Origin of the sequence: Synechocystis sp. PCC 7509, assembly GCF_000332075.2 — a bacterium.
GTDB lineage: Bacteria > Cyanobacteriota > Cyanobacteriia > Cyanobacteriales > Chroococcidiopsidaceae > Aliterella.
The window spans coordinates 1,321,209-1,378,879 of sequence record NZ_ALVU02000001.1; the positions used below are offsets into that span (position 1 = coordinate 1,321,209).

At 41.1% G+C, this 57,671-nt stretch carries 52 protein-coding genes and 1 tRNA gene (1 of these 53 only partly in view); 24 read left to right on the forward strand and 29 right to left on the reverse strand.

What is annotated here, in order from left to right; genetic code table 11:
• The 5 genes from thrC to SYN7509_RS0206755 all read left to right on the forward strand — a co-directional run.
• Positions 1 to 904, forward strand: the 3' portion of a protein-coding gene (gene thrC / locus SYN7509_RS0206735; RefSeq protein ID WP_009634442.1) for a threonine synthase. 398 nt of this gene lie to the left of the window's left edge; the window shows 904 of its 1,302 coding nt (coding positions 399-1,302); the start codon falls outside the window, past its left edge; it ends in the stop codon at positions 902 to 904.
• 45 nt (positions 905 to 949) lie between these two features.
• Positions 950 to 1,225 (forward strand): MoaD/ThiS family protein, encoded by a 276-nt coding sequence (locus SYN7509_RS0206740; protein WP_009634441.1) that lies wholly within the window; start codon positions 950 to 952, stop codon positions 1,223 to 1,225.
• A gap of 100 nt (positions 1,226 to 1,325) precedes the next feature.
• Positions 1,326 to 2,459 carry a quinone-dependent dihydroorotate dehydrogenase gene (locus SYN7509_RS0206745; RefSeq protein WP_009634440.1) on the forward strand — a complete coding sequence of 378 codons (1,134 nt, stop codon included), beginning with the start codon at positions 1,326 to 1,328 and terminating at the stop codon, positions 2,457 to 2,459.
• Positions 2,460 to 2,482: 23 nt separating this feature from the next.
• Positions 2,483 to 3,157 (forward strand): hypothetical protein, encoded by a 675-nt coding sequence (locus SYN7509_RS0206750; RefSeq protein WP_009634439.1) that lies wholly within the window; start codon positions 2,483 to 2,485, stop codon positions 3,155 to 3,157.
• 240 nt (positions 3,158 to 3,397) lie between these two features.
• Complete coding sequence (locus SYN7509_RS0206755; protein WP_009634437.1) at positions 3,398 to 3,919, forward strand: DUF421 domain-containing protein; 522 nt, start codon at positions 3,398 to 3,400, stop codon at positions 3,917 to 3,919.
• 18 nt (positions 3,920 to 3,937) lie between these two features.
• Here SYN7509_RS0206755 and SYN7509_RS0206760 read toward each other — a convergent pair whose 3' ends face one another.
• From SYN7509_RS0206760 to SYN7509_RS0206770, 3 genes are all read right to left on the reverse strand, one after another.
• Positions 3,938 to 4,489 (reverse strand): hypothetical protein, encoded by a 552-nt coding sequence (locus tag SYN7509_RS0206760; RefSeq protein ID WP_009634436.1) that lies wholly within the window; start codon positions 4,487 to 4,489, stop codon positions 3,938 to 3,940.
• 94 nt (positions 4,490 to 4,583) lie between these two features.
• On the reverse strand, positions 4,584 to 5,051 hold the full coding sequence (locus SYN7509_RS0206765; RefSeq protein ID WP_009634435.1) for a YidH family protein: 468 nt from the start codon (positions 5,049 to 5,051) through the stop codon (positions 4,584 to 4,586).
• Positions 5,051 to 6,094 carry a YheT family hydrolase gene (locus SYN7509_RS0206770; protein WP_009634434.1) on the reverse strand — a complete coding sequence of 348 codons (1,044 nt, stop codon included), beginning with the start codon at positions 6,092 to 6,094 and terminating at the stop codon, positions 5,051 to 5,053. The genes SYN7509_RS0206765 and SYN7509_RS0206770 overlap by 1 nt, the downstream gene beginning before the upstream one ends.
• 189 nt (positions 6,095 to 6,283) lie before the next feature.
• On the opposite strand from SYN7509_RS0206770, the gene SYN7509_RS0206775 reads away from it, so the two are divergent.
• Complete coding sequence (locus SYN7509_RS0206775) at positions 6,284 to 7,042, forward strand: response regulator transcription factor (RefSeq protein ID WP_009634433.1); 759 nt, start codon at positions 6,284 to 6,286, stop codon at positions 7,040 to 7,042.
• A gap of 77 nt (positions 7,043 to 7,119) precedes the next feature.
• On the opposite strand, the gene SYN7509_RS0206780 is transcribed toward SYN7509_RS0206775, so the two are convergent.
• Positions 7,120 to 10,245, reverse strand: coding sequence for an ABC transporter permease (locus SYN7509_RS0206780; protein ID WP_009634432.1), 3,126 nt, complete (start codon positions 10,243 to 10,245; stop codon positions 7,120 to 7,122).
• Between the two features lie 420 nt (positions 10,246 to 10,665).
• On the opposite strand from SYN7509_RS0206780, the gene SYN7509_RS0206785 reads away from it, so the two are divergent.
• A complete protein-coding gene (locus tag SYN7509_RS0206785; RefSeq protein ID WP_009634431.1) occupies positions 10,666 to 10,863 on the forward strand; it encodes a chlorophyll a/b-binding protein in 198 nt (65 codons plus the stop codon).
• 115 nt (positions 10,864 to 10,978) lie between these two features.
• Here the strand turns inward: SYN7509_RS0206785 and SYN7509_RS0206790 are convergent, their stop codons facing one another.
• The 8 genes from SYN7509_RS0206790 to glyS all read right to left on the reverse strand — a co-directional run bounded on the left by SYN7509_RS0206790 (position 10,979) and on the right by glyS (position 22,462).
• On the reverse strand, positions 10,979 to 12,085 hold the full coding sequence (locus SYN7509_RS0206790) for a sensor histidine kinase (protein WP_009634430.1): 1,107 nt from the start codon (positions 12,083 to 12,085) through the stop codon (positions 10,979 to 10,981).
• Positions 12,085 to 13,101 (reverse strand): adenylate/guanylate cyclase domain-containing protein, encoded by a 1,017-nt coding sequence (locus SYN7509_RS28325; protein ID WP_009634429.1) that lies wholly within the window; start codon positions 13,099 to 13,101, stop codon positions 12,085 to 12,087. The genes SYN7509_RS0206790 and SYN7509_RS28325 overlap by 1 nt, the downstream gene beginning before the upstream one ends.
• On the reverse strand, positions 13,101 to 13,598 hold the full coding sequence (locus SYN7509_RS0206800) for a Rab family GTPase (protein ID WP_009634428.1): 498 nt from the start codon (positions 13,596 to 13,598) through the stop codon (positions 13,101 to 13,103). The genes SYN7509_RS28325 and SYN7509_RS0206800 overlap by 1 nt, the downstream gene beginning before the upstream one ends.
• Positions 13,599 to 13,601: 3 nt before the next feature.
• Positions 13,602 to 15,614 (reverse strand): OmpA family protein, encoded by a 2,013-nt coding sequence (locus tag SYN7509_RS0206805; RefSeq protein ID WP_009634427.1) that lies wholly within the window; start codon positions 15,612 to 15,614, stop codon positions 13,602 to 13,604.
• A 96-nt stretch (positions 15,615 to 15,710) separates the two neighbouring features.
• Positions 15,711 to 16,400: a hypothetical protein gene (locus SYN7509_RS0206810; protein ID WP_009634426.1), complete on the reverse strand. Its 690-nt coding sequence runs from the start codon at positions 16,398 to 16,400 to the stop codon at positions 15,711 to 15,713.
• A gap of 402 nt (positions 16,401 to 16,802) precedes the next feature.
• Positions 16,803 to 18,329 (reverse strand): carotenoid oxygenase family protein, encoded by a 1,527-nt coding sequence (locus SYN7509_RS0206815; RefSeq protein ID WP_432205680.1) that lies wholly within the window; start codon positions 18,327 to 18,329, stop codon positions 16,803 to 16,805.
• Complete coding sequence (locus tag SYN7509_RS0206820; RefSeq protein WP_009634424.1) at positions 18,322 to 19,758, reverse strand: folate/biopterin family MFS transporter; 1,437 nt, start codon at positions 19,756 to 19,758, stop codon at positions 18,322 to 18,324. Before SYN7509_RS0206820 ends, SYN7509_RS0206815 begins: the two co-directional genes overlap by 8 nt.
• Positions 19,759 to 20,311: 553 nt before the next feature.
• Positions 20,312 to 22,462, reverse strand: coding sequence for a glycine--tRNA ligase subunit beta (gene glyS, locus SYN7509_RS0206825; protein WP_009634423.1), 2,151 nt, complete (start codon positions 22,460 to 22,462; stop codon positions 20,312 to 20,314).
• 267 nt (positions 22,463 to 22,729) lie between these two features.
• Between glyS and SYN7509_RS0206830 the strand changes: the two genes are divergently transcribed.
• From SYN7509_RS0206830 to SYN7509_RS0206840, 3 genes are read left to right on the forward strand one after another with little or no spacing between them, the layout of a single operon-like run.
• Positions 22,730 to 24,103 carry a 3' terminal RNA ribose 2'-O-methyltransferase Hen1 gene (locus SYN7509_RS0206830; RefSeq protein ID WP_009634422.1) on the forward strand — a complete coding sequence of 458 codons (1,374 nt, stop codon included), beginning with the start codon at positions 22,730 to 22,732 and terminating at the stop codon, positions 24,101 to 24,103.
• Between the two features lie 56 nt (positions 24,104 to 24,159).
• On the forward strand, positions 24,160 to 24,915 hold the full coding sequence (locus tag SYN7509_RS0206835; RefSeq protein ID WP_009634421.1) for a nucleotidyltransferase domain-containing protein: 756 nt from the start codon (positions 24,160 to 24,162) through the stop codon (positions 24,913 to 24,915).
• 6 nt (positions 24,916 to 24,921) lie between these two features.
• Positions 24,922 to 27,489: a polynucleotide kinase-phosphatase gene (locus SYN7509_RS0206840; protein ID WP_009634420.1), complete on the forward strand. Its 2,568-nt coding sequence runs from the start codon at positions 24,922 to 24,924 to the stop codon at positions 27,487 to 27,489.
• A gap of 20 nt (positions 27,490 to 27,509) precedes the next feature.
• Here SYN7509_RS0206840 and SYN7509_RS0206845 read toward each other — a convergent pair whose 3' ends face one another.
• On the reverse strand, positions 27,510 to 27,950 hold the full coding sequence (locus SYN7509_RS0206845) for an SRPBCC family protein (protein WP_009634419.1): 441 nt from the start codon (positions 27,948 to 27,950) through the stop codon (positions 27,510 to 27,512).
• A 260-nt stretch (positions 27,951 to 28,210) separates the two neighbouring features.
• On the opposite strand from SYN7509_RS0206845, the gene SYN7509_RS0206850 reads away from it, so the two are divergent.
• A complete protein-coding gene (locus tag SYN7509_RS0206850; RefSeq protein ID WP_009634418.1) occupies positions 28,211 to 29,959 on the forward strand; it encodes a mechanosensitive ion channel in 1,749 nt (582 codons plus the stop codon).
• Positions 29,960 to 29,993: 34 nt separating this feature from the next.
• On the opposite strand, the gene SYN7509_RS0206855 is transcribed toward SYN7509_RS0206850, so the two are convergent.
• Positions 29,994 to 31,463, reverse strand: a complete 1,470-nt coding sequence (locus tag SYN7509_RS0206855) for a GTP-binding protein (protein WP_009634417.1) — start codon at positions 31,461 to 31,463, stop codon at positions 29,994 to 29,996.
• Positions 31,464 to 31,695: 232 nt separating this feature from the next.
• Between SYN7509_RS0206855 and SYN7509_RS0206860 the strand changes: the two genes are divergently transcribed.
• Positions 31,696 to 31,944, forward strand: coding sequence for a DUF3146 family protein (locus tag SYN7509_RS0206860; protein WP_227501481.1), 249 nt, complete (start codon positions 31,696 to 31,698; stop codon positions 31,942 to 31,944).
• Here SYN7509_RS0206860 and SYN7509_RS0206865 read toward each other — a convergent pair.
• The 3 genes from SYN7509_RS0206865 to ntcA all read right to left on the reverse strand — a co-directional run bounded on the left by SYN7509_RS0206865 (position 31,922) and on the right by ntcA (position 34,694).
• Positions 31,922 to 32,332, reverse strand: coding sequence for a pre-16S rRNA-processing nuclease YqgF (locus SYN7509_RS0206865; RefSeq protein ID WP_009634415.1), 411 nt, complete (start codon positions 32,330 to 32,332; stop codon positions 31,922 to 31,924). The two genes, SYN7509_RS0206860 and SYN7509_RS0206865, sit on opposite strands and share 23 nt — an antisense overlap.
• 15 nt (positions 32,333 to 32,347) lie before the next feature.
• A complete protein-coding gene (locus tag SYN7509_RS0206870) occupies positions 32,348 to 33,925 on the reverse strand; it encodes a DUF3084 domain-containing protein (protein WP_009634414.1) in 1,578 nt (525 codons plus the stop codon).
• 97 nt (positions 33,926 to 34,022) lie between these two features.
• A complete protein-coding gene (gene ntcA / locus SYN7509_RS0206875; RefSeq protein ID WP_009634413.1) occupies positions 34,023 to 34,694 on the reverse strand; it encodes a global nitrogen regulator NtcA in 672 nt (223 codons plus the stop codon).
• A gap of 345 nt (positions 34,695 to 35,039) precedes the next feature.
• Between ntcA and fabI the strand changes: the two genes are divergently transcribed.
• The 3 genes from fabI to murD all read left to right on the forward strand — a co-directional run bounded on the left by fabI (position 35,040) and on the right by murD (position 38,387).
• Complete coding sequence (fabI, locus tag SYN7509_RS0206880) at positions 35,040 to 35,816, forward strand: enoyl-ACP reductase FabI (protein WP_009634412.1); 777 nt, start codon at positions 35,040 to 35,042, stop codon at positions 35,814 to 35,816.
• Between the two features lie 105 nt (positions 35,817 to 35,921).
• The gene (gene hisB / locus SYN7509_RS0206885) at positions 35,922 to 36,557 is read left to right on the forward strand and encodes an imidazoleglycerol-phosphate dehydratase HisB (RefSeq protein WP_009634411.1); all 636 of its coding nucleotides are present in this window, start codon (positions 35,922 to 35,924) and stop codon (positions 36,555 to 36,557) included.
• Positions 36,558 to 37,022: 465 nt separating this feature from the next.
• Positions 37,023 to 38,387: a UDP-N-acetylmuramoyl-L-alanine--D-glutamate ligase gene (murD, locus tag SYN7509_RS0206895; RefSeq protein WP_009634410.1), complete on the forward strand. Its 1,365-nt coding sequence runs from the start codon at positions 37,023 to 37,025 to the stop codon at positions 38,385 to 38,387.
• Positions 38,388 to 38,434: 47 nt separating this feature from the next.
• Here murD and SYN7509_RS0206900 read toward each other — a convergent pair whose 3' ends face one another.
• Positions 38,435 to 39,394 carry a M20/M25/M40 family metallo-hydrolase gene (locus SYN7509_RS0206900; protein WP_009634409.1) on the reverse strand — a complete coding sequence of 320 codons (960 nt, stop codon included), beginning with the start codon at positions 39,392 to 39,394 and terminating at the stop codon, positions 38,435 to 38,437.
• Between the two features lie 34 nt (positions 39,395 to 39,428).
• Positions 39,429 to 40,076, reverse strand: a complete 648-nt coding sequence (gene cobO, locus SYN7509_RS0206905; protein ID WP_028954156.1) for a cob(I)yrinic acid a,c-diamide adenosyltransferase — start codon at positions 40,074 to 40,076, stop codon at positions 39,429 to 39,431.
• Between the two features lie 119 nt (positions 40,077 to 40,195).
• On the opposite strand from cobO, the gene SYN7509_RS0206910 reads away from it, so the two are divergent.
• Both SYN7509_RS0206910 and SYN7509_RS0206915 read left to right on the forward strand, forming a co-directional pair.
• Positions 40,196 to 40,759: an O-acetyl-ADP-ribose deacetylase gene (locus SYN7509_RS0206910; RefSeq protein ID WP_009634407.1), complete on the forward strand. Its 564-nt coding sequence runs from the start codon at positions 40,196 to 40,198 to the stop codon at positions 40,757 to 40,759.
• Between the two features lie 36 nt (positions 40,760 to 40,795).
• Positions 40,796 to 41,980, forward strand: coding sequence for a homospermidine biosynthesis protein (locus tag SYN7509_RS0206915; RefSeq protein WP_009634406.1), 1,185 nt, complete (start codon positions 40,796 to 40,798; stop codon positions 41,978 to 41,980).
• A 41-nt stretch (positions 41,981 to 42,021) separates the two neighbouring features.
• On the opposite strand, the gene SYN7509_RS0206920 is transcribed toward SYN7509_RS0206915, so the two are convergent.
• Positions 42,022 to 42,648 (reverse strand): Uma2 family endonuclease, encoded by a 627-nt coding sequence (locus SYN7509_RS0206920; protein WP_009634405.1) that lies wholly within the window; start codon positions 42,646 to 42,648, stop codon positions 42,022 to 42,024.
• Positions 42,649 to 42,797: 149 nt separating this feature from the next.
• On the opposite strand from SYN7509_RS0206920, the gene SYN7509_RS29605 reads away from it, so the two are divergent.
• Both SYN7509_RS29605 and SYN7509_RS0206930 read left to right on the forward strand, forming a co-directional pair.
• Positions 42,798 to 42,983, forward strand: coding sequence for a hypothetical protein (locus tag SYN7509_RS29605; RefSeq protein ID WP_148297950.1), 186 nt, complete (start codon positions 42,798 to 42,800; stop codon positions 42,981 to 42,983).
• A gap of 12 nt (positions 42,984 to 42,995) precedes the next feature.
• Positions 42,996 to 44,225 carry an inorganic phosphate transporter gene (locus SYN7509_RS0206930; protein ID WP_009634403.1) on the forward strand — a complete coding sequence of 410 codons (1,230 nt, stop codon included), beginning with the start codon at positions 42,996 to 42,998 and terminating at the stop codon, positions 44,223 to 44,225.
• Between the two features lie 2 nt (positions 44,226 to 44,227).
• On the opposite strand, the gene SYN7509_RS0206935 is transcribed toward SYN7509_RS0206930, so the two are convergent.
• The 5 genes from SYN7509_RS0206935 to SYN7509_RS0206955 all read right to left on the reverse strand — a co-directional run bounded on the left by SYN7509_RS0206935 (position 44,228) and on the right by SYN7509_RS0206955 (position 48,188).
• Complete coding sequence (locus SYN7509_RS0206935) at positions 44,228 to 45,472, reverse strand: ATP phosphoribosyltransferase regulatory subunit (protein WP_009634402.1); 1,245 nt, start codon at positions 45,470 to 45,472, stop codon at positions 44,228 to 44,230.
• Positions 45,469 to 46,404, reverse strand: a complete 936-nt coding sequence (locus SYN7509_RS0206940) for a J domain-containing protein (RefSeq protein WP_009634401.1) — start codon at positions 46,402 to 46,404, stop codon at positions 45,469 to 45,471. The genes SYN7509_RS0206935 and SYN7509_RS0206940 overlap by 4 nt, the downstream gene beginning before the upstream one ends.
• Before the next feature lie 119 nt (positions 46,405 to 46,523).
• Complete coding sequence (locus SYN7509_RS0206945) at positions 46,524 to 47,333, reverse strand: inositol monophosphatase family protein (protein ID WP_028954158.1); 810 nt, start codon at positions 47,331 to 47,333, stop codon at positions 46,524 to 46,526.
• 2 nt (positions 47,334 to 47,335) lie between these two features.
• The gene (locus SYN7509_RS0206950) at positions 47,336 to 47,830 is read right to left on the reverse strand and encodes a thermonuclease family protein (RefSeq protein ID WP_009634399.1); all 495 of its coding nucleotides are present in this window, start codon (positions 47,828 to 47,830) and stop codon (positions 47,336 to 47,338) included.
• Positions 47,820 to 48,188: a 2Fe-2S iron-sulfur cluster-binding protein gene (locus SYN7509_RS0206955; protein WP_009634398.1), complete on the reverse strand. Its 369-nt coding sequence runs from the start codon at positions 48,186 to 48,188 to the stop codon at positions 47,820 to 47,822. Before SYN7509_RS0206955 ends, SYN7509_RS0206950 begins: the two co-directional genes overlap by 11 nt.
• 73 nt (positions 48,189 to 48,261) lie before the next feature.
• Between SYN7509_RS0206955 and SYN7509_RS0206960 the strand changes: the two genes are divergently transcribed.
• A tRNA-Ser gene (locus tag SYN7509_RS0206960) sits at positions 48,262 to 48,346 on the forward strand.
• A gap of 128 nt (positions 48,347 to 48,474) precedes the next feature.
• Here SYN7509_RS0206960 and SYN7509_RS0206965 read toward each other — a convergent pair.
• Positions 48,475 to 48,690 (reverse strand): hypothetical protein, encoded by a 216-nt coding sequence (locus SYN7509_RS0206965; RefSeq protein ID WP_009634397.1) that lies wholly within the window; start codon positions 48,688 to 48,690, stop codon positions 48,475 to 48,477.
• A complete protein-coding gene (locus tag SYN7509_RS0206970; protein WP_009634396.1) occupies positions 48,687 to 49,031 on the reverse strand; it encodes a hypothetical protein in 345 nt (114 codons plus the stop codon). Before SYN7509_RS0206970 ends, SYN7509_RS0206965 begins: the two co-directional genes overlap by 4 nt.
• 130 nt (positions 49,032 to 49,161) lie before the next feature.
• Between SYN7509_RS0206970 and mrdA the strand changes: the two genes are divergently transcribed.
• On the forward strand, positions 49,162 to 50,934 hold the full coding sequence (mrdA, locus tag SYN7509_RS0206975; protein WP_009634395.1) for a penicillin-binding protein 2: 1,773 nt from the start codon (positions 49,162 to 49,164) through the stop codon (positions 50,932 to 50,934).
• A gap of 185 nt (positions 50,935 to 51,119) precedes the next feature.
• On the opposite strand, the gene SYN7509_RS25325 is transcribed toward mrdA, so the two are convergent.
• Positions 51,120 to 52,355, reverse strand: coding sequence for a hypothetical protein (locus SYN7509_RS25325; RefSeq protein ID WP_009634394.1), 1,236 nt, complete (start codon positions 52,353 to 52,355; stop codon positions 51,120 to 51,122).
• Between the two features lie 335 nt (positions 52,356 to 52,690).
• On the opposite strand from SYN7509_RS25325, the gene SYN7509_RS0206985 reads away from it, so the two are divergent.
• Positions 52,691 to 53,737, forward strand: a complete 1,047-nt coding sequence (locus tag SYN7509_RS0206985) for a hypothetical protein (RefSeq protein WP_148297952.1) — start codon at positions 52,691 to 52,693, stop codon at positions 53,735 to 53,737.
• Positions 53,738 to 53,829: 92 nt separating this feature from the next.
• On the opposite strand, the gene SYN7509_RS0206990 is transcribed toward SYN7509_RS0206985, so the two are convergent.
• A complete protein-coding gene (locus tag SYN7509_RS0206990; protein WP_009634392.1) occupies positions 53,830 to 54,435 on the reverse strand; it encodes a hypothetical protein in 606 nt (201 codons plus the stop codon).
• A gap of 33 nt (positions 54,436 to 54,468) precedes the next feature.
• On the opposite strand from SYN7509_RS0206990, the gene SYN7509_RS0206995 reads away from it, so the two are divergent.
• Positions 54,469 to 55,254 carry a PD-(D/E)XK nuclease family protein gene (locus SYN7509_RS0206995; RefSeq protein WP_009634391.1) on the forward strand — a complete coding sequence of 262 codons (786 nt, stop codon included), beginning with the start codon at positions 54,469 to 54,471 and terminating at the stop codon, positions 55,252 to 55,254.
• Positions 55,255 to 55,275: 21 nt separating this feature from the next.
• Positions 55,276 to 57,633 (forward strand): single-stranded-DNA-specific exonuclease RecJ, encoded by a 2,358-nt coding sequence (recJ, locus tag SYN7509_RS0207000; RefSeq protein WP_009634390.1) that lies wholly within the window; start codon positions 55,276 to 55,278, stop codon positions 57,631 to 57,633.
• The last annotated feature ends 38 nt before the right edge of the window (positions 57,634 to 57,671 follow it).

A 57,671-nucleotide genomic window follows, 5' to 3' on the forward strand; every position in this document is an offset into this window, starting at 1 on the left:
AGAATTGGGCTTTACAATGGTTTCTTGCGCTAGTACGGGCAACTTAGCTAATTCTACCGCCGCGATCGCCGCTAGTGCTGGTTTAGATTGCTGCGTGTTTATTCCCGCAGACTTAGAAGCAGGGAAAATTTTAGGCACTCTAATTTACGGGCCGACAGTAATGGCAGTAGAAGGCAACTACGATCAAGTTAATCGCCTCTGCTGTGAAGTAGCTAACACCCACGATTGGGGATTTGTCAACATTAATTTACGTCCTTATTACTCCGAAGGTTCAAAAACCTTGGGTTACGAAGTAGCCGAACAATTAGGCTGGCAATTACCAGATCATATAGTTGCGCCTTTGGCCTCTGGTTCGTTATTTACCAAGATATACAAGGGTTTCCGAGAATTTGTAGATGTTGGCTTGGTAGAAGATAAAGACGTGCGTTTTAGTGGCGCACAAGCTGAAGGTTGTTCGCCAATTGCTCAAGCTTACAAAGATGGCAAAGACTTTATCAAACCCGTAAAGCCTAGCACGATCGCTAAATCCCTAGCAATTGGCAATCCCGCCGATGGCGTTTACGCGCTGGAAGTCGCTAGAAAAACTAACGGTAATATTGAATCGGTTAACGACGCAGAGATAATTGAAGCAATCAAACTTCTCGCCGAAACTGAAGGGATATTTACAGAAACCGCCGGGGGAACTACTATCGGCGTTCTCAAAAAGCTTGTAGAAGCAGGCAAAATTGACCCCGAAGAAACAACGGTAGTCTACATTACCGGGAACGGATTAAAAACCCAAGAAGCCGTACAAGGTTACATTGGCGAACCATTAACTATTGAAGCTAAGTTAGATAGCTTTGAACGGGCGCTAGAGCGATCGCGTACATTAGATCGTTTAGATTGGCAGCCCGTGCTAGTTTAAGAAAAAACTGTTATTGTAGTTATCCTCCTTTTCTATCCTGCTCCTATGTCCGTTAAAGTCTTAATTCCTACTCCCCTGCAAAAATTCACCAATGACCAAGCCACTTTAGAATGTGATGGCAAAACCATTTCTGAATTAATCGAAGCTTTAGAACAAACTTGTCCTGGTATCAAAGCGCGTCTTTGTGACGAAAACGGACAACCCCGACGCTTTTTGAACCTTTACGTCAACAGTGAAGATATCCGCTTTTTAGAAGGTACAGATACCCCGCTAAAAGAGGGTGATGAAGTCAGCATAGTTCCGGCGGTGGCTGGCGGCTGATGCACGCTAATTTTTATTTGTAAGTAGACTTGAGCGATTAGATGGCTTAAGTCTACTTTTTAGTTTTAGACTGAAATTGAGTTTATACTTACTTTTTCCGGTGGATATTTATCAATCCGTAGTTAGTCCAATACTATTTTCTGGCTTAAAAACCGATCCTGAATGGCTGCAAAAACAGACAATTAGCAACCTTTCTAAACTAGACAACAGTAAAAATATTGTCTCTCAAACAATAAAAGCTCAATTAGCAAAGTCTTTGAACTTTAGCCACGATTCCTTGCAACAAAAACTCTGGGGTTTAGAATTTCCCAATCCTGTAGGGTTAGCGGCGGGATTTGATAAAGATGGTTTAGCGGCGGGAATGTGGTCGAGTTTTGGTTTTGGGTTTGCAGAAATAGGCACTGTAACCTTACACGCGCAGCCTGGCAACCCCCAGCCTCGTTTATTTCGTTTACCTATAGATAAAGCTGCACTCAACCGCATGGGGTTTAATAATTGTGGTGCGGAAGTAATGGCAACACAATTAGCAGATAGATTTAAAACGGCTAAAAGTTTAATTCCGATTGGAATAAATCTCGGTAAATCTAAAGTTACAGCTTTAGAAGACGCACCCGCCGATTATCTAGGTAGCTTTCGCGCTTTGCAAGACTTGGGAGATTATTTTGTAGTTAATGTATCTTCCCCCAATACTCCAGGGTTGCGAACTCTGCAAGATGCGGGGAGTTTGAACGCTATTTTGGATGCTTTGCAACAAGAAAATCAAGGACGTAAGCCGATTTTAGTTAAAATTGCTCCAGATTTGGAATGGGATGCGATCGCAGATATTATAAAAGTTGCTAAAATTCAACAACTTGCCGGAATTATTGCCACCAATACAACTATTCGCCGCGACAATTTGCAAACTCAAGTTATTGCAACTACAGGTAAATCTATTCATGAAGAAGCTGGCGGTATTAGTGGCTTACCTATAAAAAATCGCTCTACTGAAGTTATCCGGTTTATTTATTCGGAAACTAAAGGACAACTCCCGATTATTGGCGTTGGTGGAATCTTTACAGCAACTGATGCTTGGGAAAAAATAACGGCGGGTGCAAGTTTGTTGCAAGTGTACACCGGATGGATTTATGAAGGGCCGTTAATGGTGCGCCGAATTTTAATCGGTTTGCAGGAAAAACTGTTAGAACATCAGTTAACGTCTGTTTCCCAAGCTATAGGTTTAACAGCTAATAATTAACTTATTTTTCAAGAGTGTAATTAATGCCAATTAAAACCAGTGTGAAGTTATTAATTTTGTTTAGTATGATTTTGGTAACTAGCATTGCCTATAAAAATGCTTTAGCCATAGCCGAAATAGCTATCAAACAACCATTTACAGTAAAGCTTAAACCTAGAATTAAGGTGGCTTCAGACTTTGCCAACAAATACAAAAATATTGATGAACTTCTAGCGGCTTCTGATGTGGTTGTCTTCGGAAAATTTACAGGAAATCCTCAGATAGTTTTACCGAGTGAAGGGCTATCTTTACCTCTAGGTTGGAAAGAAGATCGAAAAAGAAAACCTTTAGATCCTACTTTTATCAATCAAGTTTTAGCTTCAAGAGATCCCGGTCATCGTACTATGACCTTTGTACCGAGCCAAACGATTAAAGGAAGTACAAGCAAAGCTATAACTGTAGGACAACGTGGGACATTTGCTGAATCTGATACTTTACAAAACACAGGTGATAAGTTTTTTCAAGCAGGAGATTTTTATGTACTGTTTTTGACGTTAGAACCTTCCCGGAGTGATAACTTTTATTGGACTACTGGAGCGGTTCAAGGTGCTTTTCAAGTAAAGAGCGATCGCATAAACTGTCCGCAAATTAAAAGTGAATCTTTAGATGATTTTCTACGAACTATTCAAACCAAAGTGAAATCAATTAATAGTAACTAAATTGCAAATATTATAGTGTAAAAAATTCGTTTTTATTAACTATTATAATTGTGATGGTAGAAATCAAAGCACAGGTAAATTATTGTGGAAGCCCAAATAACTTAGAGGAAGGGCAACCATTGATAAGTAAAATTTATAAAAATAGTAGCAAGTGTTTTAGCTTACAATTGAATTTGGTTAACTACCTATATGAATATCAGTTTTATTTAACCCGATAACCTTTTACAAGAGTTCTAGTATATGGAATCATGGTTTAGTGTTAATTGGCAAGAACTTTTTGTTCCTAGTATGCCACTATTTGAACTTTTTGTACGCGGCTCTATAGTTTATCTACTGTTGTTTTTTGTATTACGTTTTATCCCTGCGCGTCAATTAGGAATGTTGGGAATTACCGACTTACTTGTAGTAGTTTTGTTTGCTGAAGCGGCTCAAAATGCGATGGCAACAAACTATACGTCAATAACCGAAGGAGTTGCGCTTGTAGGGACGGTAATTTTTTGGAGCTACTTAATTAATTGGCTAGGTTACAAATATCCCCACCTGCAAAAGTTTCTAAATCCGCCGCCTTTATTGATAGTCAAAAATGGTAAATTAATTGAACGCAATTTAGAAAAAGAATTAATTACTGAAGATGAATTAATGAGTCAGTTACGCCAACAAGGTGTAGAGTTGATTCAAGAAGTAAAAATAGCCTATATGGAATCAGATGGGGAAATTAGTGTAATTTCCCAAGAGAAAAAGACCTCTACTACTGAACTATAATTTAGTTGTTACTTAGGTTTAGTTAAGAATAACTTTACCACTTTGTTGAATCCTAATCGCGCTTTGTTGCTCGTTTAAAGTTTTTCCTTCACTCAAAGAAACTTCTAACAATCCTGAATTAACAACGGAAGTAGCTGCAATTTGAATAAATCCGTTATCGGGACGGACTAAAGTAATAGTTACAGGAGCGGGTAAGTCTTTAAGTACAACTTCTGTTTTGGCTGCTAAAGTCCGCCCTTCAGTGTATTTAATGGCTTCGTAAGTAATGGCTGTATTGGTAGTGTTTGTTAATTTGACACTTACTTTACCGTTGATGGGTGTAACCGTTGCGATCGCATTCCCACTTTCTTCCGGTAAAGGCGGTACTAAGGGGGCGCTGGGGTCTGTAATATTAACTGGGGTGCGATCGCGCCTATAAAGCTGTTCGTTAAATATACTTGGTTTAGGATTAAGCACTCCACTCGGCGTTGGCTTAGGAGTTTGAGCTATAGAGCTTAGAGGAATACCAATAAACAATAAGCTACCGCCGATTAAAACTGCTTTATTTTTAATTTGGTTAAGTTTATTCATAAAAATTCGTCTGCTTTTATTCTTTAACCTTTAATTTACGCACATTAACTCCTAACTAACATCTAGCATTGGGTGTAAAAGCATTCAAGTATAGTTAACGCCAGTTAGTTCGATGTAAAAAGGATTGATGACGAGATTTTAAGGGGAGCTTAGTATCATCAATTGGTGGAGAAATCGAGGAAGAATCCCGCCACAAAACTAAAGGAATACTCAAAGATCCTAAGACTGTTACAACTCCCGCCATCATCCAAACTAACCAGCGATTAGGGCGATAATTTCCCCGCTCGATTTGCCAAAATACTTGGTTGTAGCGCCAAGCAGCTAGACTAATAACAATAATTCCAAAAATTACTAAACTAACTCCTAAGTTTTCTGAATTAAAAATTGGGTAAGTAGCAACGGGCTTTTGAGTGACTGCTACATGAAGTTGACGCAAAAATAAGCCAAACCTGGCGATCGCAATGCCAAAACCAATTAAAGCAATAGAAGTGCGCAGCCAAGCCAAAAAAGTCCGCTCGTTTGCTTGATGTTCGCGTTGGCGATCGATTACAGGTTTTACCATTAGCTTTCGCACCAGTCCAAAATTCGATTCCACGCCCACCAAGGATCGGGATCTTTAGCTACTAATTGTCCTTCTTTGCTATTTATATAACCTACATGACCGCCGTAATCGGTTAATACTAAGTCAATATTTGGATTAGCTTTGCAAGCAGCTTGCAAATCGGGAATAATTGCCGGATCGAACATCGGATCGTCGGCGGCATATAAAATTAAAGTTGGCTTTTCTAGGTGTGGCAATATATGCAAGCCACTACTAGCCTCGTAATAAGCCTCTACCGTAGGAAAACCCAAGCGATCGATAACTAGCTCTTTGTCAAAACCCCAAATGCTAGTGGCTCTCTCAATAGCCCTTAGATCGATTTCTCCGGGGTGAGCGTGATAGATTTTTAGAGCTAGTTTTTTTAGTTCCTTGGCGATCGCTTGTTCCAAATACTTACCCCAAGGATCTTTAACTAAATAATTAAGACTGCGCGTTGAGTCTAAACTTGGACAAATCACCGCCGCGCCGCCAATTTCGGTATTATCTAGTTCTACGTCCCGATTTTTGGTTAATTCTTGTGCCGCTTTTACCGCCCACAATGCCAATTGTCCACCCAAAGAAAAGCCTGTAAACCAAAACTTGCCAGGACATCCCAGCGCTTTAGATTGCGACGCAATGCGTACAAAGTCTTCTCCTTCAAATAAACCATCTGAAGTTAATGTTGGAGACAATAGAGCGGTTTTGCCGTGCGCTCTCCAATCAAACAGCACCACCGCATAGCCTTGGGCGTAGGCTTTGCGCCCCAAAAGTCGTAAAAACCACTGATTATCTAACGATCCGGTAATACCATACGTCCCTACAATCGTACCGCGAGGGTTTTTAGGAATAGCAACAATGCCAAAAATCGGTACGCCTTTAGCCCCCATAAAAACTTTTTCTTGGTAAGGTGGCTCTGGGTGTGCGGTTGTCTTTTCCCAATCTTGACTAGCAAATAGGGCAGTATAAACGGTCATTGACACGCCATTTTTTAGCCACCAGGGGGGAATATAGCCAACATTGGACATAGAGAAAGTTCAAATACGAGACAGTTACTTTATTATTTCGGCTTGCTGCTCAATATTTCTATTCCTTTAGTCAATTTTCTGGTAAAGTCTTAAGATTATATTTAGAATGCTCTATATAATAATTTAGAGCGCTCTTTGTACCTGACAAAGATTTTTTTTATCCCTAATATCTGCAAAGATTTTTTAATAATGCCTCGGATACTTGTTATTGATGACGATCCAGCGATCTCGGAACTTGTCGCAGTCAATCTAGAAATGGCTGGATATGAAGTTACGCAGGCAGAAGATGGCATTAAAGGTCAAGCCCTAGCAATGCAAATATTGCCAGACTTAATCATGCTCGACTTGATGTTGCCTAGAGTTGATGGGTTTACGGTTTGCCAACGCTTGCGCCGCGATGAAAGGACGGCGGAAATCCCCGTACTAATGTTAACGGCTTTAAGTCAAACTCAAAACAAAGTTGAAGGATTTAATGCTGGGGCAGATGATTACTTAACTAAGCCCTTTGAAGTAGAGGAATTGTTAGCAAGAGTGCGCGCTTTACTGCGGCGTACCGATCGCATTCCCCAAGCTGCCAAGCATAGCGAAATTCTTAACTATGGTTCGTTAACTCTAGTACCAGAGCGTTTTGAAGCAATTTGGTTTACAAAAACTATCAAGTTAACTCATTTAGAATTTGAATTGCTTCATTGCTTGCTACAACGACACGGGCAAACGGTATCTCCTAGCGAGATTTTGAAAGAAGTTTGGGGTTACGATCCTAATGATGATATTGAAACTATCCGTGTCCACATCCGCCACTTAAGAACAAAACTAGAACCAGATCCGCGCCATCCTCGCTACATTACGACGGTTTATGGTGCAGGCTACTGTTTAGAATTACCTGGCGACTCCTCAATCGAGCTTAACAACTTACCTCTAAGCATTACTAAAGAAAATAATTCTTAAACTTAACTGTGGTAGGTTTATTGTCCCAAAAAAAGCCCCCCAAAATTTGGGAGGCGAAGTCAAAGTTAACAAATCCTTTAACCAGCTACAGCTAAAGCTCCGGCAATTGCCGAACAAATAGCTGAAACAATAGCAGTTCCAGCCAACCATTGAGCAGCCGTTGCCGCCGCTTTACGAGTTTCTTCCGCTTGCTTTTGTGCCTGACGCTTAACGTCTTCCAAACGGCGTTGAGCCTCTTGCTGAATGCGTTCGGCTCGTTGCAATACGCTGTTACGCGCTCCTTCAATTTGATCGATAATCCGGTTAGCATCAGCCTCGCTAATATCTTCACGAGAACTCATGACTGCAACTAGAGTATCGCGGTTGAAAGAACCTAGGCGATCGCGAATCGAATCAAAACCTGCTTGGGGATCGTCAAACAACTGACGCACATCGCGTTTGATGCCATCATAGTTGAGTTCAGGACGGTCAAGAGCATTGAGGTAGTTGCGAATTTGACCAAATACGCCATCAAGGGTATCTTGAATCCGTCGTTGTACTGCTCTTACTTGTTCGACAAATTGTTCGCGTACAGCGAGGACTTGATCGACAATCCGCGCCGCTTCTTCCTCTGACATATCGCCTCGCGCTTGCAGTAAAGTAACTACTGTATCGCGGTCAAAATGCGCCAATCGGTCGCTAAAACTTTCTACCCCAGCGCGTGGATCGTGAATTAATAGCTGCAAATCGCGCTTAATTGCTTCAGGATTAAGTTCATCTTTGCCAGTATTTCGCAAGTAATCTTCGACGTTAGATTGAAATGTTTGAACTCTTTGTTGAGTTCTAGCAGCTAAACGTCTGGGACTTTTGACGATATTACGAATCGAGCCTTGTACTCCGTCAATAACTTGGTTTACCTGCTCTTCGCTCAAATCTCGGCGTTGACTAAGCAATTGCACCAAAGTATCGCGATCAACTTGAGACAAGCGGCGGCGTAAAGCTAACGCTCCCTCTTGGGGATTTTCAAATAGTCTAGAGAAGTCGCGGGCAATTCCTTCAGGGTTCAATTCATCTTTACCAGTATTTCGCAAGTAATCCGATAAAGTAGTTGTCACCGAGTCGTACTGATCTTTAGCTAAAGCAGCGACGTTTTGCGGTGCGTGGCGGAGGCTTCCCCAAGTTGATTCTACTTGGTCGATGGTTTGGTTAATTTGCTCCTCATTCAAGTCTTGACGCTGATTGAGCAACTGTACCAAGGTATCGCGGTCAAAACGAGATACACGCGATGCGATCGCACTCATCCCAGCAGAGGGATCGTTTAACAAAGTTTTGAGTTCCGACGCGATCGCATTGGGGTTAAGTTCGTCTTTGCCGGTATTTCGCAGATAAGACTCTAAATTTAACCATAGCGACTCGGCTTGCGCCTTAGCTTGGTCAGCGATATTTTGCGATTCAAATAGTACGCGATCGCGCTGGGATTCTAGCAAGCCCACAATTTCCTCTGCTTCCGCTTCAGAAACATCATTACGCTGAAGCAATACTTGGCGCATAGACTCTCGATCTAACCCTGCTAGGCGAATGCTTAAGGTTTCATGACTTGCCTCAGCATCTTGTAGCAAAGGCTTAAAAGTGCGCTCTACGCCTTCTGTTGTCAGTTCTGACTTACTTGTAACTAGCAAATAGCTTTCTACGGCTCGTTGCAAGTCTTGGGCGGCTTCTTTCTCCTCTTGCGCTCTTGCCATCATTAAAACTTCAGTACGGATGCTTTCTAAGCGATCGGCAATCGAGGCAATTTGCGTTTGGGTAAGAATTCCGCGCTGTTGCAATAGTTGCACAAAATCGTTGCGAGAAAGCTGTTCTAATTGACGGCGTACTGCTCCGGGATCTGCCGCCGGATCGTACAATACATCGTGAAATTCCTGAGCAATCTTGTCTTGACTCATTTGCCAAGAATAAGTGTTAAGCAGGTAATTTTCCACATCGGCGCGAATTGTACTGTAAGGCAAACTAGGAGTTTTAACACCGGTTTGCGTTGCAACTTTATCTACTTGCTCGGTTACTTTATCTTTGGCGCTAGTTAACGAGCCGATAATCTTCTCTACATCAAAGTCTGACAAGTCCGTGCGTCCCATGACTAACCCAATTAGGGTATTTATCCCGGTTTGCATAATACCTGGAGTATTTTCTTGGGCCGCTTTTTGGCTAGTGTCTTTTGTTTGACGCATTTCTGCCATTAATTTGTCAATTTTGGCATCTAATTCATCAGTTTTTGTTTGTCCCGGCGCAACGCTTTTGAGATACTCTACCATTTCTCCCATCCGGTCAGTTTGGGGTTCTTGGCGATCGACTACTTGCTTCCAAACGCTTTCTAATTGATCGACAATCCGGTTCATATCTTTTTTAGATAAGTCCGTGCGACTGCTGACCAATTCCACAAACTTTTGTCTATCTATATTCCGTAAATCGCTACTTCCCGCCACGGCTTTTAGTTGTGGATCGCTGAGTAACTTTTCAAATTCGCCCTTAATTTTGCTTAAATCCAATTCGGGGGGACGCAGCATTTGCAAATAGTCTTCAACATTTTCCCGAATACTCATCGGATCTACGGCCGATCCTAGTTCGCGGCGGATTGCTCCGGCGGCGGCTTCGGCGGTAGCTACTACTTGATTATTTACAGCTTTTGCTCCCAAAGCGGCGGCGGCTGTTCCCATCAACGCCTGCACCCCAGAGGTTGCAGTATTGATAAGTGAACCAATTAGCGAGCCTACACTACTTGAACCTATCCACACTAAGAGCAAGAAGTAAGCTGCCCAAATTACTAAACCAACGATCGCGCCAAGTCCTGAACTTGCAATCAAACTTAGTTTTACTGCCAAAAAACAAGCGATCGCTAAAGAAATACTGACACTAATTAAAGTTCCTAGTCCTAAAGCCGTGCCAATTTTGCGAATAGTACCACCAAAACTTGTTGCTTCTTCATCCGTGCGATCGCTTTCCCCTTCGTCGGAACTACGTCCCAAAAGAAAGGCTACACCAACATTAGTTAGTAGTAGCTGTACGGCAAAAGCCAGCACTACCCCGGCAATTAATGCTACAAAGAATTTTGGTCCTGAAAACAAAAGTGCCGCATCTTCTGGAGTTTGCACCCCTTCTGTAACTGGAACTTGCGCTAACCAAAATAGCGTTTTTTCAAGCCCCAGTGTTATCCCAATATGTTCAAACATGGTATACCCTTCGTCAAACTTTAACTCGGCGTTGATTTATAGATTGTGTGAGGTAAAAACAGTGTATCTCTTACAATACTCAACTATGAAGTCAGAATCGCTGCCTGTGGCAGTTTGTAACATCCTCCCTTGGTCTGAAAAATATATCTTTAGCCAGATGAGCCAAGGCAATCAAGGCATTAAAAAAGCTGCGTAAGTTGAGCTAGTGGGTATAATTTTAGCTACTTCTACCATCAATTTGAGTAACATACATTTCAAAATGTAAATTTTACTATGACTATTGATAGAACTCTTTACAAAAAACTTGGTGCTAAATCACCCTTTAGAGTTGGTTAAGGTTCACTCCTAGAGACAGAAAGCAGGAAATAGATAGCTCGATAGAGTAGAGACATAAAATACAATTCTTCGCAAATCAAAAACATGGAAAGCAAAACGACAAATTTACCACCCGTAGCCACAGCCTACAACGGCAAAGACCGCAATACTTTCTTATTTGGTTGGAATCCTCAAGCTGAGTTATGGAACGGACGCTTGGCGATGATTGGTTTTTTAGCTTATTTACTTTGGGATTTGGCTGGTTACAGTGTAGTTAGAGATTTGTTACATCTAGTAGGCTAACTTTGACATAATAATTTCCAGGAGTAAGCGATCGCCTACTCCTGGAAAATAATTTAATTTAAAGTCAACAATTTTTAATTGAACTTAGGTAATTAGTCCAGACTAAATCAAAAAACTAAGACGGTTTTTTTAACAGCGTCCAAAATTGAGATCCACCACCAGAACGAGGAGAGTAACCAATCGCACCTCCCCAACGCTTAACAGTAATTCGGCAAAAGTAAAGACCTAGCCCAACTTTTCCAACTTTGTTTCTACCTTGAGAAAATTTCTTAAATAAGTTGTTAGCCATCTCTGGCGATACACCTACACCTTCATCCATTACAGAAATTAAAATATTTTGTTGCTGTTGTTGCAATTGGACAATTACAGTAGAGTGCGGTGGGCTATAGCGAAAAGCATTTTCAACTAAATTTGTTAATACTCGATCTAAACGTGATTTTTCACCTACAACTTTCCACTCTTGAGTTGCATCGTTATTTACTACCAAGTTCAAATTAATGTTATTGGCATTAAAGTTAGGTAGTAATGCTTCTATTACATCTTTCGCACAAACCAGAGCATCGGGTGCTTGTTCTGGATCGACGGTAAAAACTTCTAATGATTCTACTTCCGCCGAAAAAGCATTTAATATATCTTTAATCAGGTTCTCTTGTTTGATCGCTTGTTTTTTACCTGTTTTTAAATATTCTATTCCTTTCAAAGTTAAATTTTGAAAGCTAAGGAGATCGAAGCAGCATTTAATTGCTGTTAATTGTCCCGCTAAATCGTGGATAATACAGTGAATTAAAATTTCTTTTTTCTGTATTTCTTTTACTAATTTTTGATAATCTAGATTACTTTCTCGACATTTTTGGATCAAAAATTGCTTTTCTTGATAAGCTTCCTCCACTAAGGAAATCAACAATATTTTTGTATTTTTTAAGCATAAAACTGAAGCTTCAAAATGGTATTCGTTCCCCGCTTCGTCTACTTCAGTCCATAGCGGCGATTGAAGTTTTTGACTGCTGTTACTTGCCCAAAATTCTCCGGCATCAATCATGAAATTTTCCAGAAAAGGAAACTTTGTTTTTGGGTCTAGCTTTTGCTGTTCTGTTGCTTCTGGATAAAATTTAATAAACCAACTGGGAATTGTGCCAACCATTTTAAAATAACCGTCAGCTAATAATTCCAGAACAACTATGTCTAAGGCGGCAAAAAGGTCATATTCAATAGTTTTAATCATTACTTTGTCCTACAAGAATAAGTCTTTATTGATGCAGAAGCTGCTGATTTTATATTTGTTGATTCCAAAAAATATTTTTGCATATCATTAATTCTATTAAACGTATTTTCATCAATTAAAATTTCTCTAGGCTTGACCTTACTTTTTAAGTGTGTCGATAAATCGACGGGATGTCCAATAGCAAAAAAAGTTTTATTGGCTTTACTCCCAATTAATCCCAAGGCTACAAAGCCAGAAGTAATAGTAATTCCAACCTCAAGGTTTATATCTGGTTGTCGTCGGTGGTTTATTTCTTGAATAAATTTGAGTATTTGAAATGCGGTGGCGATCGCTTGCACTGGAGGATAGCCTGTAGAAGGCAAAATGCCAAACAAGCTAATTGTAGTATCTCCGATTATTTTATCAATCATTCCAGCTTCATCGAGAACTGATTGAACTATAGAAGATAAATAAAGATTCAAAGTTTTTAATGTTTGTTCTGGCGAATTATGTTCGCTATAAGCAGTAAAATCGCAAATTTTGGTAGACAATATAGTAATATCACGGCGATCGCCTTGCTCGTTTAGAGTTAGTAAGCCTTGAGCTAAATTTTCTTTTACTTCTTTACCAAAATAATGATTAATTATTTTAGCTTGTTGGCTTCTAAGTAAACTAAGATCGTTGCCTTTTTGTTGCATCAACTGATAGCGATCGCGCTCAATACGTACATCTAATAGCAATACCCAATCGCCTTGATTGCTGGGAAACATATGTATATCCGCACACATTCCCGGCTCTATATGAGTCGCAGGCAATACTACTGTTGTATTATTTAATGGTAGTAGTCCTTCTAATAAAATAAATTGTTTGCATCCCAGTTTTCCTATTTGCAGATTATCGATCCCATAAGCTGACAAATTGCCACCCCATTCTAATAAATAGCCATCTTTTGTTAATAAAAGATAGGCAAGAGAGCGGTTTTCTAAAATTAAGTTACTTAGGTAATTAAGAATTGCTGCCGGGATATCATTACTCATCACTTCTCCAACATTTTTTCGGTTAAACTTAAAAATGCTTGTTCTACACCCAACCCAGTTTTTGCACTACTTTTAATTATTATCCACCCCTTTTCTATAAGTTCATTTATCATCAAATCTTCAATTTCCCAATCTTCTGTTAAATCGTACTTGTTTAGTAATAAAATAAAGGGAACTTGACCGATAGCTGTCTCTACTCTTTTTTGTAAACACAAAGCTCTTTCTAACGTGTGTTTGCGCGTACCATCTACTACTAAAAAATAACCCGAAGCACCGCGCAAGTAAGACATTTGAATTTTTTGAAATTCATCTTCGCCGTGAATGTCCCATAAAATTAAAGTTACTTCTTGTTTATTTAATTGAACGGTTTTTTTGTCAATTTTTACTCCTACAGTAGAATGATAAATATCGGAATATATACTTTTGACAAAACGTGCCACTAGGCTAGTCTTTCCGGTAGCAAAAGCTCCTACCATACAAATTTTTTTCTGAATCATTGATTATTGAGTTTTGAATTTATCAGTTAAAAAAACTTTAAAGGTAACCCTGCGATTAATCTCTTGTTGAGACATAGTATCTTTCGCAAGTAAAGGTTGTTTTGTACCTACCCCGACAGCAGTAATATCTGTACTAATTAATCCTTGAGCTTTTAGGTAAGATAAGATCGTATAAGCGCGGTTTTGACTCAATAGTAAGTTTTTGTCTTCTGCACCACTATAACTTGTATGTCCGATAATTTGAATTTGGGCATTTTTGTTGTGCAAAGGTGCAGCGCTAGATATTTTATTGAGTTCCTGGACTAAAAGGCTTATTCGTGGTTCTTGTCCAGCTATAAGTTTACTATTTCCCAATTGAAAAATAAAAATTTGTTTTTCTATATTTTGTTTAAGTATTTGTAACTGTTGGTAATCTATTTGAATTAAATTGCGATCGTTATAATTAGTAATTCCCGGAATAGCTTTTACTAACTTTTGAGTATCAACAATCCATTTTTGATTGGCAGAACCTTGAGCAGATAGTACGCCATTATTGTCTATTTTTAATAATACTGTGGGCGGCGGCTTAAGGATTTGATAAACTCTAGCAATAAATATACTTGGTTCAAAAGATAAGTAAGGCTCCCAATGACTAACAACGGCTTGAGGATTGATTTTTGCCGATTGTAAAATCAAGAGCGGATCGGCGGCTAAAGGATCTCGTAATCCCGACAGTTGATATTTCCCATGACGTTTTTCAAAACCAGTAACTACCATCCCTGGCTGCTGATTTAATTTTTCAATGTAAGCTATCCAACGTTGGTTTTCTTGATAAGCAATAAACCCCCAAGCGGCTAGAGCCACAACTATAGAACCAGCTAATATTGGTAGAAGGGGAGAACCTTTTTCTTTTTTGATTGCATACTGAGCTTGCAAGCATTCTTCTAAATATTCTCTACTAGCTTCAAAGGGTTCATTATCACCATCAAAAGCTGCAAGTTGAGGATGAAAATCATTATGAATTTTTCCAATTACATCTTGAAAAACTAGCCTTAATTCTTGGGGGGCATTTCCTCGAATTACCCCTGCCAAAATTGCTTCAGAACCTTCTTCAATCCAAATAGTTAGTTCTCCAAACCGCAAAGTTTCTAAGCCTTCGCCTTGCTGGACATGAAAAGAATCTTGAACAAAATCTTGAATAGCTCTAAGCATGGCGGAAACTAAGTCAGCATCTTGAGCCGCTACCAATTCTACAACAATATGTTGCAATACTAAGCTAGTGTTTTTGTGAATCAGAAATACTTGCTCGACGCGATAAAGAAGCGTGCGCAGTAAAACTACTTCAGCAAAAGATTTACCTGTTTGTTTTGCTTCTAATCGCCATTTAAAACTTTGTGGAGATAAGCTATGTTCTAGAGTTTGATTTAAAGATTGAACTAAGGTACTAATTGCCACATGAATAGCTTTGCGGATGGCGGGCCCAATCACAGGAAAAATAGCATTGGCAACAATATTGATATCTTGTTTGACCGATAGTTGCAGAGCTTCTTCAATAGTTGGTAATAAAGCTTTTGTAAGTTTTTGCTGTCGTTGCAACGACAGCAAAATAAGTGCTTCGGGAAGTACACTGCTTAAATCTTCCGCATATAGCTGAGGATTGTCTAAACGCTCTTGCAATCTATCTAGTTGAATTTGCTCTGGATTAAATAGCAATTGACGCAGTTGAGCTAAGGCGGCTTCGTTGGGATCGTTGCTGGGTGGTAATTTGCCGTTGTTTTCCTGGGGAATTACTTCGCGCCGTTGAATAGCATCTTCTGCGGAGCTTGGGGTAGTTTGTGCTGGTTCGTTAATTAATAGCAAATTTCTTAACTGAGAAATCGTTTCTTCCTCTGGGTTAATTTCTGGCTGAGACTGGGGATTTAAGAGCAAATTCCGCAATAGCGCGATCGCTTCCTCATCGGTAGCTGGGGAATTAAAAGCATCATTAGAGGAATAGTTAGTCAATGCCCTAGCACCTAAAATTAAATTGGCGGACACAATTGGTTAAATTGAAAAACCCCTTTGTACTAGCCTAGCCAGATTGAGCGCTAGGCTTAGTAAAGCCTGACAAATTGTTATTGAGGCTTTTCAAATTTATTCATTTAATTGCATAGCTACTTGCGTCAATAATGCCGCCAAAGTCGAACGATCGGCTTTATCGCTGCGCAATTCCTGAAATTCTCTATTCACGGCACTTAGTATAGATTCATACTTTTGCCGCATATCATCATCTAGATTTTTTGACTGATCGAGAATCTGTTGGCGTAATTCTCGCTGTCTTTGGTTGCTTTGTTCGTCTAATTGTCCAATTTTTTTCTCTAAAGATTTGGTTGTATCTTTAACTTCTTGAGCAACTTCTTTAGTTGTTTCATCTCTTTGCAATTGCTCGGTTTTTAATCCTTCGTTTAGTGCCTCTACTTCTTGTTTAATATACATTTCCAGGGAGTCTAAACGCTTTTTAACGTCGTCCCGGATGCTACCAAGCTCGTTTACTAAACGATCTTCTAGACGATTAAATCTTTTTTCATAATCTCGCATTTGCCCGCCAAAGAGAATATCGCGGACTTTATCTAAGTTGCCTCCACCTGCTAAATCGGTAGCAGAAAGTTGAGATTTATTCACTCCTTGCATTTGTCCAGATTTTGATGGTTCTACTGCAATATAAGTAATGTGTTCGTCTTCGGAATTATTCATGATTTTTACTTTTTTTTGAGTTGGTTCGCGTTCAGGGCTTTGTTGTTCTACTACTACGTAAGTGATGTATTCATCTTCAGAATTATTCATGTATTTGGATCTCAGTTAAGGGTTTTTAATATAATTTTTAATTTTTATATGCTCCTGTGGGGGTGTATTATTTTAACCACTTTTCCTGAATATTTTTTGCTTGCACGGCAGCTTAAAAAGGTAATACTACGTTGTCAACTAGAATAGCCCATTCTAGAGAAATCGCTATACTTCCGCTAGGTAAAATACTTGTATATATGTGACAAAAATTAGTAACAACAAATTAACTCTTTACCTTAACTGAGGTTGGACAGGATTATCTCTAGGCAAGTAATACATCTGTCTACGTATATTATTTTTTACTTATTGTTTTAAGTTACCAAATAATGAATCCCATAAAAACAAGCATGGCAAAAGTAAGTTTTGCCATGCCTCAGTAATATTACTTGAATTTTGCTATTCTTAAGCTACATTTTCCAGCGTTGGAGCGAAGGATATAGGAGCAAAGCTACCGTGCAAACCGTAGGGGATATGATGCTTGAGGTGTAGTCGAGCGATCGCGCCTTTATGCAAATCCAGAGCATCGAGAATCACTACATCTGAGCGATGATGAGCAGAATCATAAACTATTGTCAGCAACCAGCCATCATCTTCACTTTTACCATCAGGACGGGCGACAAAAATTGGTTCGCTGACATAGCCACGAGGAGCTACACTCCACAATTGACGCTCTTTTGACTCCAAATCGATTTTTAAGATTGCTTGCAAAGGAGCATTACCTGCTTCGCCATCGGCTGCACCCATATACAAGTAGCGATAAGGACGACCGACGTTTTGAGGGTGAATACTTGGAAACTCACAGCAACGGCTTTCTATTTGCTCCCGCGATACGGTTTTGTCGCTCAAATTTAGATGAAACCGCCATAATTGACCAGGTGAGAGCGCATCAAAATCAACCTGACGAAAATCGCTTTGAGGTTCTACTTCAGGGAATGATTCGTAGCAAATAGAATCAATATAAATATCTTTATTTTGCTCAAAAGCATTGGCGTGGTGGAATACGAAACCAGAATGAGTTTCCAGCACCTGGACGGATTTTTTGCTGTCGCGGGGAATCACAATTATCCGCGTTGGTTGATGGGGTTGAAACTTGATACATTCTGCTGCGCCACGCATTCCCAAAACAAAAGGAATGGGGTTAAAAGCAACGGGATTTTGGAAAAATAGGCAGTAGTTGGGGGTAATGGCAAAATCGTGGATAAAGGCAAAGCCAGGGACGCTATGAGCGTGTTGTCTAATAACTTCTCCCTTGGGGTTGAGTTCAAAAATAGTAATAGTTGTTGATAATCCTGGCTTGATCGAAAAGTTGACTAAGCTTGGTTCGTTATTGTCAAACTGGGAATGAGGATCGAAGCGGGGATGAGCCGCAAAAGCTTCACCATCAGCCAATACACCGTTAAAGGACTCTTTACCCAAAGTTTCTAGAGTATAAGGATCGAGGCGATGAGGATCGGCGGCTTCCCACAATGCTAGAAGTTTATCACCCCAGTAAATAACGTTAGTATTGGCAATATTTTTGAGGCGCAAATCAAAAGCATTTGCTAACCACCCGCCGGGTTTTTGAGTACCAAATACGCCGCGATAGAGGATTTTTTGGGCTTTTTGTTCTTCAACGTAGGCAGTAGTACGAATAAAACAGTTGCGGAAATAGGCGCGACCATTGGAAAATGCGATCGCAGCTATCATCCCGTCGCCATCAAAAGGGTGGTGGATGTGATGACCGTTAACGTCTAGTAAGCCTGGCCCGTTACGAAATAAAGTACCGTTAAGTTCGGGGGGAATTTTCCCTTCAATATCTTCTACCCAGTAATCTAGTTCTTGTGTAACTGATTCGTAACCTTTTTGCCAATCTTGGCGATCGTAGGAGTTGAGGGGGACGGTAGAGGCTCTTTCGTGGAGTTGCATAGGTAAAGGTAGATTGCTAATCAATAGATTCGTTTACTGGCTCTTTCATTAAGTCTTTGGGGACAAATTCAGGCATCCACTCAGGGATAATACCCTTTTGGTGAGTGGAGATTGCTTCACTGGGTAAGGCTGGGGAGGCTTCTTTGTCCGGTAGCCAGTTAAGGAAAGGTAGTGGTAACAAGGTTGAAAGATTGGCGATAATTACCAAAATCCATAAGTTGTCAAAGTTGTTTTGAGCTATACCTAGTAGGTGCATTAAGCCTGCTCCTAGTTGGTAGGAAACCATCGAGGCGAGGTTAGAGACGGACATTAGCAAAGCAAATAAAGTTGCTTCGACTCCGGGGGGACACAAACGCGCAGCTAATACTAAGACAGGCATATAGGCAATTTGTCCCATTACTGTAAGCACTAAGCTATCACCCAAACTAAACCAGCGATCGCCTATACCCAAATTGCGGTTAGCATGAGTTACAAGCAGCAGCATAGTCATACCCAAAACTGCCGACAACAAGGTACTCCAGCCGAAAATAACTCGAAAAGGTACAGTTTTGAGGAAACGCTGAAATATCCAAATCCCGACTATAGAGGCAATACTTGTAACTAGGCGCACTCTACCTAAAAATTCTGGTGGAAACCCTAATTCGTTGGTGGTGAAGAAGAAAAACGCCGCGTCCGCCGTAGGGGTAGCTTGCCAAATAAATACAAAGGCGGTAGGTAGGCAAATTGATTTTTGGGAAATGGCTTGGCGCAGTTGTTTAATTTGATCTTTAACGGTTAACCAGTTGTGGTTGACTGATTCGGTTACTTTTTGTACTGGTACTTCGGAGATAAACCAGGCGGCGGCGGAAACAATTAGGGGAAATAAGGCGGTAATCCCAAATACTGTGCGGGTTGTGAAATGCTCCAGAAGTAAGCCGCTAAAGTAAGCCGTAATTAAGCTACCTACCGCCGTAGTACCCCAACAAAGCGCTTGCAAAGATCCAGCTTCTGCTTGGGATTCTACTCTAGCTCTTTCTACTACCAGTGAATCTACAATTACATCGCTAATGGCAACCGATAGAGAACCAAGAGCGATCGCACAAGTTGCCGCAATGGGAGAGTGTACAACGGTGGCTAAAGCAATCCAGGACACTGTACCAATGATTCCTGATAATACTAAATAAGGTCGCCGCCGATAACCAAATATTGGCAATCCATCCGACAAGAAGCCAAATAGGGGCTTGATAATCCAAGGTAAGGCGACAATCCCAAATAAGGCAGATACGTTAGCAGGACTTAAGCCTAGTTCGTCTTTGAGAAAGAAGCTAACGGCTAACCGCGCTAATCCTAAAATACCTTGAACAAAATATACAGTAAGAATGGCGATTAACTCGGTGCTTGGTTGTTGACCGAAGAAAATTTTTTCTTTTACTGAGTCTTTGACCTTGGACAAGCCAGAGGAGGAAATCAGCATTGATTAATATTTTTTAAGAATTATCGACTTTTATATCATATCTAACCTAATCGAAAACCACTGCTAAAAGAACTATATCTATCTGCTACGCCATTTTGAGCCAATCAAATAGGAGCGCGAGTAGTATAAAGCTCTAAACCCACGATACCTAATCTTCAAAGAAGCGAAACACTTTTCCGGAAACTTACAAACTTTTTTACAAAAATTAAAGTCGACTCATGATTGAGTCGGAAGCAGTTAAAAACAAAAACTTCTCTCGCCAATTACCGCAGGGCTTGCGGGAGCTGGAAGTCTAAGTCTGTAGAGCGAACCTAACACCAGAAAGTGCTTTTTAAGCATAGAAACAGTTGCGAAATATCCACATTTGGAAAGAAGCAAAAACCTAAATTGTGTTGGCGCAGCGAGGCTTTAGCCTGGCTTAGGAATCCCTAACCTCAGCATCTTTGTGGGTTAGGGAGGATGTCAATCACACAGCAAAATGTATGTGGCTTTCGTTACTAGGGGTCTATAGAACAATGTGCTATTGATTACACTTTTAGCACTATAGATTTTTCTACCCTTTAACGATCGCTCCAAAATCTCCTAAAACGCGGGAGTGATTTCTTAGTAAACCCAATAAATTCAAGCGGTTTTGTTTAATATCTGGGTCATTATCCATCACAAGTACGCTATCTTCCCCGTCAAAAAACTTACTGACTGTTGGCGCAATCTCACCAATGGCTTCAACTAATTGTTGATAATTGCGATCGCGCTTTGCAGCTTGAGTTTGCGGTACTAATTGCACCAAACCCTCATAAAAAGCCGATTCTGAGGACTTTTGAAACAAATCTGGGTTTACAACTCCTGCGGGGTTTAATTGGTTTGTATCTAAGTTACCTTGTACAGCTAAACGAGTAGAACGGTTGACAGTTTCGTAGATTTTCTCTAAGGTGCGATTGTTGCGGATAGTTTGTAAAAATAGAGCGCGGTTTCGTACATCCAATAAATCTGTTAATGCACGCAAGTTATATTCTGCGTCATTTTCATTGCAAGCGGCGTTTACTAAATCGTAGTCAATGGCGCGCTCATCTTGTAATTGGTTGCGGATTCTTTGGATAAAAAACTCTTGTAACTGTACCTTAGTTTCATCGCTGGCAACTTGTTGTAGCAACGCATCTAAGTTAATTGGTAAGTTTGCCATCCAAATAATATTAACAATGGCATTAGCTGCACGGCGCAAAGCAAAAGGATCTGATGAACCCGTTGGTAACATCCCTAGTCCAAATATACTAACTAAAGTATCTAACCTGTCTGCAATCCCCACAACTTGACCAGGTAAGGATTGTGGCATTATATCCCCAGCGTTTCTAGGTAAATAATGCTCTTCAATAGCTGTAGCTACGGCGGCGGATTCTCCACTTGCTAAAGCATACTTTTGTCCCATTATTCCCTGCAATTCAGGGAATTCATACACCATTTGGGTAACTAAATCGGCTTTACACAACAAAGCTGCGCGTTCAATCTCTTGACTTTCTGGTGCGTTTAATTGCTTGTTAATTAACTGAGTAATCCTAACTATGCGATCTACTTTATCTCTAACCGAGCCTAAATCTTCTTGAAACGTCACCTTTTCCAGCTTTGGCAAATAACTGTCTAAAGGCTTGGCTAAATCGGCATTATAGAAAAACTGACCATCGGCTAACCTAGCGCGAATAACTCTTTCATTTCCCGCAGCAATAATATCGCTTTTAAGCGGATCGCCATTAGAAACGGTAATAAAATAAGGTAATAAAGTATCAACCGATTGGGTTTTATTGGCGCTGACTCCTGACAAATTCCCGCTAACGGCTTTAAAAACTGGAAAATAACGCTGATGAGTCACCATTACCGTTGTAATTACTTCCGGTGGTAAATGTAAAAATTCTTCGTCAAACTTCCCCACAACGGCGGAAGACCATTCGACTAAATTTGTAACTTCTGCTAATAATTCTGGATAATTAGCTAAATGACCGCCCAAATTTCGCGCCGCCGAATCAACTTGTTCTTGAATTTTAGTAGTACGTTCTTTTTCGTCTACATCGACAAATGCCGATCGCAAACTACTAACATAATCACTAGCATTGTTTAGAGTTACAGGTTTTGGATGTAAGACGCGATGACCGGAAGTTGTGCGATCGCTTTTTATTGTCTCTGAACCGTTAACTAACTCAATGGGCAATACTGTATCATCAAGCAAAGCAACTAATCTTTCAATCCGGCGGGGAAACTTCAAATCGCCATCTCCCCAACGCATAAACCTTTTACCTTCTAGCTGTAATATCCACCCAGTCGCAATTTCTGCTAATATTTCCGACGTTTCTCGTCCGGGGATAGTTTGACGAGTAAAGACAAAATCCCCCTTATCTGTAGCCCGAATTTCTAATGCTTCTACTTCTACACCCTGCTTTTTGGCAAAACCTAAAGCGGCGGGAGTTGGTTTACCATCAATAAAAGCCGCTCCCGATGGTGGCCCTTTAACCTCACTTTCTCGATTTGGTTGTTTAGTTGGCAAACCTGTAACTAATACCGCCAACCGTCGAGGAGTAGCGTAAACTTCCACTGATTGAGTAGCAAGACTATTTTGAGTCAAACTTTGGGGAATAAGTACGCGCCATTGCTGCAACGCATCCGCAACAAAGCTTGCGGGTAGTTCTTCTGTACCAACTTCTAATAAAAAATCAGACATATAAAGTTTAATAGCTAATTAAAATAGTTTACCTGTAATGGCAGACGCGCTTAGAGGACAAGTTAAAAGTCTTTGCTTATGTTGCAGTTTTACCGGAAAAATAGATGATTGCCTTCTAGATGGCACAAAGGCGAGATCCCACAATAGTTAAAGTACGATCTCAAATTCTCTCTTAGGTATGAAGACAGTAAAGCAATTTATATTTGTAGTGTTTTTGTAGTATTTAAGCTACATTAAATACTGAGGTTAAAGTATTATTTTTGCCAAATGCTCCTAACGATCGCAACTACCCATAAACCTGCAACCGATTTAGGCTATTTGTTGCACAAACACCCAGATAAATTACAGTCTTTTAGTTTGTCTTTCGGTCAAGCTCACGTATTTTACCCGGAAGCAAGTAGCGATAGTTGTATGGCGGCTTTGCTTTTAGATGTAGATCCGGTAGGATTGGTAAGAAAGAAGGGCAACGAAGGGTTAGAGCAATATGTAAACGATCGCCCTTATGTGGCATCATCATTTTTGAGTGTAGCGATTTCTCAAGTATTTGGGAGTGCTTTGGCTGGACGTTGCAAAGATAAACCCGAACTTACGCAAATACCAATACCTTTAATTGCAAAGCTTACTACTGTCCCTTCTCGTGGTGGTGAAGCTTTATTGCAGAGCTTGTTTGCACCTTTAGGTTATACGATAAAGTGCGATCGCACTATTTTAGATGCTAAGTTTCCCCAGTGGGGCGAAAGTTATTACTACAACATCGAACTGCATCATACTATCCCTTTACAAGAGCTTTTATCGCATCTCTACGTTTTGATTCCCGTTTTGGACGATGAGAAACACTACTGGGTAGGAGAAGATGAAGTTAATAAATTGCTGCGTCATGGCGAAGGTTGGTTAGCCAAGCATCCCGAACAAAATTTAATTGCTAAACGTTATTTAAAACGCCAAGGGCGCTTAGTTCGTTCGGCTTTGACACAATTAGTAGAAGATAATATTGATAATACCGAGCAACACGAACAAGAAGAAGCCGTAGTTGAGGAACGCATTAGCCTTAACAAACAACGTTTAGCAGCAGTTTTAGGGGTGTTAAAGCAGCATGGAGCGGCAAAAGTAATAGATTTGGGGTGCGGTGAGGGCAAGCTGTTAAAAGAGCTATTAATAGACAAAAGTTTTAAGGAAATTGTCGGGGTAGATGTATCTCATCGGGCTTTGGAAATTGCTACAGAAAGACTGCATTTAGAACGTATGCCGAGTATGCAGCGCGATCGCATTAAACTATTACAAGGATCGCTTACTTACCGCGATAAACGGTTGTGTGGGTACGATGCAGCAACGGTAGTAGAAGTAATCGAGCATTTAGATATAGCGCGTCTGGCGACTTTTGAGCGCGTACTTTTTGAATTTGCAAAACCCAATATGGTAGTTGTAACAACACCAAATGTAGAGTACAACGTCAAGTTTGACACTTTACCTGCGGGAAAACTGCGCCACAAAGATCATAGATTTGAATGGACGCGCTTAGAGTTTCAACAATGGGGAAATAAAGTAGCAGAAAAATATAATTATTCAGTGCAATTTTTGCCTATAGGTGATGAAGATGCAGAAGTAGGAGCGCCGACACAAATGGCGGTATTTAATAAATAATTTACCTAAAAAATCCTGATACTTGCAAGTTTATTCAAAAGTTAAATTATAAGCTTATGCCTTTTCAGCAATTGATTGAAATAGCTAAAAATCAGCCTTATCCGTTACTTTTTGCCACTGTTAGCGGGGCGCATTTGTATGGGTTTCCGTCTTCTGATTCCGATTACGATTTGCGCGGTGTTCATATTCTCCCCGTTAAAGAAGTTATCGGGCTTGATATTGGGAGAGAAACTATTGAAGTTGCTGAATTTCAAAGAGATTTAGAACTAGATTTAGTAACCCATGATGTTAAAAAATTCTTTGCTATGCTGTTGAAAAAAAACGGTTATGTTTTAGAACAATTGTATTCACCTTTAATAGTACATACTACGCCAGAGCATGAAGAATTAAAAATACTTGCTCGTCAATGTATCACCCGTTATCACGTTCACCATTACTTAGGTTTTGCTCAAAGTCAATGGCAGCTTTTTTCTAAACAAAATCTACCAAAAATTAAACCTTTACTGTACATTTATCGAGTATTGCTAACAGGCATTTATTTAATGAAGACAGGCACTTTAGAAACCAATTTATTAGAGTTAAATAAAATGTTTAACTTGACTTATCTCGCTGACTTAATTGCTTGTAAAATATCAGGAGCGGAAAAAGCAGTATTATCAAATATTGATTTAATATTTCATCAGCAAGAATACGAGCGTTTATGTAGTGAATTAAAAGAGGCTAGTCAAAATAGTAATTTGCCAGAAACTCCCAATTGCAAAGATGAGTTAAACGATTTGCTTATTCGGATCAGATTCCAGTTTTTACAGTAAGAAAATATGAAAATTACCATACCCGAACTATCTTTAGTTGTCCTCATCGGCGCTTCTGGCGCTGGAAAGTCTAGCTTTGCTAAAAAACACTTTAAACCTACAGAAGTTATATCATCCGATTTTTGCCGAGGATTGATTTGCGATGATGAGAATAATCAAGCAGTTAGTAAAGATGCTTTTGCTGTTGTCCACTATATCGCCGCCAAAAGATTAGCCGCCGGAAAGTTGACAGTTGTTGATGCTACTAATGTCCAAAAAGAAGACCGAAAACACTTATTAGAGTTAGCGAAAGAATATCATTGTTTGCCTGTAGCGATCGCCCTTAATTTACCAGAATACCTTTGTAGCGATCGCAATCAGCACCGCCCAGATCGAAATTTTGGCATTCATGTGATAAAAAGACAACGGGAAGCAATGCGCCAAAGTCTCAAACATCTCAAACGCGAAGGTTTCCGTTATAGCTACATTCTAAATTCTGTAGAAGATATAGAAGCCGTTAGCATTCACCTCCAACCATTGTGGAATAACCGCAAAACTGAGCATGGCCCCTTTGATATTATTGGCGATATACACGGCTGTTGTGATGAATTAGAAGCGCTATTACAAAAGCTAGGCTACGAAGTATCACCACAAAACCATTATTTCCATCCTCAAGGTAGAAAAGCGCTGTTTTTAGGCGATTTGGTAGATAGAGGAAACCGGATTTTAGATACTTTGGCGCTGGTGCAAAATATGGTGGTAGCAGGTACGGCTTTATGCGTTCCCGGCAATCATGACATGAAATTGATGCGGAAATTGCAAGGCAAAAATGTCAAAGTTACGCACGGATTAGATAAAACTCTCGCGGAAATTGATGCTTTACCCGATGATAAGCGCCAACTCTTTTCGCAAGAAACAGTCAAATTTCTCGATTCTCTCATTAGCCACTATGTTCTAGATGACGGTAACTTAGTTGTAGCTCATGCAGGGATGAAAGAAGCCTTGCAAGGACGGGGTTCGGGTAGAGTTAGGGATTTTGCTTTGTATGGCGAAACTACCGGGGAAACAGATGATTTTGGGCTGCCTGTGCGCTACGATTGGTCAGCAGAATATAGAGGAAAAGCGATCGTTGTTTATGGGCATACTCCAGTAGTAGAAGCGCAATGGCTCAATGGTACGATTGATATAGATACAGGCTGTGTCTATGGTGGTAAGTTAACGGCCTTACGTTACCCAGAAAAAGAGTTAATATCGGTTACTGCACAACAGGTTTATTGCGAGTCAACTAAGCCATTTTTGCCTACAGAAGACTTACTAACTACTCAACAACAGTTAGACAATGTTTTAGATATAGACGATGTGTTGGGTAAGCGGATTATTGAGACTCGTTTGCATGGCAGAATTAGTATTAGGGCAGAAAATGCGATCGCAGCCTTGGAAGTTATGAGTCGTTTTGCAGCTAATCCCAAATGGCTAATCTATCTTCCCCCCACTATGTCACCCTGCGAAACCTCCAAGCAGGAAGGTTTACTCGAACATCCATCCCAAGCTTTTAGTTACTACCAAAACCAAGGAGTTTCTCAAGTTATTTGCGAAGAAAAACACATGGGTTCTCGCGCGATAGTAATTGTTTGTCGCAATGAAGAAACCGCAAGAGAGCGTTTTGGGGTAACGGGTGAAGGTATCGGAATTTGCTACACCCGCACCGGAAGGAGGTTTTTTAGCGATGCTGAACTTGAAACTCAAATGCTGGCGAAGGTGCAAAATGCTTTAGAAATATCTGGTTTTTGGGAACAATTCAATACAAATTGGGTATGTCTAGACTGCGAATTAATGCCCTGGTCAGCCAAGGCTCAGGAGCTTTTACAGCGTCAATATGCGGCGGTGGGTAGTGCGGCTAATTCTTCTCTCAATCAGGCAGTGGCAGCCCTGGAAATGGCAGCTAAACGCATAAATGGAATGGAGACATTCTTAACTCATTATCAAAATCGTGCAGAGATGGCGGTGCAATATGTTGAAGCTTATCGGCGTTATTGCTGGCAAGTAGAATCGTTAGCAGACTTGAAACTTGCACCTTTTCATATTTTGGCAACCGAAGGAGAAGTTCACAACGATAAAACTCATGTTTGGCATATGGAAACCTTGGCGCAAATATGCAAAGCCGAACCCGAATTATTATTAGCAACAGCTTATAAGCTAGTAGATGTCAATGACACTGCTACTGGGGTTGCTTGGTGGGAAGAACTTACTAGCATTGGTGGAGAGGGAATTGTAGTTAAACCGTTAGATTTTACCCGTAAAGGCGATGGCGCAGAGCGCCCGCTTCGCGATCGCACTTTAGTCCAACCTGCCGTTAAATGTAGAGGGAAGGAATACTTGCGGATTATTTACGGCGCAGAATATACATTACCAGAGAATTTAGAAAGATTGCGATCGCGTGGTTTATCTAGAAAGCGCTCTTTAGCACTGCGAGAGTTTGCTTTGGGAATGGAATCGTTAGAGCGTTTTACTAAAAAAGAACCTTTGCGCCGCGTCCATGAATGTGTTTTTGGAGTTTTGGCATTAGAAAGCGAACCTGTAGATCCGCGTTTGTAAGGGCGCAATGCTTTGCGCCCTTACTGGGTTTCAGCGACACTTTTAAGCCGTTGCAATTGACTTCTCATATCCATTTTTGTTAAAGAAGCCGCAAATACATTAAAACCCCAGCGAATCATGGGGTTAGGAATTTCAAACTTAAAAGTATTGACTAACAGTGTCCCTTGTAATGTTGGTTTGTATTCCCAAAAGTCGCATCCTTGAAAAAACCCTGTAAATTCCCACACAATTAAGCCGGGTTTTTGTTCTTTAACTACCGCTTCAAGGGTTGGTTTAATTATCGGAATCTTAATTATAAACTTGCTGCGACTGCCTACTTCGGTACTCCATTCGTCCACAGGTTCGCATTTTAGTAACGGGTTAAGCCATTTGTGCATTAATAAGCGGCTTCTTATACAATGCTCTACTACCTGGGGACTAGCATTAATTTCAATTGATTGAACAAACTGCTGAGATGACATAGCCACTTAATAAAATTATTTAGATTTTTAGTAATAAATGTTAGAAAGGTTTTTCATTAAGTATTCCCAATTACCAAAAACTATTAAACAACTTAGTTTTTAACTGTAATTATCTACAAAGATAGATGTGCAACTATCTTTTTCATTATAACTCTGTATAGAGACATATTGTGCTGTATTACTGGTCAACGTAAGGAGTTATTTGTAAAAACAATGAAAGTATTTTTTCCAGTGGTGTGTAATCTTAATTTAAAAAACTCATGAATATAAATTTGCCGGAAATCATACCTAATATGAGTATGAATGTATCAATAAAGACCCAACAATTTGTAGCGCAAATTACGCCAGCGCCAGGAATAGATCCGATTCAACCAAGGGAAGCAGTAGCAAATAGTGTTAATTACGCCCAAAATATTGTTCAACAGCTAATAGCATTTATTCCAAACATACTTGCTGCCGTAGCAATTTTGTTTGTGGGCTTAGTTATTGCCTTTATTGCCAAGGCAATAATTAAAGGACTTCTGAATCGTACTACGATTGATAATCGCATTGCTGCTAGTGTAATGGGTCATGGCGATCGCGGTGACTTGCCCAAAGTTGAAGAATTAATCGGTAGTATTGTTTTTTGGATTGTTATCTTATTTACGGTTGTAGCGGTTTTACAAACACTACAGCTAGAAGTAGTCTCAAGACCACTTGGTACTTTCCTCAATCAAGTAACCGGATTTTTACCAAAATTATTGGGGGCATTAATATTTCTAGGTGTTGCTTGGTTAGTAGCAACGGTAGTTAAGCTGATAACTACACGGGGATTGCAAGCAGCAAGGTTAGATGAGCGCGTAAATCAACAGCCTGCGGGGACGACTCCAGCGCCAAATCAATTATCTCTTAGCGATACGATCGGCAATGCCCTATACTGGTTCATCTTCTTACTATTTTTGATTCCAATTTTAGATACTTTAGGTTTGCAGCAAGCGTTACAGCCTGTACAAAACCTAGTTAGTGAAATTCTCTCAATTTTGCCCAATATTTTAGCCGCCGTGCTAATTGCGGGTGTGGGTTGGTTATTGGCACAAGTAGTGCGCCGGATTGTTACCAACTTACTAGCAACTACCGGAATCGACGGCGCTGGGGAAAGGTTCGGCTTGCGTCGAACGGCGGGAGGACAAACCCTGTCGGGGATTATTGGCACAATTACTTACGTATTGATTTTGATTCCAGTAGCGATCGCAGCGCTCAATGCTTTACAAATTGAGGCGATTTCTGTGCCAGCGATCGCCATGTTGCAACAAATTCTCAATGCTTTACCAGGAATTTTTACCGCCGCATTGATTTTGATTGCTGCATACTTTATCGGGCGTTTTTTGGCAGACTTAGTTACAAGCATCCTCACAAGTTTGGGGTTTAACAACATTTTCTCAGTGCTAGGATTGCCAGCACCCACTAGACAAAGAGTTGTACCACCTCCGGCGGTAATCCCAGCACCAACCACCGGATCGCAAACCAGACTTCAGCCCGAAACAACCGCCGCCCAACAGTTGGTAACTAGAACTCCCTCAGAGCTTGTAGGCATTATTACCTTAGTAGGAATTATGCTATTTGCCACTCTAGCCGCCGTGAATATTTTAAATATTCCTGCCCTTACAACGCTAGTAGGCGGATTGGTGCTGATACTAGGAAAAATCCTATCAGGATTGGTAGTATTTGGCGTTGGTTTATTTTTGGCGAATTTAGTATTCAATATTATTACAAGTTCCGGCGATCGCCAAGCGCAAATATTGGCACAAGTTGCCCGAATTGCCATTATTGCTTTTGTATCAGCTTTAGCACTAAATCAAATCGGGATTGCCAGTGATATTGTCAATCTTGCCTTTGGCTTGCTACTTGGTGCTTTAGCGGTAGCTTTGGCACTGGCTTTCGGTTTAGGTGGACGCGAAATTGCTAAAGAACAAACTAGAGAATTACTAGAGTCTTTTAAACAGCAACGTAATCAGCCACCACGAGTTTAAGATCGAGGAGTAGAGACGTTGCATTGCAACGTCTCTACTTACTTACTGCGGCAATTCCCAACTTAGCCGCTATTTCGCCTTTGATGCGATTCATAATAGAAGCTTCATCTAAAGATTCTAAAATCCGGCTAACTACAACTTTTGGGCTTTCTGTCCCCCAAGATGCGCCCTTTGCTAAATAAACTTTAGCTACTTGTCCAATCCCATAAGTAGAAACCCCAGCTACCGCCGCTTGCGTTACCGCTACAGACATATAAGCGCCCAAGGTAATGCCCCCAGTAGCAGTTGTAGACAACCCCAGCAAACTTTTTAGAGAACTTAAACCTAAATTTGCTAATAGTTCACTGGCGCTAATTCCGCCCATACTCAAGGCGATTTTTTGGAGCAACGCGATCGCCCCGGTTTTTGTCATCTCAATGCCGTATAACTTAGATAAAGTCAAGATTAAAGTTACGTCAATAACTGCGCCACTAAAGAGATCAATCACTGTAACGGGGTTAAGAGAAACCGCTAATGATTTCGTCATAACTCCTCGCCAAATCAATTTATTAGCGCTAATTTCTCTAATTTCTAATTTTCGCACTACTAGGCGATCGCTAACATCATCAGCGTAAAGCATCGTATTGAGAGCAACTAAAGCTTTACCTTCTTTATGCAGGATTTCTAAAATCTTTAGCTTCATCTCCTCAATTTGCGGTACTCCCAAACTGCGCTGCACAAAACGGCTACCATCAGGACGCATAACGGCTTTAGCAACTAAAGGAGAACTCGCCGCCATGACAATTTCATCGGGCGAAAGTAATTCTTTTACTCGTTCATCGCGGATTTTATGATAGATTGCCAGGCGATCAGCTTGGGGATACTGGTCGATTTTGTTAAATACAAGCAAAATCGGCTTACCAGCATTTCGCAATTGCGATAAAGCTTCATGCTCTACTTTCGTCATATCTCCAGCAATCACAAACAAAATTAGATCGGTTTGTTGAGCGATATCTTTAGCCAGCAAAGCGCGGGTTTCGCCGTCTACTTCATCCAAACCTGGAGTGTCAATTAATTCAACTTGAGAATTACTAGCTCCAGGTAAAGTCACCTTTACGGTGCGAGAATCGCTATCGCCAATAAGTTGCTCGTCAATTTTCCAAGCGGCTTTGGCTGCGGTACGAGTCACACCATGCAAAGCCCCGGTTTCAAATACTTTTTGCCCCAATAAAGCATTGAGCAACGAAGACTTACCCCTCCCTACCATCCCAAACGCGGCAATTTGTACTACTTGGCGCTCTAAATTGTCGAGCATAGTTTCTAGTTGAGCGATTTCGGATTCTAAAGGGCGGCGCTCTTGAGGCGTTAAGTCCAGCTTATCAATCATGTCTCTTAGCGCTGTTTGGGCTAGTTTGTAATTCAACTGCGCCTGAATATCTCCAAAACTCCAAATTGCATTATCTAAATCAGCATCTATAGAAGCATCCGACACAGGAGGCTTAGATTCAGGCAAGTTGTCGCTCAAGGATCGCGCTCCTAAAAATAGGTTATCTTTTGCTTTTCGATCCTAGCGATTTAATTGGGCAAAATAGTAATAACAGCGCCAAAATTTTAGCTTCAATATCAACCGATAGTCTGAGACTTAAGGCAATGGTCGCTCATTACCCTATGTCTTTGTACTTTTGTCTAGAAAGGCGGCTTCTAGTAATAATTAATAAATTGAAAAGCAATCATTATTTATCGTGAGTAGGAAACCTTTGCCAGAAACAACTGCCTTTGTCAGGATTACCCGCCAATCTTGGCAAAAAGGCTTACTTGAAGGAGATGTTAAAGCGGGAGAATTTGAATGGCAATTTCAATGGTGTTTTCGGCGGGGAGAGTTGTCTGTAAAACCTTCCTCTGGTCGCGCTTTAATCAAAGAACCCTTGGGTCGTTTTTTAGAGCAACGGGATTATCAGCTAGAAGCTGGGGGAGACTATGACTTTACGATTCGCGCTGATTTGTAGCTTTTAAGTATCTTTCGATTAATAATATGGCAACTAAGTCATCTATCGGTCTTGGTGGCTCTCTTAGACCTTGGGGGACAAGTTTTGTTAAGCCTTGGGGCGGGTACATTTGCCAGTAGAAGTCGCGGGCTTCTAAGGTACTATTGTGTTCGTCCACCATCACAAGCGTCATAGTTGCGGGTAATACTTCTTTAAGTTGTTTTTGCCATTGTTTAGAGGTAGTGCGATCGCCCATGACGACAATAGATATAGGAAATTTTTGTAGGAGCGCCTTCATAGAGGCGATCGCCTCCAAGGCTAACACAACTTGATGGTAATGCAATTGCAAATCTTGTCCCATCACCGCCAAGCCGCACTTATCTCGACCGGGATCGAAGCCCAAAATCATAATTTTTATCCTGGTTTATAGTTTATTTTGTGCCTTCGTTGTTGCCCTACGTGCTTTTGTAAGCTTAGGAGTGAGCGCATCTCTTAATTGGTTGCCTACTAACCTTCTAGTGCCAAAAACCACTTGCCCGTCTTTAACTGCCACTAATTGCACTTGCGAAGGCCCTGCTGTATATATATCTTCGGCGGCAATAGCTTTAATTTCTACCGGCTGATTATACTGCCTGACTTGCTCAATAAAGCTAACTAGAGTTTCTAACCTACCATCGCCAATTTCAATCGCATCGCCTAATATACCTGCACGACGGGCGCGAAATTTTGTCGCACTCAGCAATAACCCTACTTTTTGGCGGATTTCTTGACCTGTAATCGAGGGATTGGTTGGAATTGCGGCCAATACGTCACCTTTAGAAAAAATTACTTCATTTACAGCGATATTGATCGCTGCTTGGACGTTTTTTTCTCCTAAAAGGTAATTTCCCGCCGAAATAACTCGCACGACATAATCTCTACCATCGTCAATTTGGGCAATTACCTTTTCAACTTGGGCTTTAGATATTTGTACAGCGAGTTCATTTTCGGGGTTTGTACCGGGCTGGGTTGATTCTATGGCGACGCGATTGGCTTCGCGCAATAGTTGCTCAATAGCTTGACGCGCGGCTTTTGGTTGCTGAATGCGAACTACACCCGTAGCCAAAACGCTACCGCTTTCTAGGGCTACATTTCCCTGGCGCAAAACTTGATAATCTTGATAATAACCTTCAAGCTTTGCGACTTCTTGTTCGAGAAATTCTCTTTGACTCTCTAATTGTTTGAGGCGAACTTCTCTACCGGCAATTACGCGATCGCGCTGTTGCAAATCGCGATCGCGATTGACTATTTCTTGATCTAGATTAGCAATCGCCTCATCGCGATCAGCAATTTGACTTCTGACTTCTGCTAACTGCTTACCGATTTGTTGGCGTTCGTTTTGAAGTTTTTGAATTTCTGCTTGTAAAGTCTTTGCTTGCTGAGAGACTGTTTGCAGTAAAGCCCTAGCATCCAGAAATCTACTGGTAATTTGACTTAGCTGGGTTTGGTTGCGGCTTAGTTGGGCTTGAGTTTGTGCCTGTTTAACTTGAGTACGGCTTAATTGGGCTTGAGTTTGAGTTTGTTTAGTAATTACCGCCTGTAACGATCTATTGGTTGCTTGCAAACGTTTTTGGGCTTGGGCTTGCCTTTTCTCTGCGGCTTTTTGTTCGGTTCTAGCTTGCTGCAAATCCTTTTCTACATTACTTTTTTGAATTTTTGTAGCTTCTAGTTCTTTAGTTGTAGATTCTACCTGCTTGCGCTTTGTTTTGAGGTCTTTTTGAATTCTCTCAAGTTGGAATACTCCCGTGCGCAAGCTTTTGTCGGCGGCAAATAGAATTCCGAGTGTTGAAGCAGCGATCGCGCTCCCAGTTACTATAGTTACTAAAACGGCAGTTTTGCGTGGACGCAGTTTAAACAAGCTTAGTCGAGCTTTGCCTACTCGCGTGCCAATGCGATCGCCTACCGTCGCGATTACACCTCCCAAAATCAAAATTGCTACAATTAGGATTATTCCGGTAGTCATTTTCCGCCGTCCACCTTTGCCCACTCAAATACAGCCTACTTCAACCGCTTAAATTTTGGTGGCTTCTTAGAATTTATGGGGAGCGGGAGAAGCTTTTTTAGGTAAATTGCTGACTCAAAGCTACTGGATTGTGGAGAGTAATCTTTTTTTTGTGAATAGAAATCATTTCGTCAGTCCGCAAATCTCCAAGGAGCCGAGTTACAGTCACGCGAGTAGAACCAATAGCTTCAGCGATCGCTTGATGAGATAACTTAAGGTCAATAGTAATTCCTTCAGAGGTGGGAATACCAAAATCTCGGCACAAAATTAGTAAAAAACTTACTAGCCTCGAACCCATATCGCGGTGCGCCAAAGTTTCAATCATCATTTCTGTTTGCAAAATCCGCGATGACAAGCCTTTAAGCATCAACATCGACAATTCTGGATTGCTTTTTAGCGATTGCTCTACTTGTTCAATGGGTGCGGAAAGTAGCTCTACAGGAGTAAAAGCCACCGCATGATAGAATCTATCCGAACGTTGTCCTGTCAGTAGCGAAAGTACGCCAAACACGCTATTTTCTCTAAGCAGTGCTACGGTAATTTCTTCTCCAGCTTCATAAACCCTAGAAAGTTTTACTGCGCCCTTGAGCAGAAAATAAACTCGTTCTGCTGGATCGCCTGGAAAAAATATCGTTTTACCCCGTTCAAACATTTCCACAACTGGGGGAAACGAGCCAGTTCCTATTTGACGAAATACCGCCGCTAACGGTCTATCTTGCATTACGATCATCTTTTTGCCTAACAAACATCCTTCGCGCGATCCAAAAAACTCCGCAGTTTTGTATCACTACACTACTTAATATGACTTTAAATGGTTTTTTTGTATTGTTGACTACATAATTTTTAAGAGAGAATTACTTTGAAAAAATAGGGGGTTGGCTAATGGGTAATTGGTAATTGGTAATTGGTAATTGGGAGGAAAGAGAGTGAGATAGGACAAGTTGCAAACGTTGGGAAGAATTATCACACTTTACAGTAACGCCAAAAATAGTTAAGAGCGATAGCGTTTTTTGTTTGATGACCAAATTCGGGTATGCTCCTAAATGGAATATTTTTAAATTAAAACTTATAGTTTATGCTCGATTTGACTGGAAAAAACGCCTTAGTAACTGGAATTGCTAACAATCGCTCGATTGCTTGGGGAATTGCCCAACAACTCCATAAAGCCGGAGCAAATATTGGGATTAGCTATTTGCCCGACGAACGCGGCAAAATGGAAAATAAAGTAGCAGAACTTGTAAAACCCCTTAATCCCAGCTTGTTTGTACCGTGTAACGTCCAAAGTGACGAGCAGATCAAAGAAATGTTTGAAGAAGTCGCTTCTAAATGGGGCAAATTAGATATCCTCATTCATTGTCTAGCTTTTGCCAACAAAGAAGACCTAACGGGCGGCTTTAGTAATACTTCAAGAGCGGGTTTTAATCAAGCCTTAGAAATTAGTACCTATTCTTTGACACAGTTAAGCGGTGCGGCGAAACCTTTAATGACTGAAGGCGGTAGTATTGTCACGCTGACCTATTTGGGAGGAGTTAGAGCAATTCCCAACTACAACGTCATGGGGGTAGCAAAAGCTGGGTTAGAAATGAGCGTGCGTTACTTAGCCGCCGAATTAGGAGAGCAAAACATTCGCGTTAATGGAATTTCCGCCGGGCCGATTAGAACTTTAGCTTCTTCCGCCGTTGGGGGAATTTTGGATATGATTCATCACGTAGAAAAAATTGCCCCCTTGCGGCGCACGGTAACGCAGCTAGAAGTCGGAAACGCGGCGGCGTTTTTGTGTAGCGATTTAGCGAGTGGCATTACCGGGCAAATTTTGTATGTAGATGCGGGCTACGAAATTATGGGAATGTAGGAATAATGTAGAGACGTTTTGATGAAACGTCTTCCTAGGAGATTGTGGCAAAACTAGCATCTTCAGTCAAGAATTGAATATATAGATAGTTTTTAAGTTAGTTTTATGCAGACAAGAAACCCCCAAATTTTATCTTCTCTAGCCAATATCCCTACCCGCACGGCTTCTATTCGTCGCACCACCAAAGAAACCGACATAGAAGTTAGTGTTAATTTAGACGGTACGGGAAAATGCAATACAGCGACCGGCGTACCTTTTTTAGACCATATGCTCAATCAAATCGCCTCGCACGGATTAATTGATTTAGACGTGCAAGCGACAGGGGATTTAGAAATAGACGATCACCATACCAATGAAGATGTTGGTATCACTTTAGGACAAGCATTAGGGAAAGCATTAGGCGATCGCCAAGGAATTGTGCGTTTTGGGAACTTTCTTGCGCCCTTGGACGAGGCTTTAATCCAAGTAGCGTTAGATTTTTCCGGAAGACCGCATTTAAGTTATGGCTTGCAGATTCCCACGCAAAGAGTAGGAACTTACGACACGCAATTAGTGAGAGAATTTTTTGTAGCGATCGTCAATCATAGTCAAATGACGTTGCATATTAGGCAACTCGACGGCATTAATTCTCACCATATTATCGAAGCAACATTTAAAGCATTTGCGCGTAGCTTGCGCCTAGCAATAGAAATAGATCCCCGACGTAACGGGGCAATTCCAAGCTCCAAAGGAGTGTTGTAACGTCTAGGCAAAGATTGATAAAGATGGTGTATCAGGTCTTGCTGGCGATCGCGCTTTCGATAATACTACTTCTAGCCGTAGGAGTAGAGGCAATAGTTCACCCCATGTTGGCGGAATTGCCAATCAAATAGAGGCGATGAAAAGAGCGATCGCAAAAAGTATGAGGTGAGTGAAATCTTTAATATCAGTCACAACACCATTAACCTATGACTCAAGCACAAAGCAAAAATAGGGGGTTTGGTCTGCTTAGGAGAAGATTAGACCTAACTTGCGGTATTAAGTTGTTAATAAACCTATTGGTTTAATCAATTTGATGGAACCATTTAACTGCACGCTCCTTCAACGGAGTTCACTTTTAGTTAGAGAAGTTTCGTCCTTTTATAAAAGCTAGACAATTATGTTTGTGCTATTTGATCCCGCGTACATTACTACAATTTATCATTACTTGTTTAGGACTACCGAAAGATGAATACGGCTCATATAATTGGACTGGGAAAGTCAGGGGTTGCCGCCGCCAGGTTGTTAAAGGGTGATGGTTGGAATGTAGTTATAAGCGATCGCGCTGTTAATGAAACTCTCCAAAAACAGCAAGCAGAATTAGCCACCGAAGGAATCACAGTTAAGCTGAATTACTCCCTAAGTTTAGAGGATGGCGACTTACCAAAAATCATTGTTGTGAGTCCTGGCGTGCCTTGGGATGCGCCTATTTTGATTGAAGCACGCGAAAGAGCCATTGAAACCATTGGCGAGATGGAACTTGCCTGGCGGGTTTTAAATGCCTCTGTTTGGGTGGGAATTACGGGTACAAATGGTAAAACCACAACTACCGCACTAATCGCCGCTATATTTCAAGCGGCGGGTTTTAATGCTCCTGCTTGCGGAAATATTGGTTATGCGGCTTGCGAATTGGCGCTAGAAGCAAGAAATAATGGTACTACTCCCGATTGGGTAATAGCAGAATTTAGTAGCTATCAAATCGAATCATCGGCAAGTATTGCGCCAAAAATCGGCGTTTGGACAACTTTTACACCCGATCATCTTAGCCGCCACAAAACGTTAGAAAACTATTTTGAGATAAAAGCTCATTTACTTAAGCAATCGGAAAACCAAATTTTTAATGGGGATGACGAGTATTTAAGCAATTTAGGGGCTAGTTTTGGGCATTCTTCAGCGTGTTGGACGAGCATTAGAGGTAAAAAGTATGTAATTGGAAATCAAGAGTTTGGCGCTTATATAGAGGCTGGCTGGGTAGTATCTGGCGGCGAACAAATTGTTGAAGTATCGGCTTTGCGGATGGGAGGAAAACATAACTGGCAAAACCTGTTGATGGCTGTAGCGGCGGCGAAATTGGCGGGAATTGATAATAATGCGATCGCATTAGCTATAGCTAATTTTCCTGGAGTTCCCCATCGCTTAGAACCTATCTGTACTTGGCAAGGTATAGACTTTATTAACGACAGCAAAGCCACTAATTACGATGCGGCAGAAGTTGGATTATCTGCTATTGATGGTAAAGCTATTTTAATTGCTGGTGGCGAAGCTAAAGCAGGTGATGACGATAAATGGATTGCAGCAATTAAAGCTAAGGCGGCGGCGGTGTTATTAATTGGGAATGCAGCAACACAATTCGCTGAACGTTTGCAGCAAGAGGGTTACACTCATTGTCAAATTGTCGAAACAATGGATAAAGCAGTAACTAAAGCAGCAGAGTTAGCACCACAACATAACGCTAACGTAGTTTTACTATCTCCTGCTTGTGCAAGTTTCGACCAATACCAAAACTTCGAGCAACGCGGCGATGATTTTCGTCAACTATGTTTGGCGCTTTAAGAGGATTTGTAAGGGGCGCAAAGCATTGCGTCCCTATGATTTCGGGATTAACTTACCAATAATCTATGAATCGCATTAACCACAACTTGCGCCGCACCTGTAAAAAAAGAGCGATCAATATTTGCTACGGTGTCGCTTAGTTGATGGTAATGAGGCGATCGCAAATTTGCCGTATCTGTAACCAAAACCGCGCCAATTCCTTGATACCAAAAGGGTGCGTGATCGCTGCGTAAAACATCTGGTGTAAATAAACCTTTAAGCGGAATCGGTAAAGTAATTACAGGTAGTTTGGTGCTGGTAAAAGCCTTTAATAGTTGCAAGTGTTCCGCATCGCCGACTACTGCTAAAAAATCACCGCGATCGCGTTGTACAATTGCTGGCAATCCTGGCGGGTACTTCTGACAATTGGGAGTATAGCAACCAAACCCAATCATATCCATAACTACAACACCGTTTAGGTTAGCTAAATTTGCAATATTTGCCGTAAATGCCAAACTTCCACGCAAACCGATTTCTTCGGAGTCAAAGAAAACTAACTTTAAAGTTTGGGGTGTAGAGAGATTATTAAAAATTCGGGCAATTTCGAGTAAAGTTGCAACCCCAGTTGCATTATCATCCGCACCAGGAGAACCGGGGACAGTATCGTAATGAGCAGCAACAATAATTGTGCCAGCATTAGGGATTTTTCCCGAACGTTCGGCAACAATATTTATTCCATCGACAAAACTTTGTAAGTTCGGCGACCAACCGAGGTTTTTTAGCGAGGTAGTAATATAGTTACGGGCAACTTGGCGGTTTTGATTAGTAGAGCGATCGCCCTGTAAATTTTCTAGGTGAGTAAATAAGCGAGTTTTAGATACTTGTGGGGTAGAAAGTACAGGGGGTGTAACTACTTCTTGCTTAATCTCAATCGGTGCAGTTATAGGTTTAGGAGCAACAAAGAACTTACTACTAACTAAACCCATACCTAGAAGTAGTAAGAGTAAAAAGAGGATTAGTTTACTCATGAATAGTGCGATCGCACTTTTTCTAGCATAACAACTAGAATTCAATCCCCGGTTGAGCTTTTACCCCTTGTTCCCGGAATGGATGCTTAATCAGCGTCATTTCTGTAACTAAGTCGGCGCGTTCAATTAGCGCCGCCGGAGCGCCTCTCCCAGTTAGGATTAAGTGACTATCTCCAGGCTTTTCCTCTAAACCCGCTAAAACTTCCTCCACTTGCAAATAGCCCAGTTTTAGCGCCACATTTACCTCATCTAGCAGCACCAATTTATAGTCAGGATTGCGGATAAAAGTTAAAGCCGTTTGCCAAGCTTCCCCAGCTTTTTCAATATCGCGGTTTCTGTCTTGAGTTTCCCAAGTAAAGCCTTCACCCATAGCGTGAAACTCTAATTGTTCAGTCCACATAGCAAATACAGCTTTTTCCGCCGGCTCCCAAGCGCCCTTAATAAACTGGACGATCGCTACTTTATAACCATGGCCCAAACTCCGCAACACCATTCCTAAAGCGGCGGTAGTTTTACCCTTACCATTGCCTGTATTGACAATAATTAAACCTTTTTCTTGGGAAGCTTTGGCTACGCGCTCTTGTTGTACTTCTTTGCGCCTCTGCATCTTGCTTTGATATTGTTCTTCAGTCAGCGTTAAGGAGTTCGATCCCGCTACATCTTCTAGAGAATTAGTTTGCATCAGTTTTTGGCAAGTATTACTACCAAAATTGTAATTTGAAACTGTAGGGGCGCAATGCATTGCGCTCCTACAACGTTATATATTATTGGTGAAGGCGATCGCGTGTGTGGGATGAAAAGATGATAACCGTTATTCAAAAGGACATCACAACCTTAAAAATAGATGCCATAGTCAACGCCGCCAACAACTTTTTACTAGGCGGTGGTGGTGTTGATGGTGCTATTCATCGCGCCGCCGGAGCAGAACTATTGCAAGAATGTCGTAAGTTAAAAGGCTGCGCTACGGGTGACGCTAAAATTACCAAAGGCTACAAACTTCCTGCTAAATGGGTAATTCATACCGTTGGGCCCGTTTGGACTGGTGGCAAAAAAGGCGAAGCGGAAAGTTTGGGGTGTGGCTCTGCCTCGCCCAAAGCTTTTCAAGAAGATGATTTATTAGCTAGTTGTTATCGCCGCAGTTTAGAACTAACCAAAGAGTATCAAATTAAGGAAGTCGCATTTCCGGCAATTAGCACGGGTGTATATAAGTTTCCAGTAAAAAGAGCCGCAAATATTGCTGTTACCGAAATTCAAACATTTTTAGCCGCTAATAACCATCTAGAACGAGTAATTTTAGTGTGCTTTAGCAAAGATTCTTACGATTGTTACCTAGAAGCCGTGAAAAACCTTGCCGAAAATGGCTAAATTTAGATCGACGCATCTAAATAGAGAACTAAAATAATGTCAAAACTGGCTAGTAACAAAATCTCTCCTACTCCCATGCAGCCAGAAATTGGCGTAGTAGATTTGATTGATAATTATTTCACCGCTTACAATTCCGCACGTCTACGGGAAATTTGCCACCTGTTAAGTAAACAAGTCTTACAACCAGGCGTTACTGTAGGAGTTAGCTTATCAGGGGCTATGACTCCGGCGGGTTATGGGGTTTCGGTGCTTGCGCCGCTTATCCGCAATGGCTTTATTGACTGGATGATTAGCACGGGTGCAAATTTGTACCACGATATGCACTACGGCTTAGGTTTTGACCTTTTTAGCGGCAATCCCTTTGTTGATGATGTCAAGTTGCGCCAAGAAGGTACAATTCGGATTTATGACATCATGTTTGGCTACGATGTATTGCTAGAAACCGATGCTTTTATTCGGAAAATTCTGCAAGCAGAGCCATTTCAAAAACGTATGGGAAGCGCAGAGTTTCACCATTTATTAGGTAAATATGTGCGGGAAGTAGAAAAGCAAATTGGTGTAAAACATTCTTGCTTGCTTGCTACAGCTTACGAATGCGGCGTACCGATTTACACTTCCTCCCCCGGCGATAGTTCTATTGGAATGAACGTTGCAGCTTTAGCATTAGAAGGCTCAAAATTAATAATTGACCCCTCAATGGATGTAAACGAAACTGCCGCGATCGCCTATGATGCCCGTAATTCTGGTATACCGGATGTAGAAGGGAAAAGCGCCGCTATAATTATCGGTGGTGGTAGCCCAAAAAACTTTTTATTGCAGACTCAGCCGCAGTTGCACGAAGTTCTAGGCTTAGAAGAACGAGGACACGACTATTTCATTCAATTTACCGATGCACGTCCCGACACGGGCGGCTTATCGGGGGCTACACCATCGGAGGCGGTAAGCTGGGGCAAAATTGATCCCGAAGAATTGCCCAATACCATTGTTTGTTATACCGATAGCACGATCGCATTGCCTTTACTAACTGCCTACGTTTTGCAAAAGTGTCAGCCACGTCCATTAAAGAAATTGTACGACCGACGAGACGCGATGTTAGAAAAGTTGCGTACAGATTACTTAGCAGCCAAAACTCAGCCTATAGAGGAGATTCCGGCGGCAGTATCTTCCGAGCAATCTGCAACTACTTATCCTTGTGGTAGGCTAATTCCTCATAGTTCCTAGCAATTATCTATAATCCTCTTGCTGTTATAACTCCAAGGGGATTAAAGCTGTGTTTTAATTTGACTAGCGGCGACAATCTGCTCTGTTGTGAGTGCTAGTTGAGGAAAAGTTGGGGAAATTAGGCGATCGCTACCTTTAAACAATCGTTTTTGATACTCATCTTCGTTTAACGTGCAGATAGTAATAGTTGGCTGTTTGGGTTTGCCAATGTATTCTCTACCACCAATGCCTAAACAATCTACAATCCAGTATTCCGGAACACCTAATAGGGCATAGTCTTCAACTTTACGGGCGTAATCATTTTGCCAATTGATGCTGACAACCTCAACAATAAGTTGAATAGAAGCCCCAAGGGTGATTACTGGTTCTTTTTGCCACAACGATTCGTTTACAAGTTGAGTTTGATTTAATACAATTAGGTCGGGGCGAAATGCTGTCACGGTTCCTAGTAGTTTGATTAGGCAACGATAGGGAATAAAGTAGGGAGCATCAAGCTTATCAATTTCTACATTTAGTTTCCGCCCAACAAAGGCTGCAAACTGTTCGTGAGTTCCCGTCGGTTCCATATCAATTAATTCTCCATCGACTAACTCATAACGGTTGTCGTCGCCATATTCTGCAACGAAATTGTCAACAGTGATTAGTTTTTGTGGCGATTGGGCTATCATGGCTACTCTGAAATATAGTGGTAAGTTTCTATAGCAATCCTATTTGATTCGTAAAAATTACCCGTAGGGGCGCAATGCTTTGCGCCCCTACAACCTTCATAATTGATTTATGATTGCTATATTTTATTTTTGGCGATCGCGTCTAAAATTTGAATTTCTCTAACTGTTTTATTGTAGTTTCTACAGGTGAATTGGGCATGATTGGCAACGCCCAAGGGACTACTATGTCTATAAAAGCACTATTTCTGATTAACGAAACAATAATAGCGATCGCGGTAGGGGCGCAATACATTGCGCCCCTACAACCTTCACAATTGATTAGCGAAGCAACCTAAGACAATGCCAATATGATTTTTCTCGTAGCTTTTTTAGCTTTCTATGTAGCCTGGAATCTTGGCGCGAACGATGTTGCAAACTCTATGGGGACATCGGTAGGTTCTAAAGCTGTTACTTTGCGCCAAGCTTTGGTAATTGCTGGAGTTTTAGAGTTTACCGGAGCGGTATTATTTGGACAAGAAGTATCGCAAACTTTAGCTACCGAAATTGTTAACCCGGCTTTATTTACTGATGCACCGCAAGTATTATTAATTGGGATGGCTTCAGTTTTAATTGCTTGTGGAGTATGGCTACAAATTGCTACCAGTCGCGGCTTACCTGTAGCATCATCTCATGCGGTGGTAGGTGCGATCGCGGGTTTTAGTGCTTGTGCGGTAGGAATAAATGCGATCGCTTGGTCATCTATTGGTTTAATTACTATAGGTTGGATAGTTACACCAATACTTAGCGGGTTAATTGCAGTTTTACTTTACAGCACGATTAAACATTGGATTTTAGATAAAACCAACAAAGTACAGCAATTAGATGAGTGGATTCCTTGGCTAAGTGTTGCTTTAGTTGGCGTATTTGGGATAATTGTTTTACCACCGATTACCAACACGCCATTAATTGCTAATTTACCCATTCCTCGCCAGGATGTTGCTCTAGCAATTGGGGGATTGGCGGCTATAAGTATTACTTTTAATGCTTGGCGACAGTTAGCCGCCGATAAAAATGTAGATGATAGCGTTGTTATTGAGCGCCAATTAGCCAAATTTCAACTCTTGAGTGCTTGCTTTGTCGCCTTTGCTCACGGTTCTAACGATGTGGGAAATGCGATCGCACCTCTAGCCGTAATTGCCTATATTAACAATACTGGTAGCGTTCCCCAAGGAGTCTTAAATATACCTTTGTGGATTTTAATTCTAGGCGGTGCGGGTATCGTAGCGGGTTTAGCAGTTTGGGGGAAAAAAGTCATTGCCACCATTGGCGAAAGTATTATTACCTTGCAACCTAGCGGTGGTTTTTGTGCAGAATTGGCGACAGCAACCACAATTTTGCTGGCTTCTCGCTTGGGTTTACCTGTTTCTACTTCCCATGCTTTAGTTGGCGGCGTTGTGGGAATTGGACTTGTGCAAAACTATAAGTCAATTCAATTTTCAACGTTGAAAAATATTGCTTTAGCTTGGGTTGTTACCATCCCCATTAGCGCCGCCTTAAGTGCAGGTTTGTTTAGCTTGGCAAGGTTATTGTTTTTTTAGTATCAACAGGAAATGTGCGATCGCGCATTTAATGATTCAATGGTTGGCATACCTCCAGCTTTAATCCAAGCAATTTGTCCAATGCGCCGATTACGGGCGTATTCGCGGATAATGTGGCTGTTTCTGCCTTCTAACTCCATTTCTACTTGCACTTGATGACTAGAACTTCTCAATTTCTGAGCGTAAGCAAAAGCGTCGGCGTAAGCATTGGGGTTTTCGGGAACTACTAACCAATTACTCGCCGGGGTAAACTTGGGTAATTGACTGCTACCGAGTAAAACTTGCTGCAATTCCTCAATATTGAGCGCAAAGCCAATTCCTGGGGATGACTCGCCTTGAGGATGATAAAGCCCTAAAAGCCGATCGTAGCGTCCCCCTTGCCCTAGTATATGAGTTTGGTTGCGATCGCTAACTACTTCAAAAACTATCCCTGTGTAATAGTCCAAAGTCTGCACCAAACTTAAGTCTAAAATCAAGGGAAATTGACTATTAACGCCCGGATAACATTCGTCTAGCAAAGCTATTAAAGATTTTAGATGATGTACTGCTTCTATTTGCGACTCATCCAAGTCTAAACTTGCAACTTGTTGTAAAACATCGGCGGGATTCCCGCGCAAGTCTAGTAATAATAGGCTTCGGGCTTTTAGTTCATCACTCAAAGGTAGGTTTTCTAAAGTTACTCTATCCAAAGATGCGATCGCTTTTCTAACAGTATCTTGCAATTGGGGAGGAAAAGGAGACAGTAAACTCCGAGCAATCCCCGCTTCTCCTAAAATCAATCGCCAATTTGTTAATCCTAGTTCCTGCAAGCACTCCGCCACAAGCAGCAGTATTTCCGCATCCGCAAATCCACCCCCACCGCCTAACAACTCTACTCCAGCTTGATAAAACTCTTGCTGACGATTGTAGGAACTGCCTTTAGTGCGACGAAATACGTTAGCCGTATAATACAACCTTTGCGGATAAGTTACGCCCGCCATGCGCGTTACGGCGGCTCTCGCAATGGAAGCTGTAAGTTCGGGACGCAAACCTAATTCTTCCTCCTCTGCGCCTTGCAACTGAATTACTGAGCGTCGCTCAATCGCTCCTCCCGCCATCAGTGTATCTAATCGCTCTAAAGTTGAAGTAATAATTTGGTGATAGCCATAGCGTTGAAATACTTGCTGCAATCGCTCTTCAATCCAGTGTTTTTGAGCAACATCTAGCGGTAATAAGTCCCTTGCGCCTGTGGGTGGTTGATAAATCATTTGTTTTTCTTCCCACCAAACAAACCGCCAAACAAACCACCTTTTGGTTTATCAGCGCCTGCTCCTGTCGTTTTCGCTGGATGGGTTTGTCCTTCTATTTTTGGTACAGCTTCTGCTAATACTTGCTTGCTTCTTAATGCCATTGGTTCATTTGGATTTAGTTGTAAAGCTTTATTAATGTGAACCCTAGCCATTGTTAATTGATTTTGCTTTAAATAAACTATTCCCATTAAACTATGAGCAATAGTATTATTAGGTTCTAATTTTAGAGCATCTTGCAACTCTACTCTGGCGTGAGCAAAGTTATTTTTTTCCATCAATTTTTGAGCGCGGCGTAGGTATTGTTCCACCAGAGTTTCAGGAGCTGGCGCGTCTGGTGGAGGCGGCGTTTGCTTGCTGTCCTCTAGGGCTTTTGACACATTACTTGGAAACGATTGCGATGTAGACGTAAATGCTCTATCTGCTTGACGCATTAAATAGACTAAATTTAGTTCGCTAATTTGAGCAATAATTTCTAAAACTCGATCTAAGTCTTCGTATTGATTGAGAGCAAGTTTGTGTAGTGCCGTTTTATAAGTATGTTCGATGTTATTTGTTTTAGCTAATTCCTGGGATGCTTCGTGCTGAAACTGCGGGTTTTGTTCTTGTCTTACTCGTTTACTAATATCTTTTAATAGCACAGTATACTCAGCCCGCGATCGCTCGGTAGTGAATTTTTCGTAAGCTGGATTAACAATCTTAGAAAATAAGTCATTAGCTTTTTGTCTTGCCACTTCTCCCTTAGCCGCCGTGCTATCAGGGTGCAGGCGGCGAGCAATTTTTAGGTATTGTTGGCGAATATCCTTAAAATCTGCATCAATAGGTATACCTAAGACTGCATGGCAATCTGTAAAATCAAATTTGAATAGTCCAATATCAATATATAAAGACATAAAACGCTGTTCGCTTGCCTGCCATAAAAGTTTAATTTACGGGTGCTATAATCCCCTTCTAGCTAAGTCAAAACGGTAACATCTATTCCTTGCTATTTAGCTAATTATATTGTTTATATCTAAGACAACGCCGCAACTTTTATTAGTTCCTGACTTAAGTTATGGTGAATCAAGCCATTGGTAGCCAAAATTCGCCCAGACTCAATACTTAATGGACTTTGATCGTAAGCTGTAACTTTTCCCCCAGCTTCTTGAAGTAAAATCACCCCCGCGCTGATATCCCAAGGGGCAATTCCCCGCTCCCAGTAACCATCTAAACGCCCGCAAGCAACATGAGCCAAATCTAAAGCTGCCGAACCACTGCGCCGTACTCCTTGAGTAAGATGGGTAAGATGACAAAATTCGGCATAGTTATTATCTGCCGTTTCGTGGCGATCGTAGGCAAAACCAGACACCAAGAGGCTTTCACTTAATTTATTTGTGGTAGAAACTTGAATAGGGCGACGATTTTTGGTAGCGCCTAGTCCCCTAGCAGCACGAAATAATTCTTGAGCAAAGGGATCGAAAATAACGCCAACTTCTGGAATCCCATCAACTAGCAATCCAATAGAAACGGCAAAAAAGGGGTATTGATGAGCGTAATTAGTTGTGCCATCAAGAGGATCTATAGCCCACAAATATTGACTTTCGGCTAATCCTAGTTTGCCCGATTCTTCCGCAAGGATTGAATGATTAGGAAAGTGTCGCTGCAAAATTTCCAATACTACAGCTTCGGAAGCTTTGTCAGCAACGGTTACTAAGTCTCCTGGGCGACCTTTTTGAGTTGCCGTACCAATATTACCTAAATAATCTAGCAAGACTTCACCCGCAGCGAGAGCCGCTTCGGTGGCAATTTCTAAAAAACCTGACAATTGTGATGATGAAGTCATAATTAGCGATACTGAGCGCGAAATTCGGCAGGAGTCAGAGTCATTGGTTGTTTGGCGTTCCAAATTCCCTGCTCTTGAAGTCTAGCCCATTCTTGAGCGCGAACTAACCGCGTGTCATATTTGTGATTGGGCGACTTCATGGCAACTAATACTACGCCTTGTTTTACCAAATATTCATTCACTAACAAGTCGCTCCACACGTAAGCTAAGTACCGTCCAAATTCATCTTGTTTTTGTTCGTCAAATTCTAGGATTACCTGTTTATTTGCGATCACCTGAGCTAAAGAATTTTTGGCGACTTGCCCGTGCGGCTGTTGTTGCATATTGGGCGCATCAATCCCAATTAGCCGCACAAGCATTGTTTTTCCTTTGCTAACTACTTCGATAGTTTGTCCGCTAGTTACTTGTTTTACTTGTACTGTCAAGCCTTGAGGCTTAGTTGCATTTTGACATCCAACTAGAAGTAATAGGATACAAACAAACTTTTTATTCCTCATCTAAGGGCAAACCGACTTTAACTTTACCTTTGCCGAAGTATTGCCCAAATTGAAGTTCGTATACCTCGTCTTCGTCTTGGGTTTCTACTTCCAAGTCAGAGCGGGCATAACTTACACACAATAGAGCATAGCCTTGTTTGCGTAATTCGTGCGATAGTCCCATTGCTTCCGGCTGATAGATTTCTCCCGATACTACCCGCACGGCGCAGGCGGTACAAGCGCCATTGCGACACAAGTAAGGTAATTTTACCCCTTGATTTTCAGCGTTTTGCAAAATGTAGCTTGTTTCTGGTACTTGCAGGGTGTGGACTTGGTTAGAAAGGCGATCGCGAATCTTAACGGTGAAGTAACGAGTCATAATTAAAAGAAATATTTTCAGCTTTATTTAATTTAGCGCCTGATTGCGTGTACAATTGGAGATCGCGACATCTGGAGAGGTGGCCGAGTGGTTGAAGGCGCAGCACTGGAAATGCTGTGTAGGGTAACTTATCGAGGGTTCGAATCCCTCCCTCTCCGTTTCTAAAGCCCTTGCTATGCAATAGTTTGACTCTATTATCTCCAAGAAATAATCTTGAAGGTAATTCAATAGTTTGCTACCTTATACACTAATAAAATTGTTAAAAAGCGCTTATTATGCAATCGAGCTAGATATCTACTTTGCTGTTTTCTGGTGCAACACCTAGCTTTGCTTTTCTCAAACGGTAAGCATTTAAAGGACTATTACGAATATCTGCTTCGGCTAGAGCGATCGCTTCATCTAAAATTAAATTGAGAGCATCAAACTGACGGCAGACTTCCTGCATCCTTTCAATAGAGCGTCTTCTTGTTTCTGGATCGGGAATTCTGGGTTGATCGTTCATGATAAGCTCCAATTTCTTTTTGTATCTTGGACGCTGGCTTGAGCCGCCGCATTGGTAGCTTCTGCTTGCTCAATTGACGTTTCTAACAATTTTAAGATAGCAGAAGTAGCTAATGGTTGGGACTCATATACTCTTAAAAGTAAAGTATAGAGTCGGGAGTAAGAAGATGTCGCCCTCTCTCTAACCTTTTGGAGTTGTTCGAGTTCCGGTGTTGTTTCTTCATTTTCACCGAACTGCTCAAAAATAACTGCTTCTGTTGCGGTGGCTTCATCAATTCGGTCTAATAATTGCCTTTGCAAATCAAAAATGATTTTTATTATAGACTCTGTTAACTTTGCCATGTAGTTTTGTTTGTAATAATGCGATCGCGCTAAACAGAATACTATGCTTGTAAGTAAAAAATTATTGATAAAGTTCAATAGCCGAAGTTTTATCTATACTTGAATTTTTATAGCTAATTAGGGCTAACTTATGTCCTCTTTACGTTCTGCTCCCAGCAAAAAGAATAATACGACTCGTAATGTAGGAAAAAATTATCAATCCTTATTTCTCATGCTGGGCATTACTTTACTAATGTTTGGTGGAATTGGTAGTCGTTTAGCTTACCTGCAAATTGTCCGAGGTAGCCAATATCGCCAACAAGCAGATAGCAACCGCATTCGCGTCATTCCCAAACAACCAGAACGCGGCACTATATTTGATCGCCATGGCAAAATTCTTGCCAGTAGTCGCCTTTCCCATGCGGTGTACGTATGGCCAATAGCTCCCAAAAATGCAGAATGGGCGACAACAAAGGCGCGACTCTCTCAAATTCTCCAGACTCCTGAAGCAGAAATTCAAAAACGTTTAGAAAAAGCTGGCTATGATTCCTCAACTTTGGTACGAATAGCAAGGGATCTAACTCCTGCTCAAATCACCGCCTTAGCTGAATATCACAACCAATTAAAAGATGTAGAGGTGTATATAGAAGCCGTGCGAGAATATCCCAATGGTGAATTAGCCTCTCACGTCCTCGGTTATACCGGAGAAATGAGCGATCGCGAGTTAGTTAAAAAACGCTCTCAAGGCTACCGCCTGGGGGATGTAGTCGGTCAAATGGGCGTAGAAGCAGCTTTTGAACAACAGCTAAGAGGAGAATGGGGAGGTCAACAAGTAGAAGTAGATGGAAAAGGCAGAATAATCAAAATATTAGGTGCAAAACCCGCTAAAACCGGGCAAAATGTTTATTTAACTATAGATATAAACTTACAAAAAGCCGCCGAAAAAGCATTAGGACTTCGCCAAGGAGCAATTGTCGCCCTAGATCCCCGTAATGGCGCAGTTTTAGCCATGGTTAGTCGCCCAGCTTTCGATCCAAATATATTTACTAAACGCATCGCTCCGCAAGCGTGGAAAAACTTACAAAGTAAAGATCATCCCTTCGTCAACCGCGCTTTGCGAGGCTTTCCCCCGGCGAGTACCTTCAAAATTATTACTACCACCGCCGGAATTGAATCCGGCAAATTTGCGCCTAGTACCGTACTGCCAACTTATGCTTGTATGAACATCGGCGGTACAACATTTTGCGACTGGAATCGCGCCGGATTTGGGCCGTTGGGATTTGCTGGCGCTCTAGCTTGGAGTAGCGATACATTCTTCTATCAAATTGGTAGAGGCGTTGGTGGGCCAACTTTAATTGATTGGACGCGCCGTTATGGTTTCGGTAAAAAAACAGGCATAGAATTAGCCTCTGAAGAAGCACGGGGATTAGTTGCTGATGATAAATGGAAGCAAGCAAATCTCGATTTACCTTGGAGTGTAGGCGATACCGTTAATATGTCCATTGGTCAAGGATTTTTGCAAGTGTCGCCCCTGCAAACAGCGATGATGTTTGCTGTACCAGCCAATGGCGGCTACCTAGTCAAACCCCACTTACTCAAAAACAATGAAACTGCCAAAACCTGGCGCAAGTCTCTAAACCTCAAACCTGACACCGTGCGCGTACTGCGTCAAGGATTGCGTCAAGTAGTCGATGGCGGAACGGGAAAAGCTTTAAATTCTCCAACTATTCCCCCGGCTTCGGGTAAAAGTGGAACTGCTGAAGCTTTTGGACATCAATCTCATACATGGTTTGGCGGCTATGCACCTAGCAGTAAACCGGAAATTGTCGTTGTTGCCTTTGCCGAACATTCTGGAGGTGGCGGTGGCAAAATTTGCGCTCCGATGGTGTTGCAAGTGATGGAAGCTTATTTTAAAAAGAAATAGTATTTGCATTTATTGTCTTAACTTGGCGATCGCTTGTTAATAAAACGGCTATTGACTGCAATAACTAACTATCTACCCATAAAATCAGTGTTTTTAAGCTTTCCGCCTTCAAACCCCTAATATCAATAGCTCGATTAAAAAAGTAGATAATCGAGTTTACTGGCTTTGGTGCGATCGCTTTTTATCTATTGCGTATTGCTGGCAATTTGATTCCAAGCTTTGATAACCTCTTGTAAAGGGCGAGGTAGACGATTTTGATTGATATCTATATAGCTAGTTGTCGCCGTTTGGCTAATCAAAGTTATATTGATGAAATCTGCCGCACCTTGGTTGACGGGATACTTTAAACCGTCAAATTGGTTAAATTGCTGTTGTTGTAGCAATTGTTGAAACTGTTGTACTTGTTGACGAGAAATTTGATAACTCTGAGGTTGGAAATTACCACGGTTATTGACTAATACCCTAACTACTCGCCCATCATTAAACAGCGTAGTCTCATAAGTGCGACCAGCAAATCCACCACTAGAAATTGCTCGAAAAACAACACCCTCCTCTAATCCAGATATTTGCTTTGTAGGCATTTGTACGGGTTTGATACTGCTATTGATAGTAGAACTGGCGGCGGCATCAAAGGCGATCGCTCCACCAATATCACCAGTACGATAAACTAAACGCTGTTGTTTCCCTTCGACTGTCACTAGCCAACCAGGGGTAACAACTGCTGCACAACTATCTTGAGGGCGACCCAACCCCAAACAACCATCAGACCAATTGCGACGTTCTGCTTTCACAATCTTTACTTGAGATGATGATACCTTCAATCTTTGTGCAGCCTCACGCAATACTAAATTAGCGACATTAGTAGGCAAATTATTAACATTATTCGCTGCAATTGGAGTTTCAAGGCGCAAAACTCGCCCATTGTAATTTGTGCGATACACCCAGTTTTGCTGACCGTTAGACACTACAACTCGCCAACCTTCAACTATAGCTTGAGTGCAATTTTCACCAGGTTTTGCAAGACCCAAGCAACCATCAGACCAAGTTTGCCGACTCGATTGAGTAATTTTTAATTGCTTGACTGAAATTCTTGTTTGCTTAGATAAATTTACTAATACCGCATTAGCAACACGAGGAGGTAATTGGCTGTTTGTCGTTTTGTTATCATTTCCTCGTCTGCGACCGCGATCGTCATTGTAGTTATCATCGCTACCGCGTCCACGACCGCGATCGCCCTTATAGTTATCATTACTACCGCGATCGCTGATTAATTCACCTTTAGTTGTTATGTTTAAAGTAGAATTTTTTTGCTGATAAGCAGTAGCATTTTGTCCTAAAGATAAAGTTGTGCTTAGAGACAAAACTCCTGTCAAAAACAATACTGAAAGTAGTTGCTGATTTTTTAGTGACGACTTCATCATAGTAAATAAAAATTTTTAGCCTTTGGTTAATAGAAGACTAGACGCTGGTACAATCTTAATTTGTTCCGTATTTTGGTGCGTTTGCCTAGGAACTATAGGCTTTTAAAATCGTCACTTTTTTAGCGATCGCCATACTACAATTTATCTCGCTGCATCCCAAGAGCGATCGCGCTTAGTTGTAGTAAAACATACTACCAACTGACTAAATTAATCTTTAAACTATCGTGCGGTAGTGTTTAATTAAAGCAAAAATACTACTTATCTCAGAAAGGTGCAGAAATGATTGATAACTGTAAAAGTGAGTTTTATTAATAAAAGTTATAATAAAACTAAAATTGTCAGCAATGTATTTTAAATTGAAAGTTGGTATTCCATCTTTAGTTATTTTAGGGCGCACTATCAATTTTGAGAACTTAGAAGGTACTCAAAACTCTATTGTTTTCAAAGACCATAGTGCAGAAGAACCAAATAGTGAGTCATTTTTAACAACTTGTGAAGCTACAATTGATTTAAAACCATCTAAAAATGCGCTGCCAACCTTTGAATCTCTCTGGCAAAAAAAGCTTCCTCCTGGCTTTGATGTAAAAGATTTACCTGATGGAGTACGTTCGGAATTTGAAAAGTCTGGACAGATAGAAAATTATGAGTTTCCTCTCTCTAAATTATCTAATGCTGTTCAAGACTTAGTTAATAAAGCTTATAAAGAAGTCATTGAAATTATAAATAAGGTAGTTGGAACTGCTTGCTGGCGACACGCACAGAAAGTGCCGATTTACTCTTATCAAGCAAGTCGCATAATGTGGTCTATGGATGGCACAGACTGGCGTATGGCTCCGGCGAATTTTAAGGTGTCAGATTATACACCTCTAAGACTGCACCAAGAGTTTGTAATTGATACCCTTAGCTTAATAAATAACAATCAAACAGAACCTTTGGGACATGAGCTTTTGCGTGAAGCGTGGGATCAAATAAATACAAGTCCGCGTAGTTCCTTAGTTATTGGTGTTACGGCGTTAGAGACAGGAGTTAAAAATTTAATAATTGAGCTTGTTCCAGAAACTGATTGGTTAATAAAGAATCTTTCATCCCCTCCTATATACAAAATCCTTGATGAATATTTGCTAAAGTTGCCAGTCAGGTTAAAGGTTGACAATAGAATCGTCAAACCTTCTAAAGACATAGTAAAAGAAATCAAAAACTGGAATACTCAAAGAAACAATTTAGTTCATGGAAAAAAAACAGAAATAGAAGTAGTTAAGCTTAAAAAATTCCTTTTATTAGTGTCTGATATATTGTATCTGTGTGATTTTTATCTTGGGTTTGAGTGGGCATACGAGCATATTCATCCTGATACTAGGGATCAATTCACGGATCTTACTTGAAATCCTAATCAAAAATTTGCATAGATAATATTGAAACTTTGCCTTAACTAAATAAATAAATAAAGCGATCGCGCCTAGTTCTAAAAATTACTTTACCAAATACTTTCCTTTACCCATAATGCCAGCCCACCACCACGACCACGAGCGGCGATCAAGTCTTCTGTTACTCTAAAAAAGGCGAAAAAAGGCGCTTTAGCAACGGATTTTTTGTAAAAATCTGCGTCTTTAAGCTTCCCACCTCGAAAACCCCCACTATAAATAGCTCGATTAAATAACAAAATTTCTACTTGTGTAAAATCAAACATTAGTAAATTTTTCTTACCCACATAACGAGCGGGTCCAGTTAACTTAAGCTGTAAAGAGGCAAATTGCAGAGAATTAGCAATTCCAGCTTCGCCCAAATTTTGAGATGGACTAAAAGCAATCTGTGCAGGAGCAATTTGGGGTACATAAAAGCCCTTACCTAAAGCTACGCCACTTTTGAGATGAGCATTTTTAGGCGCTGTAAAGCAAAGCCGCCACTGACCAAACAGCGCTTCGAGGGGATACACAAGTCTTTGCTGTTTCGCGGTCTTTTCTGCTTGCAATAAAGCATTGACTACTTCTTTGGCGGTTGGACGAAGTTCTTTAGTTCGTAAACTCGCTGCCGCGCGATCTAAAATATCGAGAAAATTAATAGTTGAATCCAAAGAAGTCATAATTATTTATAACGCTTACAAATCATTAGCTTTATGCGATTATCTCAAGGACAGCTAAACTTACTCGAACGTTGTCCGCGTCAATTTCAACATACTTATTTAGACGGTTTTGGCTCTCCTACTAGCTTAGAGCAACAAGAGCGTTTAAGTTCTGGTAGCCGCTTTCACCTGTTGATGCAGCAGCAAGAATTAGGTTTGCCTATTGATGCTTTAGTTAAAGAAGACGCACAACTGCAAGGCTGGATGAATGCTTTTGCAGGCGCAGCTACAGAAATATTGACCCCCGTTGATGGCGAGTTTCGGGAAAGCGAACATTGTCGCACTTTGCAAGTTGAAGAATATTTGCTAACGGTGATTTATGACTTATTCATCGCTAGAGGTGATAGTTGCCAAATTCTCGATTGGAAAACTTACCCCAAACCCCAAGATCGGCGCAAATTAGCCCAAAATTGGCAAACTCTGCTTTACCAATATGTATTAGCGGAAACTAGCGAATATTTGCCCGAACAAATTTCTATGATTTACTGGTTTGTGCAATCAGAGGATAAACCGCAAAGTTTAACCTTTACTTACAGCAACGCCCAGCACCAGCAAATAGAGAAAAAACTCAATTCTTTACTTCTGCAACTGAGTAATTGGCTTCAACGTTACGAAATCGGCGAACAATTCCCGCAAGTGGTAGAAGGTAGCAAAACTTGTAATTATTGCCAATTTGTTAGTAGATGCGATCGCAATTGGGAGCCAGATTTAGCTGAACAAGAATATAGTACAAATAAACTATTAAATCTTGCTACTATTCAAGAAGTAATAATTCAGTAGAGATGTCTGCAAGTTTGGTAGATGACAGAACAATTACAAAACTGGACTGTAATATCGGTAGAATCGCCGCCAGAGTGGTTTGTGCAAGCGGTGAAAAGCTATGTTTCCAATTCTTCGGGACATTACGCGGCTCAATTATTGTGGCAGCGTGGGGTTAAAGACGTGCAGCAGTTGGCAGAATTTATTAAACCCCAACTATATCAAGCTTCTACTCCATTTGTATTTGGGCAAGAAATGCAGCAAGCGGTAGCCAGATTGCAAGCAGCACGCGATCGCCATCAAAAGGTTACTATTTGGGGAGATTTTGACGCAGACGGCATTACCTCAACGGCGGTTTTATGGGATGGATTGGGGCAGTTTTTCCCGCAACATCAGCAGCTAAATTACTACATTCCCAATCGTCTTACTCAATCGCACGGTTTAAACTGTCAGGGAATTGATGAAGCTGCCCAAAACAATACTAAGTTGATTGTTACTTGCGATACTGGCAGCACAAATATTGAAGAAATAATTTATGCAAACTCTTTAGGAATTGACATTATAGTTACCGATCATCATACTTTACCGAGCGATCGCCCTCCGGTAACTGCAATTATCAATCCGCGTTATTTGCCAAGCAACCATCAACTCTTTCATCTTTCTGGAGTTGCTGTAGCTTACAAATTAGTAGAAGCACTTTATCAAACCTTGCCTGATGTCCCTAAGCAACCTCTAGAAGACTTATTAGATTTAGTAGCGATTGGACTTATAGCCGATTTAGTGCAGTTAAGTGGCGATTGTCGGTACTTGGCACAGGTGGGAATTGAAAAAATGCAATCTGATTCCAAAAAGTTAGAAGCAGAACGCCGCAGACCTGGAGTGGGGCGTTTATTGGATCTTTGTCGTCGAAGTGGCGATCGCCCGACAGATATTTCTTTTGGCTTGGGTCCAAGAATAAACGCCGTGAGTCGGATTCAAGGAGATGCGTCTTTTTGCGTAGAGTTGCTGACAAGCAAAGATGTAGAACGTTGCAACCAATTGGCGGAAGCAACCGAACTAGCAAATACTCGGCGAAAGTCTTTACAAAAAGATGTCCAGCAGCAAGTAAACGCCAAACTAGAACAGATGGATTTATCAACTACAAGCGTTATAGTTTTAGAAGATCCACAATGGGCTGTAGGGGTACTGGGATTAGTCGCCGGACAAGTCGCCCAGCAAACAGGTCGCCCAACGATTTTATTAAGTACCGATACCGAAGGACAAACAGGTTTAGCGCGTGGTTCAGCGCGATCGGTAAATCAAGTCGATTTGTACCAGTTAGTAAAAGATCAAGCGCATTTATTGCACCGATTCGGCGGACACCCTTTTGCGGCGGGGTTAAGTTTACCTGTAGAAAATATCCCCTTATTTACTGAAGCAATTAACCAAAGATTGCGGCAAATATTGGGAGATGCGACTTCACCGCCCACAATGCAAGCCGATTTAGTCGTCACCGTTGCCGATTTAGGTGAGAATCTTTTTAAAGAATTGAAACTACTCGAACCCTGTGGAATGGGAAACCCCGTCCCAAAACTATTGATTCAAAACTGTTGGTTTGAAGAAGTTAAGAATCAAAATATCTGTGATTTTAAGGGTAAAACAGTTAAATATATAAAAACCAAATTTCAATTGCGTGATGACTCCACAAACCTTAGATTTCCCGGTGTATGGTGGGGACACTATAGTGAAGAAATCCCTAAAGGGCGCTGCGATGCAATTTTAGAACTCGATCACAACAGTTATAAAAATCCCGAAAAATTCATAAAACCTCATTACGAAGTTAGGCTTTTAGCGATTCGTCAGTGCGCTAATGCAACACAACTTACTTCCCCAATATTGCCCAACAAAATTTTAGATTGGCGACAAGGTAATTTTGAGCAGTTAACAGCATCAGTATTATTAGTCAAAAATTGTCCTAGTAATTGGGACGATCTGCGGGCTTGGTACGATCGCTCACTTGACGAAAATAAACCACTGGCGATCGCTTATAACTCTCCTAACCCAGCTTCACCCCGGATTGTTTGGCTAAATTTGGTAGGGATTGCTAAATATCTCAGCCGCACCCAGCAAGGCGTTACGCGCACTCAACTGATGGAAAAATTGGGAATTAGCGACTTATTATTGCGACTAGGATTTACAGCTTTAAAATGTTTGGGTTTTAAAGTTAGCTTTCAAAACGGAGCTTTTAAAATGAGCTTGCTTGAAATAGAGCCAACTATTGCCGATACTGAGAACTTGCAGACTATTGAGCAATTTATCGCGGCGGTACGAGAGGAGCAATTTCAGCGCCAGTATTTTTATAAAGTGCCTATTTCTACCATCAGCGCGGTTTTTTCTCAGAAATTGCCTGTAGAGGTGTAGTTAAGTCGCTTGCCGCCTGTAGTTCTAATCTGCATCTA

Bases quoted from the DNA above. Each gene is read 5' to 3' on its own strand.
- SYN7509_RS0206740 (WP_009634441.1), top strand. From the start codon at position 950: ATGTCCGTTAAAGTCTTAATTCCTACTCCCCTGCAAAAATTCACCAAT.
- SYN7509_RS0206750 (WP_009634439.1), top strand. From the start codon at position 2,483: ATGCCAATTAAAACCAGTGTGAAGTTATTAATTTTGTTTAGTATGATT.
- SYN7509_RS0206755 (WP_009634437.1), top strand. From the start codon at position 3,398: ATGGAATCATGGTTTAGTGTTAATTGGCAAGAACTTTTTGTTCCTAGT.
- SYN7509_RS0206760 (WP_009634436.1), bottom strand. From the start codon at position 4,489: ATGAATAAACTTAACCAAATTAAAAATAAAGCAGTTTTAATCGGCGGT.
- SYN7509_RS0206765 (WP_009634435.1), bottom strand. From the start codon at position 5,051: ATGGTAAAACCTGTAATCGATCGCCAACGCGAACATCAAGCAAACGAG.
- SYN7509_RS0206770 (WP_009634434.1), bottom strand. From the start codon at position 6,094: ATGTCCAATGTTGGCTATATTCCCCCCTGGTGGCTAAAAAATGGCGTG.
- SYN7509_RS0206775 (WP_009634433.1), top strand. From the start codon at position 6,284: ATGCCTCGGATACTTGTTATTGATGACGATCCAGCGATCTCGGAACTT.
- SYN7509_RS0206780 (WP_009634432.1), bottom strand. From the start codon at position 10,245: ATGTTTGAACATATTGGGATAACACTGGGGCTTGAAAAAACGCTATTT.
- SYN7509_RS0206785 (WP_009634431.1), top strand. From the start codon at position 10,666: ATGGAAAGCAAAACGACAAATTTACCACCCGTAGCCACAGCCTACAAC.
- SYN7509_RS0206790 (WP_009634430.1), bottom strand. From the start codon at position 12,085: ATGATTAAAACTATTGAATATGACCTTTTTGCCGCCTTAGACATAGTT.
- SYN7509_RS28325 (WP_009634429.1), bottom strand. From the start codon at position 13,101: ATGAGTAATGATATCCCGGCAGCAATTCTTAATTACCTAAGTAACTTA.
- SYN7509_RS0206800 (WP_009634428.1), bottom strand. From the start codon at position 13,598: ATGATTCAGAAAAAAATTTGTATGGTAGGAGCTTTTGCTACCGGAAAG.
- SYN7509_RS0206810 (WP_009634426.1), bottom strand. From the start codon at position 16,400: ATGAATAATTCTGAAGATGAATACATCACTTACGTAGTAGTAGAACAA.
- SYN7509_RS0206820 (WP_009634424.1), bottom strand. From the start codon at position 19,758: ATGCTGATTTCCTCCTCTGGCTTGTCCAAGGTCAAAGACTCAGTAAAA.
- glyS (WP_009634423.1), bottom strand. From the start codon at position 22,462: ATGTCTGATTTTTTATTAGAAGTTGGTACAGAAGAACTACCCGCAAGC.
- SYN7509_RS0206830 (WP_009634422.1), top strand. From the start codon at position 22,730: ATGCTCCTAACGATCGCAACTACCCATAAACCTGCAACCGATTTAGGC.
- SYN7509_RS0206835 (WP_009634421.1), top strand. From the start codon at position 24,160: ATGCCTTTTCAGCAATTGATTGAAATAGCTAAAAATCAGCCTTATCCG.
- SYN7509_RS0206840 (WP_009634420.1), top strand. From the start codon at position 24,922: ATGAAAATTACCATACCCGAACTATCTTTAGTTGTCCTCATCGGCGCT.
- SYN7509_RS0206845 (WP_009634419.1), bottom strand. From the start codon at position 27,950: ATGTCATCTCAGCAGTTTGTTCAATCAATTGAAATTAATGCTAGTCCC.
- SYN7509_RS0206850 (WP_009634418.1), top strand. From the start codon at position 28,211: ATGAATATAAATTTGCCGGAAATCATACCTAATATGAGTATGAATGTA.
- SYN7509_RS0206865 (WP_009634415.1), bottom strand. From the start codon at position 32,332: ATGATTTTGGGCTTCGATCCCGGTCGAGATAAGTGCGGCTTGGCGGTG.
- SYN7509_RS0206870 (WP_009634414.1), bottom strand. From the start codon at position 33,925: ATGACTACCGGAATAATCCTAATTGTAGCAATTTTGATTTTGGGAGGT.
- ntcA (WP_009634413.1), bottom strand. From the start codon at position 34,694: ATGATCGTAATGCAAGATAGACCGTTAGCGGCGGTATTTCGTCAAATA.
- fabI (WP_009634412.1), top strand. From the start codon at position 35,040: ATGCTCGATTTGACTGGAAAAAACGCCTTAGTAACTGGAATTGCTAAC.
- hisB (WP_009634411.1), top strand. From the start codon at position 35,922: ATGCAGACAAGAAACCCCCAAATTTTATCTTCTCTAGCCAATATCCCT.
- murD (WP_009634410.1), top strand. From the start codon at position 37,023: ATGAATACGGCTCATATAATTGGACTGGGAAAGTCAGGGGTTGCCGCC.
- SYN7509_RS0206900 (WP_009634409.1), bottom strand. From the start codon at position 39,394: ATGAGTAAACTAATCCTCTTTTTACTCTTACTACTTCTAGGTATGGGT.
- cobO (WP_028954156.1), bottom strand. From the start codon at position 40,076: ATGCAAACTAATTCTCTAGAAGATGTAGCGGGATCGAACTCCTTAACG.
- SYN7509_RS0206910 (WP_009634407.1), top strand. From the start codon at position 40,196: ATGATAACCGTTATTCAAAAGGACATCACAACCTTAAAAATAGATGCC.
- SYN7509_RS0206915 (WP_009634406.1), top strand. From the start codon at position 40,796: ATGTCAAAACTGGCTAGTAACAAAATCTCTCCTACTCCCATGCAGCCA.
- SYN7509_RS0206920 (WP_009634405.1), bottom strand. From the start codon at position 42,648: ATGATAGCCCAATCGCCACAAAAACTAATCACTGTTGACAATTTCGTT.
- SYN7509_RS0206930 (WP_009634403.1), top strand. From the start codon at position 42,996: ATGATTTTTCTCGTAGCTTTTTTAGCTTTCTATGTAGCCTGGAATCTT.
- SYN7509_RS0206935 (WP_009634402.1), bottom strand. From the start codon at position 45,472: ATGATTTATCAACCACCCACAGGCGCAAGGGACTTATTACCGCTAGAT.
- SYN7509_RS0206940 (WP_009634401.1), bottom strand. From the start codon at position 46,404: ATGTCTTTATATATTGATATTGGACTATTCAAATTTGATTTTACAGAT.
- SYN7509_RS0206945 (WP_028954158.1), bottom strand. From the start codon at position 47,333: ATGACTTCATCATCACAATTGTCAGGTTTTTTAGAAATTGCCACCGAA.
- SYN7509_RS0206950 (WP_009634399.1), bottom strand. From the start codon at position 47,830: ATGAGGAATAAAAAGTTTGTTTGTATCCTATTACTTCTAGTTGGATGT.
- SYN7509_RS0206955 (WP_009634398.1), bottom strand. From the start codon at position 48,188: ATGACTCGTTACTTCACCGTTAAGATTCGCGATCGCCTTTCTAACCAA.
- SYN7509_RS0206965 (WP_009634397.1), bottom strand. From the start codon at position 48,690: ATGAACGATCAACCCAGAATTCCCGATCCAGAAACAAGAAGACGCTCT.
- SYN7509_RS0206970 (WP_009634396.1), bottom strand. From the start codon at position 49,031: ATGGCAAAGTTAACAGAGTCTATAATAAAAATCATTTTTGATTTGCAA.
- mrdA (WP_009634395.1), top strand. From the start codon at position 49,162: ATGTCCTCTTTACGTTCTGCTCCCAGCAAAAAGAATAATACGACTCGT.
- SYN7509_RS25325 (WP_009634394.1), bottom strand. From the start codon at position 52,355: ATGATGAAGTCGTCACTAAAAAATCAGCAACTACTTTCAGTATTGTTT.
- SYN7509_RS0206990 (WP_009634392.1), bottom strand. From the start codon at position 54,435: ATGACTTCTTTGGATTCAACTATTAATTTTCTCGATATTTTAGATCGC.
- SYN7509_RS0206995 (WP_009634391.1), top strand. From the start codon at position 54,469: ATGCGATTATCTCAAGGACAGCTAAACTTACTCGAACGTTGTCCGCGT.
- recJ (WP_009634390.1), top strand. From the start codon at position 55,276: ATGACAGAACAATTACAAAACTGGACTGTAATATCGGTAGAATCGCCG.